Source organism: uncultured Paracoccus sp. (assembly GCF_947487305.1).
Lineage (GTDB): Bacteria > Pseudomonadota > Alphaproteobacteria > Rhodobacterales > Rhodobacteraceae > Paracoccus.
Genome location: NZ_CANKWH010000010.1, coordinates 114,329 through 158,274 on the forward strand (window position 1 = coordinate 114,329; position 43,946 = coordinate 158,274).

The 43,946-nt window shown below is 66.2% G+C and carries 45 protein-coding genes (1 of these 45 cut by a window edge); 28 read left to right on the forward strand and 17 right to left on the reverse strand.

Features of this window, described 5'->3' with window-relative positions; genetic code table 11:
- The 5 genes from Q1A36_RS13440 to Q1A36_RS13460 all read left to right on the forward strand — a co-directional run.
- Positions 1-1,493, forward strand: partial view of an FAD-dependent oxidoreductase gene (locus tag Q1A36_RS13440; protein ID WP_299844908.1) — the 3' portion only. The gene continues 1,054 nt to the left of window position 1, outside the view; only the last 1,493 of its 2,547 coding nucleotides appear in the window; its start codon lies off the left edge, out of view; its stop codon occupies positions 1,491-1,493.
- Positions 1,494-1,608: 115 nt separating this feature from the next.
- Positions 1,609-3,255, forward strand: coding sequence for an ABC transporter substrate-binding protein (locus Q1A36_RS13445; protein WP_299844910.1), 1,647 nt, complete (start codon positions 1,609-1,611; stop codon positions 3,253-3,255).
- A gap of 57 nt (positions 3,256-3,312) precedes the next feature.
- Positions 3,313-4,398, forward strand: a complete 1,086-nt coding sequence (locus tag Q1A36_RS13450) for an ABC transporter permease (protein ID WP_299844912.1) — start codon at positions 3,313-3,315, stop codon at positions 4,396-4,398.
- Positions 4,398-5,555 (forward strand): ABC transporter permease, encoded by a 1,158-nt coding sequence (locus Q1A36_RS13455; protein ID WP_299844914.1) that lies wholly within the window; start codon positions 4,398-4,400, stop codon positions 5,553-5,555. Before Q1A36_RS13450 ends, Q1A36_RS13455 begins: the two co-directional genes overlap by 1 nt.
- Positions 5,556-5,559: 4 nt before the next feature.
- Positions 5,560-7,662, forward strand: coding sequence for an ABC transporter ATP-binding protein (locus Q1A36_RS13460; protein WP_299844916.1), 2,103 nt, complete (start codon positions 5,560-5,562; stop codon positions 7,660-7,662).
- A 41-nt stretch (positions 7,663-7,703) separates the two neighbouring features.
- Here the strand turns inward: Q1A36_RS13460 and Q1A36_RS13465 are convergent, their stop codons facing one another.
- On the reverse strand, positions 7,704-8,300 hold the full coding sequence (locus tag Q1A36_RS13465) for a TetR/AcrR family transcriptional regulator (RefSeq protein WP_299844918.1): 597 nt from the start codon (positions 8,298-8,300) through the stop codon (positions 7,704-7,706).
- A 78-nt stretch (positions 8,301-8,378) separates the two neighbouring features.
- Between Q1A36_RS13465 and Q1A36_RS13470 the strand changes: the two genes are divergently transcribed.
- Entirely contained in the window at positions 8,379-8,597 is a 219-nt protein-coding gene (locus tag Q1A36_RS13470; protein WP_299844920.1) for a hypothetical protein, read from the forward strand.
- Between the two features lie 71 nt (positions 8,598-8,668).
- Here the strand turns inward: Q1A36_RS13470 and Q1A36_RS13475 are convergent, their stop codons facing one another.
- The 3 genes from Q1A36_RS13475 to Q1A36_RS13485 all read right to left on the reverse strand — a co-directional run bounded on the left by Q1A36_RS13475 (position 8,669) and on the right by Q1A36_RS13485 (position 13,249).
- Positions 8,669-9,982 carry a TIGR00366 family protein gene (locus Q1A36_RS13475; RefSeq protein WP_299844922.1) on the reverse strand — a complete coding sequence of 438 codons (1,314 nt, stop codon included), beginning with the start codon at positions 9,980-9,982 and terminating at the stop codon, positions 8,669-8,671.
- 79 nt (positions 9,983-10,061) lie between these two features.
- Positions 10,062-11,504 (reverse strand): HlyD family type I secretion periplasmic adaptor subunit, encoded by a 1,443-nt coding sequence (locus Q1A36_RS13480; RefSeq protein ID WP_299844924.1) that lies wholly within the window; start codon positions 11,502-11,504, stop codon positions 10,062-10,064.
- Positions 11,501-13,249: a type I secretion system permease/ATPase gene (locus Q1A36_RS13485; protein WP_299844926.1), complete on the reverse strand. Its 1,749-nt coding sequence runs from the start codon at positions 13,247-13,249 to the stop codon at positions 11,501-11,503. The genes Q1A36_RS13480 and Q1A36_RS13485 overlap by 4 nt, the downstream gene beginning before the upstream one ends.
- 208 nt (positions 13,250-13,457) lie before the next feature.
- On the opposite strand from Q1A36_RS13485, the gene Q1A36_RS13490 reads away from it, so the two are divergent.
- From Q1A36_RS13490 to Q1A36_RS13505, 4 genes are all read left to right on the forward strand, one after another.
- Entirely contained in the window at positions 13,458-14,288 is an 831-nt protein-coding gene (locus Q1A36_RS13490) for a VacJ family lipoprotein (RefSeq protein ID WP_299844928.1), read from the forward strand.
- A complete protein-coding gene (locus Q1A36_RS13495) occupies positions 14,278-14,877 on the forward strand; it encodes a phospholipid-binding protein MlaC (protein WP_299844929.1) in 600 nt (199 codons plus the stop codon). The genes Q1A36_RS13490 and Q1A36_RS13495 overlap by 11 nt, the downstream gene beginning before the upstream one ends.
- 101 nt (positions 14,878-14,978) lie before the next feature.
- Positions 14,979-15,518, forward strand: a complete 540-nt coding sequence (locus Q1A36_RS13500; RefSeq protein ID WP_299845006.1) for a heme NO-binding domain-containing protein — start codon at positions 14,979-14,981, stop codon at positions 15,516-15,518.
- A gap of 6 nt (positions 15,519-15,524) precedes the next feature.
- Complete coding sequence (locus tag Q1A36_RS13505) at positions 15,525-16,955, forward strand: ATP-binding protein (protein WP_299844931.1); 1,431 nt, start codon at positions 15,525-15,527, stop codon at positions 16,953-16,955.
- Between the two features lie 83 nt (positions 16,956-17,038).
- Here the strand turns inward: Q1A36_RS13505 and Q1A36_RS13510 are convergent, their stop codons facing one another.
- Both Q1A36_RS13510 and Q1A36_RS13515 read right to left on the reverse strand, forming a co-directional pair.
- On the reverse strand, positions 17,039-17,431 hold the full coding sequence (locus Q1A36_RS13510) for a GFA family protein (RefSeq protein WP_299845009.1): 393 nt from the start codon (positions 17,429-17,431) through the stop codon (positions 17,039-17,041).
- Positions 17,432-17,468: 37 nt separating this feature from the next.
- The gene (locus tag Q1A36_RS13515; protein WP_299844933.1) at positions 17,469-19,736 is read right to left on the reverse strand and encodes a transglycosylase domain-containing protein; all 2,268 of its coding nucleotides are present in this window, start codon (positions 19,734-19,736) and stop codon (positions 17,469-17,471) included.
- A gap of 285 nt (positions 19,737-20,021) precedes the next feature.
- Between Q1A36_RS13515 and Q1A36_RS13520 the strand changes: the two genes are divergently transcribed.
- A complete protein-coding gene (locus Q1A36_RS13520) occupies positions 20,022-21,410 on the forward strand; it encodes an ammonium transporter (RefSeq protein ID WP_299844935.1) in 1,389 nt (462 codons plus the stop codon).
- A gap of 67 nt (positions 21,411-21,477) precedes the next feature.
- On the opposite strand, the gene Q1A36_RS13525 is transcribed toward Q1A36_RS13520, so the two are convergent.
- Positions 21,478-22,485, reverse strand: coding sequence for a polyprenyl synthetase family protein (locus Q1A36_RS13525; protein ID WP_299844937.1), 1,008 nt, complete (start codon positions 22,483-22,485; stop codon positions 21,478-21,480).
- Between the two features lie 72 nt (positions 22,486-22,557).
- Between Q1A36_RS13525 and Q1A36_RS13530 the strand changes: the two genes are divergently transcribed.
- The 3 genes from Q1A36_RS13530 (at position 22,558) to Q1A36_RS13540 (ending at position 23,743) form a co-directional block, all read left to right on the forward strand.
- Positions 22,558-22,770, forward strand: coding sequence for a DUF2007 domain-containing protein (locus Q1A36_RS13530; protein ID WP_299844939.1), 213 nt, complete (start codon positions 22,558-22,560; stop codon positions 22,768-22,770).
- Positions 22,763-23,506, forward strand: a complete 744-nt coding sequence (locus tag Q1A36_RS13535; RefSeq protein ID WP_299844941.1) for a methyltransferase — start codon at positions 22,763-22,765, stop codon at positions 23,504-23,506. The genes Q1A36_RS13530 and Q1A36_RS13535 overlap by 8 nt, the downstream gene beginning before the upstream one ends.
- A 75-nt stretch (positions 23,507-23,581) precedes the next feature.
- Positions 23,582-23,743 (forward strand): YdcH family protein, encoded by a 162-nt coding sequence (locus Q1A36_RS13540; protein ID WP_101752760.1) that lies wholly within the window; start codon positions 23,582-23,584, stop codon positions 23,741-23,743.
- An 84-nt stretch (positions 23,744-23,827) separates the two neighbouring features.
- On the opposite strand, the gene phbB is transcribed toward Q1A36_RS13540, so the two are convergent.
- The 3 genes from phbB to Q1A36_RS13555 all read right to left on the reverse strand — a co-directional run bounded on the left by phbB (position 23,828) and on the right by Q1A36_RS13555 (position 26,883).
- Positions 23,828-24,553: an acetoacetyl-CoA reductase gene (phbB, locus tag Q1A36_RS13545; RefSeq protein WP_101752759.1), complete on the reverse strand. Its 726-nt coding sequence runs from the start codon at positions 24,551-24,553 to the stop codon at positions 23,828-23,830.
- Positions 24,554-24,655: 102 nt separating this feature from the next.
- Positions 24,656-25,828, reverse strand: coding sequence for an acetyl-CoA C-acetyltransferase (locus tag Q1A36_RS13550; RefSeq protein WP_299844946.1), 1,173 nt, complete (start codon positions 25,826-25,828; stop codon positions 24,656-24,658).
- Positions 25,829-26,088: 260 nt separating this feature from the next.
- Positions 26,089-26,883, reverse strand: a complete 795-nt coding sequence (locus tag Q1A36_RS13555) for an EAL domain-containing protein (RefSeq protein WP_299845012.1) — start codon at positions 26,881-26,883, stop codon at positions 26,089-26,091.
- Positions 26,884-27,003: 120 nt separating this feature from the next.
- Here Q1A36_RS13555 and Q1A36_RS13560 point away from each other — a divergent pair, with 120 nt between their 5' ends.
- Positions 27,004-27,582, forward strand: coding sequence for a DNA-3-methyladenine glycosylase I (locus tag Q1A36_RS13560; RefSeq protein ID WP_299844949.1), 579 nt, complete (start codon positions 27,004-27,006; stop codon positions 27,580-27,582).
- Here Q1A36_RS13560 and Q1A36_RS13565 read toward each other — a convergent pair.
- Complete coding sequence (locus tag Q1A36_RS13565; RefSeq protein WP_299844952.1) at positions 27,557-28,102, reverse strand: TlpA disulfide reductase family protein; 546 nt, start codon at positions 28,100-28,102, stop codon at positions 27,557-27,559. The genes Q1A36_RS13560 and Q1A36_RS13565 overlap by 26 nt on opposite strands.
- A 21-nt stretch (positions 28,103-28,123) precedes the next feature.
- Here Q1A36_RS13565 and argH point away from each other — a divergent pair, with 21 nt between their 5' ends.
- The 4 genes from argH (at position 28,124) to Q1A36_RS13585 (ending at position 33,482) form a co-directional block, all read left to right on the forward strand.
- On the forward strand, positions 28,124-29,521 hold the full coding sequence (gene argH, locus Q1A36_RS13570; RefSeq protein ID WP_299844955.1) for an argininosuccinate lyase: 1,398 nt from the start codon (positions 28,124-28,126) through the stop codon (positions 29,519-29,521).
- A complete protein-coding gene (locus Q1A36_RS13575) occupies positions 29,518-29,661 on the forward strand; it encodes a lipoprotein (protein ID WP_299844958.1) in 144 nt (47 codons plus the stop codon). Before argH ends, Q1A36_RS13575 begins: the two co-directional genes overlap by 4 nt.
- Complete coding sequence (gene lysA, locus Q1A36_RS13580) at positions 29,662-30,927, forward strand: diaminopimelate decarboxylase (RefSeq protein WP_299844961.1); 1,266 nt, start codon at positions 29,662-29,664, stop codon at positions 30,925-30,927.
- Positions 30,928-30,998: 71 nt separating this feature from the next.
- Entirely contained in the window at positions 30,999-33,482 is a 2,484-nt protein-coding gene (locus tag Q1A36_RS13585) for a DUF4175 family protein (RefSeq protein WP_299844964.1), read from the forward strand.
- Between the two features lie 6 nt (positions 33,483-33,488).
- Here the strand turns inward: Q1A36_RS13585 and Q1A36_RS13590 are convergent, their stop codons facing one another.
- Complete coding sequence (locus Q1A36_RS13590) at positions 33,489-34,145, reverse strand: zinc-ribbon domain-containing protein (protein WP_299844967.1); 657 nt, start codon at positions 34,143-34,145, stop codon at positions 33,489-33,491.
- 83 nt (positions 34,146-34,228) lie between these two features.
- Between Q1A36_RS13590 and Q1A36_RS13595 the strand changes: the two genes are divergently transcribed.
- The 4 genes from Q1A36_RS13595 to Q1A36_RS13610 are packed head-to-tail and all read left to right on the forward strand — an operon-like array spanning position 34,229 to position 37,207.
- Positions 34,229-34,903 (forward strand): ATP-binding cassette domain-containing protein, encoded by a 675-nt coding sequence (locus Q1A36_RS13595; protein WP_101752751.1) that lies wholly within the window; start codon positions 34,229-34,231, stop codon positions 34,901-34,903.
- A 35-nt stretch (positions 34,904-34,938) separates the two neighbouring features.
- The gene (locus tag Q1A36_RS13600) at positions 34,939-35,844 is read left to right on the forward strand and encodes an FtsX-like permease family protein (protein WP_299845015.1); all 906 of its coding nucleotides are present in this window, start codon (positions 34,939-34,941) and stop codon (positions 35,842-35,844) included.
- Positions 35,841-36,608, forward strand: coding sequence for a lysophospholipid acyltransferase family protein (locus tag Q1A36_RS13605; RefSeq protein WP_299844971.1), 768 nt, complete (start codon positions 35,841-35,843; stop codon positions 36,606-36,608). Before Q1A36_RS13600 ends, Q1A36_RS13605 begins: the two co-directional genes overlap by 4 nt.
- Entirely contained in the window at positions 36,605-37,207 is a 603-nt protein-coding gene (locus Q1A36_RS13610) for a pyridoxamine 5'-phosphate oxidase family protein (RefSeq protein ID WP_299844974.1), read from the forward strand. The genes Q1A36_RS13605 and Q1A36_RS13610 overlap by 4 nt, the downstream gene beginning before the upstream one ends.
- Before the next feature lie 73 nt (positions 37,208-37,280).
- On the opposite strand, the gene Q1A36_RS13615 is transcribed toward Q1A36_RS13610, so the two are convergent.
- From Q1A36_RS13615 to Q1A36_RS13635, 5 genes are all read right to left on the reverse strand, one after another.
- On the reverse strand, positions 37,281-37,505 hold the full coding sequence (locus Q1A36_RS13615) for a hypothetical protein (RefSeq protein ID WP_299844977.1): 225 nt from the start codon (positions 37,503-37,505) through the stop codon (positions 37,281-37,283).
- Positions 37,506-37,866: 361 nt separating this feature from the next.
- Positions 37,867-38,181, reverse strand: coding sequence for a quaternary ammonium compound efflux SMR transporter SugE (gene sugE / locus Q1A36_RS13620; protein ID WP_299844980.1), 315 nt, complete (start codon positions 38,179-38,181; stop codon positions 37,867-37,869).
- A complete protein-coding gene (locus tag Q1A36_RS13625) occupies positions 38,181-39,143 on the reverse strand; it encodes an acetyl-CoA carboxylase carboxyltransferase subunit alpha (protein ID WP_299844983.1) in 963 nt (320 codons plus the stop codon). Before Q1A36_RS13625 ends, sugE begins: the two co-directional genes overlap by 1 nt.
- A 71-nt stretch (positions 39,144-39,214) precedes the next feature.
- Positions 39,215-39,802, reverse strand: a complete 588-nt coding sequence (locus Q1A36_RS13630) for a L,D-transpeptidase (RefSeq protein WP_299844986.1) — start codon at positions 39,800-39,802, stop codon at positions 39,215-39,217.
- Entirely contained in the window at positions 39,799-40,986 is a 1,188-nt protein-coding gene (locus Q1A36_RS13635) for a MalY/PatB family protein (protein ID WP_299844989.1), read from the reverse strand. Before Q1A36_RS13635 ends, Q1A36_RS13630 begins: the two co-directional genes overlap by 4 nt.
- A gap of 79 nt (positions 40,987-41,065) precedes the next feature.
- Here Q1A36_RS13635 and def (Q1A36_RS13640) point away from each other — a divergent pair, with 79 nt between their 5' ends.
- The 5 genes from def (Q1A36_RS13640) to Q1A36_RS21475 all read left to right on the forward strand — a co-directional run bounded on the left by def (Q1A36_RS13640) (position 41,066) and on the right by Q1A36_RS21475 (position 43,881).
- Positions 41,066-41,587, forward strand: coding sequence for a peptide deformylase (gene def / locus Q1A36_RS13640; protein ID WP_299844992.1), 522 nt, complete (start codon positions 41,066-41,068; stop codon positions 41,585-41,587).
- Positions 41,580-42,092: a peptide deformylase gene (def, locus tag Q1A36_RS13645; RefSeq protein WP_299844995.1), complete on the forward strand. Its 513-nt coding sequence runs from the start codon at positions 41,580-41,582 to the stop codon at positions 42,090-42,092. Before def (Q1A36_RS13640) ends, def (Q1A36_RS13645) begins: the two co-directional genes overlap by 8 nt.
- The gene (gene def / locus Q1A36_RS13650; protein WP_299844998.1) at positions 42,089-42,589 is read left to right on the forward strand and encodes a peptide deformylase; all 501 of its coding nucleotides are present in this window, start codon (positions 42,089-42,091) and stop codon (positions 42,587-42,589) included. The genes def (Q1A36_RS13645) and def (Q1A36_RS13650) overlap by 4 nt, the downstream gene beginning before the upstream one ends.
- 63 nt (positions 42,590-42,652) lie before the next feature.
- The gene (gene fmt, locus Q1A36_RS13655) at positions 42,653-43,546 is read left to right on the forward strand and encodes a methionyl-tRNA formyltransferase (RefSeq protein WP_299845001.1); all 894 of its coding nucleotides are present in this window, start codon (positions 42,653-42,655) and stop codon (positions 43,544-43,546) included.
- 83 nt (positions 43,547-43,629) lie between these two features.
- Positions 43,630-43,881 carry a DUF4236 domain-containing protein gene (locus Q1A36_RS21475; RefSeq protein WP_366141579.1) on the forward strand — a complete coding sequence of 84 codons (252 nt, stop codon included), beginning with the start codon at positions 43,630-43,632 and terminating at the stop codon, positions 43,879-43,881.
- Positions 43,882-43,946: the final 65 nt, after the last annotated feature.

The following is a 43,946-nucleotide window of genomic DNA, read 5'->3' on the forward strand; positions in this document are numbered from 1 at the left end:
TGATGGCGGGCTTCAGTCAAGGCGGCGGCGTCGGGCTGGTGCTGGCCAACTGGATGACCACGGGCGATCCGGGCCATGATGTCTTTGCCATGGACGTGGCGCGATACGGCGAATGGGCCACCCTGCGCCATACCAATGCCAAGGTGCGCGAGAATTATTCGCGCCGCTTCTCGATCCGTTTCCCGAACGAGGAACTGCCCGCCGCCCGGCCGCAGGAAACCACGCCGATCTATGACATCCTGACCCGTGACAAGCACGCGGTCATGGGCGACAACTGGGGGCTGGAAGCGCCCCTGTGGTTCGCGCCCTCGGCGGATGAGGCGCATGACGTGCCGATGTTCCACCGCTCGAACGATTTCGCACATGTCGGTGCCGAGGTCAGGGCGGTGCGCGCGGGGGTGGGCGTTACCGAGATTTCGAACTTCGCCAAATACGAGGTGACGGGTCCGGGGGCGGAAGCCTTCCTCGACCGGCTGATGACCAATCACATGCCGAAGCTGGGGCGGCTGGTGCTGACGCCGATGCTGAACCCCGAGGGCAAGCTGATCGGCGATTTCACCATTGCCCGCGCCGCGCCCGAGCGTTTTCTGATCTGGGGCAGCATCGCCGCCAGCAAGTATCACATGCGCTGGTTCGAGAGCCATCTGCCCAAGGATGGCTCGGTGCGGCTGCACCGTTTCGGCACCGATCTGGTCGGTTTGTCGCTGGCCGGGCCGAAGTCGCGCGAGGTGCTGCAGCGCCTGACCGATGCCGATGTCAGCAATGCCGGTTTCCGCTTCATGGATTTCCGCGAGATGGACATTGCCGGCTCTCCCTGCCTGGTGAACCGCATCACCTATACCGGCGATCTGGGCTACGAGATCTGGATGCGCCCGGCCTTCCAGCGCCGGGTCTACCTGGCGATCCACGAGGCCGGGGCGGATCTGGGGCTGGTCGATTTCGGCATGCGGGCACTTCTGTCCATGCGGCTCGAGAAGAACTTTCCGACATGGTTCGCGGAGCTGCGCCCGATCTATGGCCCCTATGAGGCCGGGATGGATCGGTTTGTCAGGCTGGACAAGGATTTCATTGGTCGAGACGCGGCGGCGCGGGAAAAGGAAGACGGGCCAAGGCTCAAGCGGGTGTCGCTGATCATCGAGGCCGAGACCGCCGATGTGCTGGGCGACGAGCCGATCTGGGCGCGCATCCCCGCGCCCTCGGAGGCGATCACCCCGCCGCATGATTTCGGCGCGCCGCGCTTTGACGCCGAGGGCCGCGAGACCGCGCGGGTGCAGATCCAGACCGACGGCGACTGGTCGGTGGCGGGCTGGGTGACATCGGGCGGTTATGCGCATGGGGTGGGCGCCTCGATGGCGCAGGGCTATCTGCCCGCTGCGCTGGCCGAGGCCGGGCAGGAGCCCGAATTCCAGGTCGAGATTCTGGGTCGGCGCTATTCCGCCCGCATCGCCCATGAACCGCCCTTTGACCCGGCGGGCGAGCGGATGAGGGCGTAAAGCGCCAATGTTGCGCCGGTTTTTTGCCTCGCATCCAGAAAACTTGCTGCTACGCTAGGGCTAACAACAGCGCGGCCGCGAAGCCGCCAGCACATCAACCGGAGGACAAGACGACATGCCCAAAGACATCAAGTTCCCGTCCCTGCATCCCAAGGCCTGGATGTACGCGGCAGAGGCGAAGGCTGGCCAGCTGAGCCGGCGCGAGTTCCTGACCCGCGCCACCGCGCTTGGCGTCACCGCCACCGCCGCCTATGGGATGATCGGCCTGACCGCGCCCGCCAGGGCGCAGCCGGCCGGCGATCCGGTGACGGGCGGCAGCATCAAGATGCAGATGTATATCAAGGCGCAGAAGGACCCCCGCACCTGGGACTGGTCGGAACACGCCAATGTCTGCCGCGGCTGGCTGGAATATCTCGCCAGCTATGAAAACGACGGTTCGGTCCTGCCGGTGCTGCTGGAAAGCTGGGACGTGAACGAGGATGCCACCGAATATACGCTGCATGTGCGTCCCGGCGTGACCTGGAACAATGGCGATGCCTTCGTCGCCGATCATGTGCGCCACAATATCGAGCGCTGGTGCGATGGCACGGTCGAGGGCAACTCGATGGCCTCGCGCTTCTCGACCATGGTGGACCCGGCGACCAACAAGATGCGCGCCGATGCGGTCGAAGTCGTCGATGACATGACGCTGAAGCTGAAGCTGTCGGCGCCCGACATCACCATCATTGTCGGCTGTGCCGACTACCCGGCGGCGGTCACACACCCGTCCTTTACCGGCAGCGACCCGGTGGCCGAGCCGATCGGCACCGGCCCCTATCGCCCGGTCAGCCACGAGGCCGGCGTCGGCGCGGTGATCGAACGGAACCCGGACCACAAGTGGTGGAACGAGGGCAAGGGCGCCTGGCTGGACCAGATCGAATTCGTTGATCTGGGCACCGATCCTGCGGCCTGGCTGGCGGCAGCCGAGGGCGGCGAGATCGATCTGGACTACAACACCATCGGCGATTTCGTCGATCTCTTCGACGGCATCGGCTGGGTCAAGTCCGAGGCGCTGACGGCGAACACGCTGGCCGTGCGCTTCAACCAGGAGCAGGAACCCTTCACCAATCCCGACGTCCGCAAGGCCGTGCAGATGGCGGTGGACAACACCAAGGTGCTGGAACTCGGCTATGACGGTCAGGGCACGGCGGGCGCGAACCACCATGTCTGCCCGATCCACCCCGAATATGCCGATATCGGCCCGGCGCCCCTCGATCCGGCAGCGGCCAAGGCGGCTTATGACGCCGCGGGCGCCCCGCCGATCGAGCTGGTGTCGCTGGACGAGGACTATCAGGCAGCCACCTGCGACGCCATCGCCGCGCAACTGCGCGACGCCGGCTTCACCATCGAGCGCAAGATCCTGCCCGGCGCGACCTATTGGAACGATTGGCTGAAGTTCCCCTTCAGCGCGACCGAGTGGAACATGCGTCCGCTTGGCGTGCAGGTGATGAAGCTGGCCTATCACAGCGCCGCCGCCTGGAACGAATCCGCCTATCGCAAGCCGGAATTCGACGCGCTGCTGGATCAGGCCATGGCGACGCCGGATGTCGAGGCCCGCAAGGCGATCATGGCGCAGGCCGAGCAGATGATGCGCGATGATGGCGTGGTGATCCTGCCCTTCTGGCGCAACACCTATCGCCACGCCAAGCCCAATATTGGCGGCGCGGCGATCCACCCGACCTTCGAGGTGCGTTACCAGCATTACTGGGTCGCCCCCGAGTAAGCCCTGTATCGGCGGCCCTGCAAGGGGCCGCCGCTTTCCTGTTCGGAGGGAGATGCCGTGCTGCGCTTCGTGATCCGCCGACTGCTGACCATCATAGCCTCGGCGCTGGTATTGACCTTCGTGGTCTTCGCATTGACCAATCTGCAACCCAACCTTGAAAAGCTGGCCAAGGGGCAGGGTTCCGCCCGGATGTCGGATGCCGAGGTGACAAGCTGGCTGGCCGGCAATGGCTATGACCGGCCGATGCTGACCCGCTATGGCGAATGGCTGGGCGTGGTGCCCGGCTGGACCGGCGAGGACAGCAACGGCAATCCGCGCGGCCGCTGTGTCGACCAGGCCGCGGACAAGGCCAATGCCCCAAGCTATTGCGGCATCCTGCAGGGCGAATGGGGCTGGTCCACCCGTTTCAAGGCGCCGGTTTCGGAAATCATCGCCGACCGGCTGGCAGCGACCGGCAAGCTGATGTTCTGGGTCATGGTGGTCATGGTGCCCTCGGCGCTGCTCTTGGGTGTCGTGGCCGGGATGCGCGAGGGCTCGCGCACCGACCGGACGCTGTCGACCTTCGCCATCGCCTCGACCTCGACCCCGGAATACGTGCTGGGCGTGCTGCTGGTCGCGGCGCTGGCCAGCTCGCAGGTGGGGCTGTCGCCCCTGCTGAAGGACTGGGGGCTGATCTCGACGCCGGTGTTGTTCCAGGGGAATGCCCGGTCTGCCGTCGATGACGCGAATTTCTGGAACTTCACCCTGCCGGTGATGACCGTGGCGCTTTACGGCATGGGTTATATCGCCCGGATGACCCGCGCCTCGATGACCGAGGTGATGACCCAGCAATATATCCGCACCGCGCGGCTGAAGGGCGTGCCCTTCCGGCAGGTGGTGATGAAACACGCGCTGCGGAACGCGCTGATCGCGCCCTTCACCGTCATCATGCTGCAATTCCCGTGGCTCCTGAACGGAGTGGTCATCGTCGAGGTGCTGTTCAGCTATCCCGGCTTTGGCTGGACGCTGGTCGAGGCGGCAGGGAACAATGACATCGAACTCTTGCTGGCCTGCTCGGTCGTCGCCGTGGTGCTGGTGCTGATCACGCAGCTGATCAGCGATCTCGGCTATGCCTGGCTGAACCCCCGCATAAGGATCTCGTGATGGAGGAAATCGGCTGGGTCTCGATCATCGGGCGGATGGCGGCGGTGTTGTGGCCCGTCTGGCTGGGCATGGCGCTGGTCTTTGCGCTGTCCTTCACCTTCAAGCGGCGGCTGGGGCTTTACGGCAAGCTGTTTGATTCAAATATCGGCATGGTCGGCTTTGCGCTGGTGCTGTTCTGGCTGCTGGTCGCCGTCTTCGCGCCGCAGATCGCCACGCATGATCCGCTGGCGCAGCTCTCTGGGATGAAGAACGCCGTGCCGGGAACCCCGACCGGGCAGGAGGGGGGCTATCCCTATTACCTGCTCGGTGGCGATTCACTGGCGCGCGACGTCTTCTCGCGGATGATCATGGGCGCGCGGGACGTGCTGAAGATCGCCCCCGCCGCCGCGCTGATTGCCTATGCGGTGGGCATCTGCCTCGGTCTGCCGGCGGGCTATATCGGCGGCTGGTGGGATGACGTCCTGTCTTTCCTCGCCAATCTGGTGCTGGCCTTCCCGGTGATCCTGCTGTTCTTCCTGCTCGTCACGCCCGAGATCCGCGCCACCGGCATTCCGAACATCATGGCTGCCGTGTTGTTCGCCATCCCGCTGGTGCTGATCGGGCTGATGATCCAGACCCGTTTCGTCACCCAGCCCGGCAAGAAGTGGGGCTGGCTGGGCGTGCTGGGCGTGCTGGGGATCTGGGCCTATCTGGGGCTGGCCTTCAACGCCGATCCGCTTGGCGTCTGGCGGATGCCGCCGAACCTTCTGAACGTCTTCATTGCGGTGGTTTTCGTGAACGCGCCCACGGTCTTCCGCATCGTGCGCGGGATCACCATGGACATCCGCAACCGCGACTATGTCGCCGCCGCCCAGACCCGGGGGGAGAGCAGCGCCTATATCATGCTGTGGGAGATCCTGCCCAATGCGCGCGGCCCGCTGATCGTCGATTTCTGCCTGCGCATCGGCTATACGACGATCCTTCTGGGGACGCTCGGCTTCTTCGGCCTCGGCGTCTCGCCCGAGAGCCCGGACTGGGGCTCGACCATCAACGAGGGGCGGCGGCTTCTGACCGCCTATCCCCATGCCGCGCTGGCGCCGGCCATCGCGCTGATGTCTCTGGTATTGGGCCTGAACCTGCTGGCCGACGGGCTGCGCGAGGAAAGTCTGAGGGATTGAGATCATGACCGAGACAGCCACCCAAACGGGCAGCGATCAGCCGATCCTCGAGATCGACAAACTGTCCATCAGCTTCTTCACCCGGCTCAGGGAAATTCCGGCGGTGATGGATTTTTCCTGCACGGTCATGCCCGGCGAGGCGGTGGGGCTGGTGGGCGAATCAGGTTGCGGCAAGTCCACCGTGGCGCTCGGGGTGATGCAAGATCTGGGCGTCAATGGCCGGATCGTCGGCGGCTCCATCAAGTTCCGTGGCCGCGACATGACCCAGATGTCGCAGGAGGAGCTGCGCCAGATCCGCGGCAGCCAGATCGCCATGATCTATCAGGAGCCGATGGCCAGCCTGAACCCGGCCATGCGCATCGGCGACCAATTGGCCGAAGTGCCGATGCTGCATGAAAAGACCAGCAAGGCCGCGGCGATGGCACTGGCGCGGCAACTGGTCGCCGATGTGCGCCTGCCCGACCCTGACCGTATCCTGCGCAGTTACCCGCACCAGCTGTCGGGCGGGCAGCAGCAGCGCATCGTCATCGCCATGGCGCTGATGTCGAAGCCGGCCTTGCTGATCCTTGACGAGCCGACCACCGCGCTCGACGTGACGGTCGAGGCCGGGATCGTCGAGCTGGTGAAGGATCTGGGCCGGAAATACGGCACCTCGATGCTGTTCATCAGCCACAATCTCGGCCTGATCCTCGAGACCTGCGACCGCATCTGCGTGATGTATTCGGGCGAGGCGGTCGAGACCGGCAGTGTCGAACAGGTGTTCGACCATATGCGCCACCCCTATACGCAGGCGCTGTTCCGCTCGATCCCGTTGCCGGGCGCGAACAAGAACAGCCGACCGCTGGTGGCGATTCCGGGGAATTTTCCCTTGCCGCATGAACGACCGCAGGGCTGCAATTTCGGCCCGCGCTGCGATTATTTCGTCGAGGGCGTCTGCAATGTAGCCGATATCCACATGCAGCCGGTGCCGGGCGAGGCGCGGCATGACACGCGCTGCCTGCGCTTCGAAGAAATCGATTGGGACGCGCCGGTCAAGGCGGCGGTGGCGACCGAAAAGACCCAGATCGGCGAAGTCGTGCTGAAAATGGACGATGTGCGCAAATACTATCAGACCAGCGCCGGCATGTTCGGCGGCGGCGATGCGCAGGTGGTCAAGGCCAATGAATCGCTGTCATTCGACGCGCGCGAGGGCGAGACGCTGGCCATCGTGGGCGAATCCGGCTGTGGGAAATCGACCTTCGCCAAGGTGCTGATGGGGCTCGAGACGGCGACAGCGGGCGAGATCCTGCTCTATGACCAGTCGATCGAGAATACCCCGATCCAGAAGCGCGCCACCGATACGGTCTCCTCGGTGCAGATGGTGTTCCAGAATCCCTTCGACACGCTGAACCCCTCGATGACCGTGGGCCGGCAAATCATCCGCGCGCTGGAGATCTTTGGCGAGGGCAAGACCGATGCCGAGCGGCGCGACCGGATGCTGCAACTTCTGGATCTGGTGAAACTGCCCCGCGCCTTTGCCGAGCGGATGCCGCGCCAGCTGTCGGGCGGGCAGAAGCAGCGGGTGGGCATTGCCCGCGCCTTTGCCGGGGGCGCCAAGATCGTGGTGGCGGACGAGCCGGTTTCGGCGCTGGATGTCTCGGTTCAGGCGGCGGTGACGCAGCTTCTGATGGATATTCAGCGCGAGAACGGCACGACGCTGCTGTTCATCAGCCATGACCTCAGCATCGTCCGCTATCTCTCGGACCGGGTGATGGTGATGTATCTGGGTCATGTGGTGGAACTCGGCACGACCGATCAGGTCTTTGCCCCGCCCTATCACCCCTATACCGAGGCGCTGCTGTCGGCCGTTCCGATTGCCGATACCCATGTGAAGAAGCGCAAGATCGTGCTGGAGGGGGATATTCCCTCGGCGGTGAACCCGCCGCCGGGCTGTCCGTTCCAGACCCGCTGCCGCTGGAAGTCGCAGGTGCCGGGCGGGCTTTGCGAGACCGAGATGCCGCCGCTGAAGGAACTGCCCGGCGGGCATCGGATCAAGTGCCATCTGAGCGATGCGCAGATGGCGGCGATGGAGCCGGTTTTCAGCGTCGAGCCGACGGCGGCGGAATAGGGTCGGGCGCGGCCCGTGCTGGTCGCACAGGCCAAATGAGTTCAGGCCCGCATCTCGGCCATGATCGATTCCGCCAGTTCCGCCGCAGCCTCCGGCCCCGGCAGCGTGTCGTTCAGCAGGAAATACCAGATCATCGAGATGATCCGCTGCTCGGCCCGCCTTGCGGTGACGGCGGGATTGAGCTGCCCCCGCTCTTCTGCGCGACGAATGATGTTGTCCAGCAGCAGCCAGCGTTCGCGCCGCTCGCGGTGCAGCGCCTCGCGGATGGTGGCATCGCTTTGCGCCTCGGCGATCAGCAGGCGCAGCATGGGCGCCAGCGGTTCCTGGCCATCGCTGCCCTGCATCTGGCGCAGCATCTGGGCGATGAAGGCGGTCACGTCGCTGGTCAGGTCGCCGGTATCGATATCCCCAAGCGTTGATTTCGCCCGCGAATAGAGCGCCAGCAGCAGATGCCCCCGGCTTGGCCACCAGCGATAGAGCGTGGCCTTGCCCGCGCGGGCGCGGCGGGCCACGGCCTCCATCGTCAGCTTCTGATAGCCCTCCTCGGCAATGATCTCGGCGGCGGCGTCCATCACCGCCTGTTCGGTGTCGGGGTTGCGGCGGGCACCGACCGAGGTGCGGGGAGGTTCGACAGCCATTTTTCTCACATTGCCTATTGCGATACGATACGTTCCGTTCTATATGATCGATACGAAACGTTCATATTGGTGTCTGCCATGTCCGCGCAAGCTTCTCAACCCTCCCGCATCCGCTTTGCGATGCTTGTCTTTGCCTTTGTCTATCCGCTGGTCACGCTGGGGCTGATGGTCCTGATGCCGTTGACCCAGGGCTGGCCAGTGCCGGCCCGCACGCTGATCCTTGTGCCGGTCATCGTCTGCGCGATGATCTGGGGGATCATCCCGCTGATCCACACGAGGCTGCGTCACCTGCTGTAAGCCCGGCGCCTGACAAAGAAGAACGGCGGGACCGGAAGGCCCCGCCGTGTGTCGTTCCGGTGCTGTGGTGGCTAGAGCAGCAACAAGAGCCCGCCGATGACCAAGCCGGTGATCAGCAGATGCACCACGCAGAAGCCCATGATATCGCGCGGCTTCAGCCCGGCAATGCCGAGCATCGGCAGCGCCCAGAAGGGTTGCAACAGGTTCGTCCAGGCATCGCCCCAGGCCACGCCCATCACCACGCGCGGCATGTCGGCACCAAGGGCCGCGGCAGCCGGCAGCATGACCGGGGCCTGCACCGCCCATTGACCACCGCCCGAGGGCACGAAGATGTTCACGATCCCTGCCGAGATGAAGCTCCAGAAGGGCAGGGTGGTGGCGGTCGAGATCGAGACGAACCATTCCGACAGGCTGGCCGCGAGACCGCTCTGGGTCATGATCGCCATGATCCCGGCATAGAAGGGGAACTGGATCACGATCCCGGCCCCGCCGCGCACGCCCTCGTCCAGCGCCGCCAGCAGGCTGCGAGCAGTGCCGTGGCACAGGATGCCGACGAAGAGGAAGAGGAAGTTCACCACGTTGAGGTTGATCGCCCCGCCGCCGATGAAATGCAGCGCCAGCCAGATCACCCCCGGAATGCCGATGGCCCACATCAAGAGCCGGCTGTTCTCCAGCCGCTCGGCCGGGGTGGCATTGGCGGGCAGGGGGGCGGGTGCCGCGTCATTGCCAAGCTTGGCCGGATCGACCAGCACCTGTTCCGATTCGGGCGGCAGCATCCCGCGATTGACCAGCGGGACGATGATGAACAGCGCCGCGACGATGGCGAGGTTCCAGACCGAGAAGATCGTGTCCGAAGTAGAAATTACCCCGATCTCGGCTTCGGTGAAATGCCCGGGCGTGGCGATGGTCAGCGGGATCGAGCCCGACATGCCGCCATGCCAGATGACGAAGCCTGAATAGGCAGCTGCGACCAGAAGCCGGTAGTCGACCTTGATCTGACGCGCCAGTTCCTTGGCGAAGATGGCGCCGACGACCAGCCCGAAGCCCCAGTTGATCCAGCTGGCCGCCAGCGAGACGACGCTGACGAGGATGATCGCCGACCCGCGCGAGGTCGCCAGCCCGGCCAGACGCTGCAGGATCTTCCGCACCGGCGGCGACGAGGCGAGGATGAAGCCGGTGACCAGCACCAGCAGCATCTGCATCGAGAAGGCCAGAAGCTCCCAGAAGCCGTTGCCCCACATGCGGATCAGATCGACCGGGTTGGTGCCCTCGCTGACGATGGCCGCCAGCGCGGCCACCAGCGTCAGGACGATGACGAAGATGAAGGCATCGGGCAGCCACCGCTCCATCAGGCGGGTGGCTGGCCGGGATAGGGCTCTAAGCATAGGTTACTCCTCACATTTCCCCCCGCGACGTTGGGCGAAGGATCATGTGAAGGCAAGGCGCAGAGGCGATGTTAGCGCATCAGCTTTCGCGGAAGGCGCGGTTGAAGTAATCGGCCAGCGGTTTCACCAGGTAATCCATGGGGCTGCGCTCGCCGGTCTGGATATAGACCTCGACAGGCATGCCGGGGACGAGCTCAAGCCCGTCAAGCTTGTCCATCTCGTGCGGCAGAAGCGTGACCTCGGCACGGTAATAGGGGGTGCGTGTCGCCTCGTCGATCAGCGCATCGGCCGAGACCCGCAGCACCTGCCCGTCGATCTCGGGCGTCGTGCGCGACGAGAAGGAGGAGAAGCGCAGCACCACCTCCTGGCCGGGCCGAACCTCGTCGACGTTGATCGTCGCCAGACGGGCACCGATGATCAGCGGGCGGTCCTGCGGGATGATGTACATCACCGGATCGGCCGGCCGGATGACCGAGCGGGGCGTGGTGAACAGCAGCTGGTAGATGATGCCCGAGACCGGCGCGCGGATCTCGAGCCGGCTGACCTGTTCGGTGAGGCTGCGGCGGCGCTCGGCCAGTTCCAGTTCGCGATAGCCCAGATCGCGCAATTCTGTCTCGGCGGTCTCGCGGCGCTCGGCGTTCAGGCGCAGCTTCTCGATGCCGATCTCGGTCTGCCGGGTCTCGGCCTGCGCGCGTGTGGCCTGCATCTCGCCCAGCTGACCATCCAGTCGTGCCGCCTCGCGTTCCAGGGCCAGCACGCGCGAGGCCTGCGCCAGACCCTTGTCCAGCAGCGAGCGCTGATCGGTCAGCTCTTGTTCGATCAGGTCGCGCTGCGCGCCGAGGGCGACGAACTGCGCGTCGATGCCCTTGATCTGCTGGGTCAGCTGCTCGGCCTGCTTGGACAACTGTTCCAGCGATTGCTGGATGGTATCGCGGCGGGCGTCGAACAGGCTCTGCTGCCCCTCCATCAGCTCGACCAGTTGCGGGTCGGTCTTGGCGGTCTCGATCAGGTCGGCCGGAAACTCGATCGTCGCGGCATCGGCCCGCTCGGCCTCCAGCCGGCCGCGGCGGGCGAGGATCTCGAAATACTGGCCCTCGACGATGGTCAGCTCGGTTTGCAGCAGGTTGCCATCCAGCCGGATCAGCGGCTGACCTGCCGCGACCGTCTCGCCCTCGGTGACGAGAATCTCGGAGATCACCCCGCCATCAGGGTGCTGCACGACCTGACGGTTCTGCTCGACCTCGACCTGTCCCGGGGCGACCACGGCACCGGCAATGCGGGTGAACATGGCCCAGGCCCCGAAGCCGCCGAACAGCAGGAAGATGCCCAGAAGTCCCGTGAACACCGCGCCGCGCACTGGCCAACGCTTGACGACCTCGGCCTTGCTGACCCCGACCTTGATCGCGGGCGGAGGCGGCGGTGGCGGGCCCGGGTCGACGAGTTCGGCATCCGGAATGGCCTGCTGCTTGATCGGCTGTATCCGGGCCATCGGCTGGCCCTTGGGCTGGTCCTGTCCGCTCATGTAATGCCCCCACTCTGACCCGCGCCCTGTGACTGGCGGATCTGCTCGGCGTTCTTGACCATGGATTTCAGTACCTCGTCACGCGGCCCGAAGGCGCGGCGTTGACCCTGATCGAGCACCAGCAGCAATTCGCATTCGGCGATCGCGGCAGGCCGGTGGGCCATGATGATGACCGCGCCACCGCGCGCCTTGATCGAGCGGATGGCGAGGTTCAGCGCCTCGGAGCCCTGATTGTCCAAATTCGAGTTCGGCTCGTCCAGCACGAACACGGCCGGCTGCGGATAGAGTGCGCGCGCGAGGCCGATGCGCTGGATCTGTCCGCCGGACAGCCGCCCGCCGGACTGGCTGATTACCGTGTCATAGCCCTGCGGCAGGTCGAGTATCATCTGATGCGCGGCGGCGGCCTGGGCTGCGGCGACGACGCGCTGGGGATCGGGTTTCGGACTCATCCGGGCGATGTTTTCGGCAATGGTGCCATCGAACAGCGTCACCTGCTGGGGCAGATAGCCGATCAGGCTGCCCAGCACGTCCGGGTCATACTGGTCCAGCGTCGCGCCATCGAGGCGGATCGAGCCGCTGGCAATCGGCCAGCCGCCGATGATGGCCCGGGCCATGGTGGTCTTGCCGGCGCCCGATGGGCCGATGACGCCCATCGCCTGACCGGGGGCGAGCGAGAAGCTGACGCCGCGCAGGGTTGGCTGGCTCTGCCCCGGTGGCACCACCGAAAGCTGCCGCACATCAAGCTGCGCTTTGGGCCGGGGCAGGGGTGTGCGGTCGGGCTGCGGCGGGCGGCGCGACAACAGATCGCTGATCCGCGCCCAGCCATCCTGAGCACGCTGGACCACGGACCAGCCACCCACCACCTGATCGATCGGCGCCAGCGCCCGGCCCATCAGGATTGAACTGGCGATCATCGCGCCCGGGGTCAGCTCTTGTTGCAGCACCAGCCAGGCACCGGCGGCCAGCATGGCGCTTTGCAGGAACAGCCGGAAGGTCCGCGAAAACACCGTGAAGGTCGAGGTGCGGTCGGTGCCCAGCATCTGCTGTTCGGTCGCCTCGCTGCGGGCCTTGCGCCAGCGCTCGAAGGCGGCGCCGCGCATCCCCAGTGAGCCGATCAGCTCGCCCTCGTCGCGATAGAGATCCGACATGCGCTCGGCCCGCTGCTGGGCAATCGCCGAATGTTGCAGGGGCGCGCGGCTGAACCACTGGTTCATCAGCGTGGCGACGACCACGATCCCGCCGCCGACCACGGCCACCACGCCCAGGAGCGGGTGGAAGATGAAGACCGCCGCGAGAAAGATCGGCGCCCAGGGCAGGTCGAACAGCGCCAGCAGGACCGGAGAGGCGAAGAAGCGATGAATCGCCTCGAGATCGCGGATGCCGCCACGCACGGCCACATCGTTGCCCGAGCCGGCGCCTTCTGCCAGCGCGGCGGTAAAGACCCGCGGCTCCATCCGGTTCAGGAAGCGGGCGGCGACACGCGCCATCACCCGGTTGCGCGCGATGTCGAGCACGCCCATCAGCAGGAACAGGAACACCACCAGTGCGAAAAGCGCCGTCAGCGTCTCGACCGAGCGCGAGGCCAGCACCCGGTCATAGACCTGCAGCATGAACAGGGGGCCCGTCAGCATCAGGATGTTCACCGCGGCCGAGAACAGCCCCACGATGATGAACAACTGCCATCCTTCGCCCCGCGCCGCGCGAAGCTCGGCCCTGCCGCGTTGACTGTCAGGCGCTCTTGCCATGATATCGTCCGTCTTACCTGTTGCGCCCTGCGCGGGTGATCCCGGAGGGCGGCCTGTGCCATCGGCAGACCTTCACCGGCCAGGTCTTCCCGCGCTTGCTCTGCCGTCGGATCAGTTCTATGCGAGTTCCAGCGATTATAACAGGCCGTTTCGCCAGCGGGGCGCGCCTCTGACAAGGTGGTAAATTCGTCCGCCAGAGAGGACCGACTTGCACGCATGCCGCGCCCTGTCCCGCGCCGCCACCCGGCTGGCTGCCACGCTTCTGATCGCTGGTTGTGCTGCGCAGGCACCCTCCGATCCCGAGGCGGTCAACGATCCGTTCGAGGCGGCCAACCGCCGGGTCCATGCCTTCAACAAGGGTGTCGACACGACCCTGATCCGGCCGCTGACCGGCGGCAAGGAGGATGAGGCGGTTGCGGGGGGGGCTGCGGGCGAAGCGGACGGCGGCGCGATGGATGTTCTGGGCAATGTCGGCGCGAACCTGTCGCTGCCGGGCAAGGTGCTGAACCAGATCCTGCAGGGCCGGCCCGGCCCGGCGTTGAAGAACACCGCCCGATTTGCCGTCAACAGCACGCTGGGGCTGGGCGGTCTGCACGATCCGGCGGGCCGCGAGTTTGCGCTGACCGAGGTGGATACCGATTTCGGCGAGACGCTGCATGTCTGGGGTGTGCCGGAAGGCGCCTATCTGGAACTGCCGGTGCTGGGACCCTCGACCATGCGGGACGCGACCGGCAAGGTGGTAGATCTGGTCATCGATCCCTGGGATGTCTGGCTGGACGAGGATGAATACTGGGCCAGCTTCGCGATCCGCGCCGCCTCAAAAGCCGGTGAGCGGGCACGGTTCGGGGATACGGTGGATAGCGTTCTCTATGAAAGTGCGGATAGTTACAGCCAATTGCGGCTGATCTATCTGATGCATCGGCGCCACGAATTGTCACAAGGGGGGGCATCGGAAGATCCCTATGTCATTGATCCGTATGAAACCGAGCCTGCCGCTGCCGCAACGGATGCCTTCGTCATCGACCCCTATGAGGAGTAGGCGCGGCTTTCTGGCCCTGTCGGGTGCGGCGGTTGCCCTGCTGGCGCTGCGGCCCATGGGTGCGTTGGCGCTGAACACCGACCAGTCGCGCGCGCTGATCGAGACGGCGCTTGGCGAAGTCTATGCGGTGATCAATTCCGGTCAGGCTCCGGCGCAGATGTATCGCCAGTTCGAGACCATCTTCGCCCGCTATGCCGATGTCGGGATCATCGCCCGCTCGGCCCTCGGTCCGGCGGCGCGTCAGGTCGGCGGGGTTGAGTTCGCCGCCTATCAGCAGGCGTTTCAGGGCTATATCGGCCGCAAATACGGCAAGCGCTTCCGTGAGTTCATCGGCTCGAAGATCGAGGTCACGGGCGCGCGGCCGCTGAAAAGCTTCTTCGCCGTGACCTCGGTCGCCTACCTGAACGGCCGCTCGCCGATGCAGGTGGAATGGCACGTCTCGGACAAGTCGGGGCAGAGCAAGTTCTTCAACATCATCATCGAGGGTGTGAACATGCTGGCGAGCGAACGCAGCGAGATCGGCGCCATGCTGGCACGCCGCAATGGCGACATTGCCGCGCTGACCGCCGATCTGCAGCAGGCGGGCTGACCCCAACCCGCCCCCGTTCCCGGCGAGCTTCACCGCAAATTAAGCTCTTTGCCTTATGACCGTCTCCATGCCTTGCAGAAAGGGTGGATGACGTGAAGGGTATGGTCTTCAGCGAGCTGATCGAGATGGCCGACGAGCTTCTGGGCGAAGCGGTGGTCGATGAGGTCCTCTCCAGCGGCGATTTCAGCTCGGGCGGGGCCTATACCTCGGTTGGGTTCTATCCGTGCGACGAGTTCATGGCGCTGGTGCAGGCCCTCAGCACCCGCAGCGGGCTGCCACTGAACGACTATCTGCGCCGATTCGGGCACTGGATGTTCTGGCGCTACAGCGCCCGCTATTCCCAGTTCTTCGCCGACAAGACCGATGTGCTGACCATGCTCGAATCGATCGAGACCGAGGTGCATATCGAGGTGCGAAAGCTTTATCCGGGGGTCGAGTTGCCGCGATTCGAAAGCCGACGGCTGCTGGACGGAGACGGGCTGGAACTGACCTATCATTCGCCGCGCCCGCTTGGCGATTTCTGCCACGGGCTGGTCGAGACCTGTATCGAGTATTTCGGGCGCCCGGCGAGCGTCGAACGTCAGGATCTGACCGTGCCCGAGGGCATGTGCGTCCGCTTCACCATCCGGATGGAGGGCTGAGCGGTCATGTCCGGTGACGGCGATCCGGCGAGCCGGGCTGCGGGACCGGTGTCGCGTGCGCGCTTCGAACGCGAGCGGCGGGCGCGGCACGAGGCCGAGGCGCTGCTCGAGACCTATAGCCGGCAGGTCTACGAGGGCAATCGGCGGCTGCACCTGCAGGCCGAGATGCTGGAAGAAACCGTGCGCCAGCGGACCATGGATCTCGAGGCGGCGCGGATCGAGGCGGATGCCGCCAACCAGGCCAAGTCGATCTTCTTGGCGCATATGAGCCACGAGATCAGGACACCGATGAACGGCGTTCTGGGCATGGCGGCGGAGCTGCGCGAAACCGGGCTGACCGCCGCCCAGCAGGAGATCCTGTCGGTCATCATCGAATCCGGCGATCTGCTCTTGTCGGTCATCAGCGACGTGCTGGACCTGTCGAAGATCGAGGCCGGCCAGGTCGCGCTGGAGCATCTGCCCTGCAACCTGGCCGAGATCGTTGCCTCGGCGCAGCGACTGTTCGGCCCCAAGGCTGCGGCCAAGGGGCTGGCCTTCCAGGTTCCGGACATGGCCCCGCTTTGGGTGGACAGCGATCCGACGCGCCTGCGGCAGATCGTCGGCAACCTTCTGTCCAACGCCATCAAGTTCACCGACCGGGGGATTGTTTCACTGCGGCTGGAATATCATCCTGGTGCCGTCGTGGCCCTGCCGGGCGAGCTGCAGATCGTGGTCGAGGACAGTGGCATCGGCATGACGCCGGAACAGCTTTCGCGGCTTTTCACCCCCTATATGCAGGCCGATGCCAGCATCGCGCGGACCCATGGCGGGTCCGGGCTGGGCTTGGCCATCGCGCGGCAGTTCTGCCGGATCATGGGCGGCGACCTGACGGCGGAGAGTGCGCCGGGGCAGGGCAGCCGCTTTCACGCGCGGGTCAGCGCCCGCCTGACCAATGAACGCCCGGCCGAGCGCAGTCAGGTCAGTCTGGAGCGCGACCTGGCCGAGCGGCTGAAGGGCGGTGGGCTGGATGTGCTTGCCGCCGAGGACAACCAGACCAACCAGCTGGTTCTGGTCAGCATGTTGCGGCGGCTGGGGCTGAGCCCGCGACTTGTCGATACCGGCACGGCACTGGTCGAGGCCTGGCGCGCACATGCGCCAGATCTGATCCTGATGGATGTGCAGATGCCCGGCATGTGCGGCATCGAGGCGACGCGGGCTATTCGGCGCGCCGAGGCCGAGGGCGGGTTGCCGCGCACGCCGATCATCGCCCTCTCGGCCGATGCGATGACCCATCACCTGAGCGAATATCTTGCCTGCGGCATGGATGCGAGCGTGCCGAAGCCGATCCGCCGCGCGGCACTGGTCGAGGCCATGCTTGCAGTTCTGCCAGCACGACCACCCGATGCGGGCCGGGCGCGACACGGGATGGCAGGGGGGAACGGGACGACCGGCGACTGAGCTGACTACGGCTGGCAGCGCCGGGGAAGGCAGTCCCACGATCATCGGGATGGTGACTGGCCAAGAGGGCTACTGCCGCCCGTTCATTCCTCGAACCGCCCGCGCGTATCGCGATCGGTCTGATATTCCCTCGGGCCCGGAAATCGCGGCAGCCAGCTCTCGCGGCGGCAGGTCCAGAGCTCATAACTCGGCATGAACTGGTCGGGCTCGTCCAGTGAGCCGAGATTCACCTCGATCTCGTCCTCCGTCCGGCCAAGGACGGGCGAGCCGCAATTGGCACAAAAGAACCGCCCCTGATAGTCGCGCACCTCGCTCTCGATCGACACGGCACCCTCGGGAAAGATGGCCGAGGCGTGGAACAGCGCGCCGTGATGCTTGCGGCAGTCGCGACAATGGCAAAGGCCGACCTGCCAGGGCCGGCCCGTCGCCGTGATGCGAAGCTTGCCGCAAAGGCAGCCGCCGGTGAACCGCTCTATGGCCTCTCCTCCCTGACCGCCCGGATTGCGGGCGGGATCAGTTTCCGCCCAGAATCCCGTTAAGCGCCTGGCTCAGCGCATCATCGCCCGAGCTGCTCGAGCTGCTGGCACCCGGAGTCTGCGGCGCGGGGGCCGGTGCCTGCTGCGCGGGTTGCTGTGCCGGCTGGTTGTCACGGATCGCCTCGGCCAGTGCCGCAGCCAGCGGGTCATCGGCCGAGCCGCTGGTGACGATCTGCTGCTCGCCCGATGTGCCGACGATGACGCCGCTGCCATCGGGCGAGACGGTCGACAGCGGCAGGGCCGGCAGACCGTCATGGATCTCGGTCATCACCGCCTGCCAGATCTCGGCCGGCAGACCGCCGCCGGTCACGCCCTTCAGCGGCGTGTTGTCGTCGTAACCCATCCAGACGCCGGTCACATATTGCTCGGTGAAGCCGATGAACCAGGCATCGCGATAGGAGGAGGTGGTGCCGGTCTTGCCGGCGGCCTCGCGGCCCGGCAGCCGGGCACGGGTGCCGGTGCCGCGCTCGATCACCTGTTCCATCATGTAGATCAGCTGGCCGGCGGCGCGCTGGCTGATGACGCGCTCGCCCATGCCGCCGGACTGGCCCATCAGCGGCTGGTCATCACCCTTGATGCGCAGTTCGATCAAGCCATAGGGGCTGACCGCGGTGCCGCCATTGCGGATGCCGGCATAGGCCCCGGTCATCTCCAGAAGTGTGCTTTCCGAAACGCCAAGACCCAGAGAGGGGCCGTTGGCCATGTTGCTGGCAAAGCCGAAATCCTCGGCCACCTTGCGCACCATGTCGCGACCGACCGATTCCTGCAGCCGGATGGTCGCGGTGTTCAGCGAGTTCTGCAGCGCCTGGGTCAGGGTGACATTGCCGCGATAGTTGCGGGTATAGTTCTTCGGAGACCACGGCCCCGAGCCCTTGACGTTGATGGTCAGCGGCCCGTCGAGCACCACGTCATTCGGGGAATAGCCCAGTTCCAGCGCGGCGGCATAGACGAAGGGCTTGAACGAGGATCCGGGCTGGCGCTTGGCCTGGGTCGCGCGGTTGAAGGCACCGTTCACCGTACTGTCGCGCCCGCCGATCATTGCACGCACCGCACCATCGGCACTCATCACCACGACGGCGGCCTCGGCCTTGCTGCCGTCCGAGACCTTTTCGTCAAAGACCTTGGCCAGGGCCCGCTCGGCCGCGCGCTGGATGCGCTGGTCGAAGGTGGTCATGATGGTGACGTCTTCGGTGGTCTCGCTGGTGAGGAAGCCGGGACCGGATTCCATCACCCAATCGGCGAAGTAACCCCCCGCCCGCGCCGCCGCCGCGCGGCTCAGCACCGCCGGTTCGGCCTTGGCGGCAGCCAGTTGTGCATCATCCAGATAGCCCTGTTCGTTCATCAGCCCCAGGATCACGCTGGCCCGGTCCTGCGCCCGCTGTAGGTTGGAGGTCGGCGCGTAGTAGCTGGGCGCGCGCAGAAGGCCCGCCAGCATGGCGGCTTCCGACGCATTTACGTCGCTAGCCGGCTTGTTGAAATACCGCTGAGCCGCAGCCTCGAAGCCACGTGCGCCACCGCCCAGATAGGAGCGGTTCATGTAGATATTCAGGATGTCGCCCTTGGAATACTTGGCTTCCAGTGCCAGCGCGAAGGGCACTTCCTTGACCTTGCGCCACAGGCTCGACTTGCGGCATTCGGCCTCGTAATCGGCCTCGTTCTTCCAGCGGATCGGGTCGAAGGTTTCGCCCAGGCACAGCAGCTTGGCCACCTGCGTGGTGATGGTCGAGCCGCCATTGCCTTCAAGCGGCCCACGCCCGGCGGCCATGTTGATGCGCATGGCGCCGGCGATGCCGATCGGATCGACGCCCAGATGGGTATAGAAGCGTCGGTCCTCGGTGGCGATCACCGCCTCCTTCAGCACCGGGGCGATCTTGTCTGAGCTGACCGTGCCGAAGGTCTCGCCGCGCCAGGCAAAGACCCGGCCGTCGCGGTCCAGCATCGTGACCGAGCCGCGCGCGCGGCCGTCAAAAAGCGCGGAAGCCTCGGGCAGGCCGCTGTAGTAGTAGAACGAGGCGGCGCCGATGATCAGGGCCATGACCAGCGCCAGCCGCCAGAAACTGCCCCAGATCACCCGCCAGATCAGGCTGACGAATCCGCTGACGCCACGGGTGACCATGTTGCCGCGCTTGGGCGGGGCGGGCTTGCGGCGTGTGGATGTCTTTGCCGGCGCAGGCTCGGTGAAGCTGCGCTTGTCGGCAACAGGGCTGCGCCCCGAGCGTTTCGGTGTATCGGTCGTTCGTTTCATGCCTGCGTTCCTGCCCGGCCGATTGATCCGACCCGATTGCGCAAAAGCATACAGGAAGAATCGTCTGGATGGAATGTGGCTGACCAATCCGTGATGGATGCTGAACCGTCCGGTTTCTGCCGCTTTTTGCGGCACTCAACTTCTGGTTTGCCGATCGGGAGGGCAGGGAAAGTTTCTGCACTGCGGAAAAGGGCGGCAATCTTGTCGCGCGCGGATCGGAACGGCCTTGTGGCGATGACGCAGCCTCGTGCTGCCAAAAGATGCCACAGCGAAAGGTGACACCTGATGAGACGCACGCTTTTCTCCACCCTGCTGGCCCTGGCGGCGCTGACCGCGCTGCCGGCGCTGGCACAGGATGCCGCCGTGCCGGTGCCGGACAAGGGTGACACGACCTGGATGATGGTGTCGGCCATTCTGGTGATGATGATGACCCTGCCGGGGCTGGCGCTGTTCTACGGCGGGCTGGTGCGCTCGAAAAACGTGCTGTCGGTCCTGATGCAGGTGCTGGCGACCTTCTGCGTGATGGCATTGCTCTGGGTGATCTACGGCTATTCGCTGGCGTTCACCGGCGCCGGATCGGCCGAGGATGCGGGCTTCCTGACCCCCTATATCGGCAATCTGTCCAAAGCCTTCCTGTCGGGCGTCACCACCTCGAGCATTGCCGAGACCTTTTCGGCAGGGGTCTATATCCCCGAACTCTCCTTTGTGATCTTCCAGATGGCCTTCGCCTGTATCGCCCCGGCGCTGATTGTCGGCGCCACGGCCGAACGGATGAAATTCTCGGCCATCCTTGCCTTCGTGGTGCTGTGGTTCACCTTCTCCTATCTGCCGATGGCCCATATGGTCTGGTGGTGGGGCGGTCCCTCGGCCTATGACGCGCCGTCGGGGCTGCTCTTCGGTCACGGCGCGCTGGACTTTGCCGGTGGCACTGTCATCCACATCAACGCGGGCATTGCCGGTCTGGTCGCCGCATTGGTCGCTGGTCCCCGGCTGGGGTATCGGCGCGAGCTGATCGCGCCGCATAACCTGACCTTCACCCTGATCGGTGGCTGCCTGCTGTTCATCGGCTGGTTCGGCTTCAACGCCGGCTCGAATCTCGAGGCGAATGGCCTTGCCGCGCTGGCGATTCTGAACACCGTTGTGGCCACCGCTGCCGCGGCGCTGGCCTGGGCCTTTGGCGAATGGATCCTGCGCGGCCATCCCTCGCTGCTGGGTGCGGTCTCGGGCGCGATTGCCGGTCTGGTCGGTGTCACTCCGGCTGCCGGTTTCGTCGGCCCGATGGGCGCCATCGCCATCGGCCTGATCGCCGGCCTCGCCTGCATGTGGGTCGTTGTCTCGCTGAAATCCAGGATCGGCATCGATGACAGCCTCGACGTCTTCGGCATCCACGGCGTCGGCGGCATCATCGGCGCGATCCTGACCGGCGTCTTCGCCTCTCCCTCGCTGGGTGGTGCCGGGGTCTGGGACTACGCGACCGGCGCGGTCGCCGAGTTCAACATGGGCGGGCAGGTCTATGCCCAGACTCTCGGCGTGGTGATCTGCATCATCTGGTCGGGCGTGGTGAGCTTCATCGCCATCCACCTCGTCAAGGCGGTGATGGGCCTGCGCGTCGCCGATACCGACGAGCGCCAGGGTCTGGATGTCACCACTCACGGGGAAAACGCCTACAACTGAGGCAGCTTGTGCCTTCCCCCCGGCCCGGCCTCGAAACGGGCCGGGTCTTTTCGTATCGGAATTGCGCTCAGGCCACGCGGGCGACGACGAAATCGGCCAGATCATCCAGCAGGACGCGGATCTCGTTCTCGGGCAGCAGGCTCAGCGCGGCCCTGGCCTTGGCGACCCAGCCAAGCGCATCGGCGCGCGCGGCCTCCATCGCGCCATGCCGCGCCATGATCGCCAGCGCCCGGTCCAGATCGCCGTCGCGCTGATCGCCGGCCTCGATGGTGCGGACCCAGAAGGCGCGCTCCTCGGCATCGGCGCGGGTGACAGCCTTGATCACCGGCAGGGTCAGCTTGCGCTCGCGGAAATCATCGCCGGTATTCTTGCCGATGGTGGCGCTGACGCCGCCGTAATCCAAGAGGTCATCGACGATCTGGAAGGCGATCCCCAGCGCGTCGCCATAGTCGTAGAGCGCCCGCACCTGATCCTCGGGCGCGCCGGCAATGACCCCGCCAACTTCGGTCGCGGCGGAAAACAGCGCCGCTGTCTTGCCCCGCACCACCTGCAGATAGATGGCTTCGTCGGTGCGCAGATCCTGCGCGGCGGTCAGTTGCAGCACCTCGCCCTCGGCGATGGTGGCGCTGGCATTGGCCAGGATGTCCAGCACCCGCAGGCTGCCGGTCTCGACCATCAGCTGGAAACTGCGGGCAAAGAGGTAATCGCCGACCAGCACGCTGGACTTGTTGTCCCAAAGCAAGTTGGCCGTGGGCCGACCGCGGCGCTGGCGGCTTTCATCGACCACGTCGTCATGCAGCAGCGTCGCCGTGTGGATGAATTCGACCGTCGCGGCCAGCTTGACGTGATCCTGCCCCGGATAGGAGAGCAGGCGGGCGGCAGCCAGCGTCAGCATCGGACGCAGACGCTTGCCCCCGGCTTCGACCAGATGCGCGGTCACTTCGGGGATGCGCGGAGCGTGGCGGCTGGCCATGCGGTTGCGGATCAGGATGTTCACCTGCTCCATATCGCCCGCGAGGCGGTCAGAGAGACGGTCCAGCGGCGTCGAGGCGCTGTCGGTGGTGGTGGTGATCATCGGTGGCCCCTTTCGCGTCCTGCCATTGCCACGCCATCGACATCGGTGCAACCGCCCCATAACATCAAGGGCATGAAAGAACTGCTTCGTACCACCGATCCGCTGCGTCTGGCTCGTGCGCTGGATCTTCTGGAGCAACATGATATCCCCGCCTTCCAGTTCGACCAGCATATGAGCGTGCTGGAAGGTTCGATCGGCGCGCTGTTGCCGCAGCGGCTGATGGTTGCGGATCGCGACCATTTCATGGCCAGCGCCATCCTGCGCGATGCCGGTCTGGATGAGTGACCTCAGCCTCGACGATTTCCTGAATGGCCGGCTGACGATTGCCCAGCCTCGTCGCGGCTATCGCTCGGGCGCGGATGCGGTCATGCTAGCGGCGGCCTGTCCGGCTCGTCCGGGGGAGCGCGTGCTGGAACTGGGCTGCGGGGCCGGGGTGGCGAGCCTGTGCCTGGGCTGGCGGGTGCCCGGTGCGATGCTGACCGGGCTGGAGCGGCAGAGGGACTATGCCGAACTGGCGCGGCAGAACGCCGCACGGAACGCCATCCCGCTGCGGGTGATCGAGGGCGATCTGGCGCGGATGCCGGCGGAACTCCGGGGCGAAAGTTTCGATCATGTCATCGCCAACCCGCCCTTCTTCCAGGGCGGCACCGCGCCCGAGGATGCAGGCCGGGGCGAGGCGCGGCACGAGGAAACGCCGATGGCGGGTTGGGTTGATGCCGCCCTGCGCCGGCTGCGGCCGGGCGGGGTGGTGACGCTGATCCAGCGGGCCGACCGACTGGATTCGTTGATTCTGGCGCTGGCTGGCCGGGCGGGTGGTGTCACCATCCTGCCGATTGCCCCGCGGGTGGGGCGCGAGGCGGGCCGGGTGATCGTTGCGGCAAAGAAGGGCGCGCGCGCGCCGCTGCGGCTGCTGGCGCCCTTCCTCATGCATGCCGAATCGAGCCATCTGAAGGATGGCGAGGACCTGTCGCCAGCGGCTGCGGCGGTCCTGCGCGAAGGCCAGCCGATCAACCTTGGGTAGTGTGAAACTCTCGTGACAGAATCGAAATTCTGTGCTCGACTGCCCCTCACTCGCAAGACACAAAGGGAGAACGATATGTCGGTTGCTTCTCATGTCGAGGAACTGCGCAAAAAGCACAACGCATTGTCCGAGGCTGTTGAAAAGGCTCAAAGAAGCCCCGGAACCAACGATCAGGACATCATGGTGATGAAGCGCGAAAAGCTGCGGCTGAAGGAAGAAATCAACCGCCTGTCGTGACGATCCGACCGGTTTTCCAGAAGATGAAACGGCCCGCGAAACTCGCGGGCCGTTGTGTTTTCCGACAAATTTTGTTGAACGGGCTCAGACGAAGAACTGGCCGCCATTGGCGCTGATGGTCGAGCCGGTGATGAAGCCGGCATCGTCCGAGGCCAGGAAGACCACGGCGCGGGCGATTTCCTCGGGCTCACCCAGGCGACCGACGGGGATCTGCGGGATGATCCGCTCGTTCAGAACCTTCTCGTCGATGGCACGCACCATCTCGGTGCCGATATAGCCCGGGCAGATGGCGTTCACGGTGATGCCGGCGCGGGCGCCCTCTTGTGCCAGGGCCTTGGTGAAGCCCAGATCGCCGGCCTTGGCCGCCGAATAGTTGGCCTGACCCGCCTGGCCCTTCTGCCCGTTGATCGAGCTGATATTGACGATGCGGCCGAACTTGCGGTCGCGCATCCCGGTCCAGACCGGATGGGTCATGTTGAAAAGACCGGTCAGGTTGGTGTCCATGACCTCTTTCCACTGCTGGGGCGTCATCTTGTGGAACATCGCATCGCGGGTGATGCCCGCATTGTTCACCAGAACGGCGATCGGACCCAGCTCGTCCTCGACCTGCTTGATGCCGGCGGTGCAGGCATCGTAATCGGCGACCGACCATTTGTAGGTCTTGATGCCGGTCTCGTCGGTGAAGGCCTTGGCGGCCTCGTCATTGCCGGCATAGTTCGCGGCAACGGTATAGCCCGCATCCTTCAGCGCCTTCGAGATGGCGGCACCAATGCCGCGCGATCCGCCCGTGACAACTGCAACTTTACTCATTCTGGTCCCCTCGCGTTTCCGTTGAGTTGAAATCTTGTTATCCAAGCCAAGACCTGCGCGCAAGATCATTGCGCGCAGGAATTCGGGCCGGATAGCCCCTGATCAACGCTCGAGGCAGAGGGCGACGCCCATACCGCCGCCGATGCACAGCGTTGCGATGCCCTTCTTGGCGTCGCGGCGGCCCATCTCGAAGATCAGGCTGTTCAGGATGCGCGCGCCCGAGGCGCCGATCGGGTGGCCGATGGCGATGGCGCCGCCGTTCACGTTCACGATCTCGGGGTCCCAGCCCATTTCCTTGTTCACCGCCAGCGCCTGTGCGGCAAAGGCCTCGTTCGCTTCGATCAGGTCCAGATCGCCGACCTTCCAGCCGGCTTTCTCCAGCGCCTTGCGGCTGGCATAGACCGGGCCGACGCCCATGATCGCCGGGTCGAGACCGGCGGTCGCGTAGGAGGCGATGCGGGCCAGCGGGGTCAGGCCACGGCGGGCGGCCTCGTCTTCGGACATGACCATGACGGCGGCAGCGCCGTCATTCAGGCCCGAAGCGTTGCCGGCAGTCACCGAGCCGTCGCGGGTGAAGGCGGGGCGCAGCTTCTGCATCGCCTCCAGCGTGGCACCGTGACGGATATACTCGTCCTTGTCGACGACGGTGTCGCCCTTGCGGGTCTTGACGGTATAGCCGACGATCTCGTCATCGAACTTGCCGGCTTCCTGCGCGGCCTCGGCCTTGTTCTGGCTGCCGACGGCGAATTCGTCCTGCGCTTCGCGGGTGATCTGGAACTTCTCGGCCACGTTCTCGGCGGTCTGGCCCATGTGGTAATTGTTGAACGCATCCCACAGACCGTCGCGGATCATCGTGTCGATGGCCTGCATGTCGCCCATTTTCTGACCGGCGCGCAGGTAGGAGGCGTGCGGCGACAGCGACATGCTTTCCTGACCGCCGGCGATGACGATGTCGGCATCGCCAAGGCTGACCTGCTGGGCCGCCAGCGCCACCGCGCGCAGACCCGAACCGCAGACCTGGTTGAGACCCCAGGCGGCCGATTCCTTCGGCAGACCGGCATTGATATGGGCCTGACGGGCGGGGTTCTGGCCCTGCGCGGCGGTCAGCACCTGCCCGAGGATGGTTTCGCTGACTTCTGCGGGATCGACGCCGGCGCGCTCGACAACGGCCTTCAGCACGGTGGCACCCAGGTCATGCGCCGGAACGTTGGCGAAGGATCCCAGGAAGCTGCCAACCGGCGTGCGGGCAGCGGAAACGATAACGGCTTTCGTCATGAGGGGGCTCCTTCCCATCCAGGTTTGCCGGCGGGGGGCCGGCGTCGGCGCCTAGGATGCGATTTCGCGACGTGGCGTCAAGGCCGGGACGGGGGGAATGCGGAACTTGCGCAAGATTGGTTAGTGGGCGGCGATGCCCGTTGATCCGCCCGCGGCGGATGCGACCTTGCGCGTCGCGGCGCTGGTACATCGGCCCTGCTGGCCGAGTGCAGCCGCCGCCTGCGACGATCGGCCCCGAGCCTGATGGCCGATCCCGTATTCTATCGCTGCGCCTTTGCAGGCGGACTTTTCCACGGCGGCGCAATCGTCGGCGCGCCGAAATAGTAACCCTGCAGGCAATCGATCCCGAGATCGATCAGAAAGGCCGCGTCCTCGGCGGTCTCGACCGATTCGGCGACGGTGAACATGTCGAAATGGATGGCGATGGATTGCAGCGCGCGGGTCAGCACCTGGTTGTCGGGGTTCTGGCTGATCTCGCGGATGAACTGTCCGTCTATCTTGATCATATCAAAGCAGAAATCCCGCAGATAGCGGAACGAGGTGTAGCCGGCGCCGAAATCGTCCAGCGCCAGGCTGACGCCATAGCCCTGAACCTCGCGCATGAAATGCCCGACCTCGGCCGGCAGCTGGATGGCCGAGCTTTCGGTGATTTCCAGGATCAGTCGTTCGGCGATTTCGGGCGAGCTTCCGAGGCCCGAGCGCAGGGTCTGGATCCAGTGCGGATAGCCGATGGACCGCGCCGACATGTTGATCGAGAGGCGCAGTGATGGCTCTTCCGCCAGCGCGGTCAGCCCGAGTTGCAGCGACAGGCAGTCGATCTGGCGGCCCAGTTCCATCGTCTCGGCCACCGGCATGAAATCCTTCAGTGGAACGATGCGGCCGGAATCGTCGACCACCCGGATGAGGCCCTCGTAAAACGCGGGTCGCCCGGTCCGGCCGGATTGCACGACCGGCTGATAGGCCAGAAGGGCATGGCCCTGAGCCACGGCGGCCTGAACCGCGGGCATGGTGATTCGGGTCTGCTGGTCGATGGCGAAATCCAGCGGTGATCCCATATCCGACTGATTGCCCCCGCTCACATCGCGACTCCTGCATGTCCTGCCTTTGCAGCATGGTCATGATGGCCTAACTTCCGGTTAAACCCGCCCCCTTTCTGGAAATCAGGTTAACCCATCATGACCGAACGCTGCCCCTGGTGCGGGACCGATCCGCTTTACGTCGCCTATCACGATACCGAATGGGGCGTGCCCGAGCGTGATCCCCGCGCCTTGTGGGAAAAGCTGGTGCTGGACGGCTTTCAGGCCGGGCTCAGCTGGATCACCATCCTGCGCAAGCGCGACGGTTTCCGCGAGGAGTTCGAGGGGTTCGATCCCGAGCGCGTGGCCCGGTGGGACGAGGCGCGGATCGAGGCCGCGCTGCAGAACCCGGGCATCATCCGGCATCGCGGCAAGGTCGCCGCGACCGTCAAGGGCGCGCGGCTGTTCCTGGAGATCGAGGGGGCCGAGGGCTTCACCCCCTATATCTGGGGCTTCACCGGCGGCGAGGTGATCCAGAACCGCCCCGCGTCGATGAGCGACGTGGCCACTGCCACGCCCGAATCGACCGAAATGTCCAAATCGCTGAAAAAGCGCGGCTTCAACTTCTGCGGGCCGGTCATCACCTATGCCTTCATGCAGGCCTGCGGGCTGGTGAACGACCACCTGACCGGCTGCCCGCGCCATGCCGAGGTCAGGGCGCTGTCAGTTCCCGGATGACCTGCTTGGCCGCGTCAGAAGCCCAGTCCGCATCGCCGGACAGGCGGGCGACCTCCTGCCCCTCGGGCGAGATCAGCACCGTCACCGGCAGGCCCAGAACGCCCATGGCGCGGGCCAGCTGCTGCCGGGCATCGGTCAGGATCGGCAGGTGTTCCACGCCGGTCTCGGCATAGAACTTGTCGATCGCCTCGCGTGCATTGCGCCCGGTGGCGACGGTCAGCACCTGGAAATCCTCACCGCCCAGTTCGCCCTGCAACTCGTCCAGCGCCGGCATTTCCTCGCGGCAGGGGGCGCACCAGGTCGCCCAGAAGTTCAAGAGGATCGCCTTGCCCCGGTAATCCGACAGCCGGACCTCTTTGCCATCGGCATCCAGAAACACCGTATCGGGCAGGTCGGTCGGTTCGGTCTCGACCAGCTTGGCCAACCCGTTCGCCTTGGCGGCCTCGAAGTCGATGGCCCCGGCGAAAGCCGCATTTGCACCGAAAACCAGCGCCGTATAAAGCAGAAGCGAACGCAGCATGAGACCTCCGAAGGATCGCCGATGACCGACCAGACCAAATCCGCCAACACGATGTGGGGCGGGCGCTTCGCTGCCGGGCCGGACGCGATCATGGAACAGATCAACGCCTCGATCGGCTTCGACAAGCGCTTGTATGCCCAGGACATCCGGGGCAGTCGGGCCCACGCCGCCATGTTGGCCGCGCAAGGCATCATCAGCGATAGCGACGCCACCGCGATCCGGGAAGGCCTGCTCACGGTCTTGTCAGAGATCGAGGGCGGAAATTTCCCGTTTTCCAGCGCGCTGGAGGACATTCACATGAATGTCGAGGCGCGGCTGAAGGAGCTGATCGGCGAGCCGGCCGGGCGGCTGCATACCGGCCGCTCGCGCAACGACCAGGTGGCGACCGATTTCCGGCTCTGGGTGCGTGATCAGTGCGATGCGGCGATCGAGGGTCTGCGCGCGCTGATCGGCGCGGCGCTGGCCCAGGCCGAAGCGGGCGCCGACTGGGTCATGCCGGGCTTTACCCATCTGCAGACCGCTCAGCCCGTCACGTGGGGCCATCACATGATGGCCTATGTCGAGATGTTCGGCCGTGACCTGTCGCGCTTTCAGGATGCGCGCAGGCGGATGAACGAATCGCCCCTTGGGGCCGCGGCGCTGGCCGGGACCGGCTATCCGCTGGACCGCGCGGCGACCGCCAAGGCGCTGAATTTCGACCGGCCGATGGCCAACAGTCTCGATGCGGTCAGTGACCGCGATTTCGCGCTGGAATTCCTGTCGGCCTCGTCGATCTGCGCGGTGCATCTGTCGCGGCTGGCGGAAGAGCTGGTGATCTGGTCCTCGGCCCAGTTCCGCTTTGTCTCGATGTCGGACAAATGGTCCACCGGCTCGTCGATCATGCCGCAGAAGCGCAACCCCGACGCGGCCGAGCTGATCCGGGCCAAGATCGGCCGCATCCTTGGCGCGACGGTCGCCCTCTTCACCGTGATGAAGGGACTGCCCTTGGCCTATTCCAAGGACATGCAGGAGGACAAGGAACAGGTCTTTGACGCGGCCGATCACCTGATGCTGGCCTTGGCGGCGATGACCGGGATGTTGTCGGACCTGACCGCCAACCGCGAGAAGATGGAAGCTGCCGCCTCGGCCGGCTTCTCGACCGCCACCGATCTGGCCGATTGGCTGGTGCGCGAGGCGGGCCTGCCCTTCCGCGACGCCCATCACGCGACCGGCGCGCTGGTGGCGATGGCGGAAAAGAAGGGCGTCGATCTGGACGAGCTGACCATGGCCGAGATGCAGACAGTCAATCCGGCGATCAACCAGTCGGTCTATTCGGTGCTGGGGGTGCATAATTCGGTCGCCTCGCGGCAAAGCTATGGCGGCACCGCGCCCGACCAGGTGCGGGCGCAGATCGCGCGCTGGAAAGAGGTGTTGGCATGAGACTTATTGCGCTGATCGCGCTTGCGGCGCTGGCTGCCTGTGGGGTCGATGGCCCGCCGGAACGCCCGGTCGAGCCGAAACCGCAGCCCGGGGTGACGGTGTCGGGCGAGGCGCGGATCGGGATGCAGGCGACGCTGTAGATGGATCACTTCAACTATCAGAACGGCCATCTCTGCGCCGAGGACGTGCGGCTGTCGAGCATCGCGGCCGAGGTCGGCACCCCCGTCTATGTCTATTCCACCGCCACGCTGACCCGGCATTTCGGCCTGTTCCGGCAGGCTCTGGATTGGACGCCGCATCTGGTCTGCTACGCGGTGAAAGCCAATTCCAACCTCGCCATCCTGAAGCTGATGGGTGATCTGGGGGCGGGGATGGATGTGGTCTCGGGCGGCGAATATGCTCGCGCCAAGGCGGCCGGTGTGCCGGGCGAGCGGATCGTTTTTTCCGGCGTCGGCAAGACCATCGCCGAGATGCGCATGGCGCTGGAGGGCGGCATCCGCCAGTTCAACGTCGAAAGCGAGGCGGAGTTGCGCGCGCTGTCGCAACTGGCCGACAGTATGGGCGCGGTTGCCCCCGTCGCAATCCGGGTGAACCCGGACGTGGACGCCAAGACCCATGAGAAGATCGCCACCGGCAAGTCGGAAAACAAGTTCGGCATTCCCATCGCCAAGGCGCGGGAGGTCTATGCCGAGGCCGCGCGTCTGCCAGGGTTGCAGGTCGTGGGTGTGGACATGCATATCGGCAGCCAGCTGACCGATCTCGACCCCTATCGTCAGGCCTATGCCAAGATGGCCGACCTGGTCCGCGCCCTGCGCGCCGACGGCCACACGATCACCCGGCTCGACATGGGCGGCGGTCTGGGCATTCCCTATCGCCGCGACAACAATGCGCCGCCCTTGCCGATCGAATACGGGCAGGTGATCCGCGAGACGGTGGGCGATCTCGGCTGCGAGATCGAGATCGAGCCGGGCCGCAACATCGTCGGCAATGCCGGGATCCTGCTGGCCTCGGTCATCTATCTGAAAGAGGGCGAGGGGCGCGATTTCCTGATCCTCGACGCGGCCATGAACGACCTGCTGCGCCCGGCCATGTATGGCGCGCATCATGACATCGTGCCGGTGAACGAGCCTGCGCTCGGGGCCGAGGTCAGCGCCATGGATGTGGTCGGCCCGGTCTGCGAGACCGGCGACACCTTCCAGAAGGGCACTGAGCTGCCGGCGATGATGGCGGGCGACCTGGTCGCCTTCCGCTCGGCCGGCGCCTACGGCGCGGCGATGGCCTCGGAATACAACACCCGTCCGCTGGTGCCCGAGGTGCTGGTCAGCGGCGATCAATTTGCCGTCATCCGGGCCAGACCGAGCATTGAGGAAATCCTCGCCCGCGATACCATCCCGGAATGGCTATAGGTCGGTTCCTGCGACGGCGTAAGGAACCGGGGGCTGTCCGCCCCCGGACCCAGGAGGATATTTCGGCCAGGATGAAGGATGACGCGCCGGTTGTCGTGCGGGCGCTACGGCTGACTCATGCGGGCATGGTCTGGGAACAGGTCGCGCGGGCCTTCTGGCCCTTGGCGGCGCTGGCGGCGGTGGTTTTTGCCGCCTTCTGGCTGGGGCTTATCAGCGCCCTGCCGGCGGCGGTCTTGCCATGGCTTCTGGGCGCTGCGGTGCTGGCGCTGATCGTCGCGGCGGTCTGGGGCGGCTTGCGCTTTGGCCGCGTGGGCGAGGCGGCGGCGCTGGCGCGGGTCGATGCGACCCTACCGGGGCGGCCCCTGTCGGCGCTGCGAGATCAGGCGGCCTTGGGCGGCGAGGGCGCGCTGTGGCAGGCCCATCAGGCGCAGATGCGGGCGCGGGCCGAGGCGGCGCGGGCCGTGGCACCCGATGCCGGGCTGAACCGCCGGGATCCGCTGGCGCTGCGGCTGGCGGCGATGGTGGCGCTGGTCATGGCGCTGATCTTTGGCGGGGTGGGCAATCTGGGGCAGGGGCTGTCCGCCGTCGCCGCCACCTTCCGGCCTCCCGCAAGCCAGATGCCGGACATTGCCACCGGGCCAAGCTGGGAAGGCTGGGCCGAGCCGCCCGCCTATACCCGCCGCCCGACGATCTACCTGAACGCCCTGCCCGAGGGCGAGGTGCTGGAACTGCCCAAGGGCAGCGCCGTCAGTTTCCGCCTTTATGGCGAGGGCGCGGGTGTGACGCAGGATATTGGTCCCGCACAGGGGAACGAGGCGCAGGCCCCGTCCTTCGAGGCGATGCAAAGCGGGGTGATCGAGGTGGCCGGACGGCGTTTCGACGTGACCGTGCTGCCCGATGCGGCCCCGCGCATCCGCCCCGGCGATGCGCCGACCCGGCGCGCGGATGGCCGGCTGGTGCAGGATTTTTCCGCCGATGACGATCATGGCGTGGTTGCCGGCAGCGCCGGGATCGAGCTTGACCTGGCCTCGGTGCCGCGGAGCTTCGGTTTGGCCATCGATCCCGAGCCGCGCGAGCCCATCGCGCTGGAATTGCCGATGCCCAATGGCACGCGGAAAGAGGTTCAGGGCCAATTGGTGCAGGATCTGGCGCGGCATCCCTGGGCCAACCTGCCGGTGACGGTGCGGCTGTCGGTGCTGGACGGCATCGATCAGGAGGGGCTGTCCGAACCGATGCAGACCATCCTGCCGGGCCGGCGCTTCTTCGACCCGCTGGCCGCCGCGCTGATCGAGATGCGCCGCGATCTCTTGTGGTCGCGGGAGAATGCGGCCCGCAGCGCCGAAATCCTGCGCGCTGTGACCTGGCAACCCGAGGGCTATGTCGATCAGCCGCTATACCTGCAACTGCGCGCCGGCGTGGGCGTGCTGGAGGCCGGGCCGCTGACCCCGGAGGCGCGCGACAAGCTGGCCGAGGCTCTGTGGCAGGCGGCGATCCAGCTGGAGGATGGCGGACTGGCCGATGCGCTGGAGGCGATGAAACAGGCGCAGGAAAAGCTGTCCGAGGCGATCCGCAACGGCGCCAGCCCAGACGAGATCCAGCGGCTGATGGACGAGCTGAAAGAGGCGACGGATAACTATACCCGGATGCTGGCCGAACAGGGTCAGCCCGACCCGGCCGACCGCTTTACCCAGAACCAGCAATCACAGGTCGTCACCGGCGACATGATCCAGCAGATGATGGACGAGATTCAGCGGCTGATGAACGAGGGCCGCATGGCCGAGGCCCAGCAATTGCTGGAGCAGTTCAACCGGATGATGGAGAACCTGCAGGTCACGCAGGGCCAGTCGGGCGGTCAGGGCCAGCAGGGGCAGGGACAGGAAGGCAACCAGTCGATGAACCGGCTGGCCGATACGCTGCGCGAACAGCAGCGCCTGTCGGACGAGGCTTTCCGCGAAATGCAGGAACAGTTCGGTCAGGGCGGCCAGCAGGGCAGCGAGGATCTGGCCGAGCGTCAGGGCCAGCTGCGCGAAGAGTTGGGCCAGCAGCAGGGCTTGATGCCGGGGCAGGGCTCGGAACAGGGCGATGCGGCGCGGCAGTCGCTGGACGAGGCCGGGCGCTCGATGGATCAGGCCGAACAGGCGCTGCGCGAGGGCGACATGTCCGGCGCGCTGGAACGGCAGGCCGATGCCATCCAGTCGATGCGCGAGGGGATGCGGGCGCTTGGCGACATGCTGGGGCAAGGCCAGCGCGGGGCCGAGGGGCCGGACGGGCAGCAACAGGGCCAAGAGGGCCAGCAGCCGGGCGGTCAGGCCGGGCAGGCGATGCGCGATGGCGAGAACGGCCTGCCCTATGATCGCCGGGCGCAGCGCGATCCGCTGGGGCGGCAGCTCTCCGGCAATGGCAATACCATCACCGATGGCGATCCCCTGGCCGAGGGCATCGATCCGGCGCGGCGGGCGCGTGATCTCTTGGACGAGATCCGCCGCCGCAGCGGCGAGCGCACGCGGCCCGAGGATGAGCGCGACTACCTGGGCCGCTTGCTGGACCGGTTCTGATCGGGGCTATTCGCCGCCGGTGCCAAAGACGCTCTGATGCAGCCAGGCGCGACCATCATCTACCGCGACGCGGAAGCCTGCCAGCCCGCCCTGACCGCCGGTATCCGGTGTCAGGACATAGGCCAAGAGCAGGCTGGCGGCGACGGCGAGGGACAGGGCGAAGCCGCGCAGGTAGCCCGCGCGATCCTTGGCCCCCGATTCCTCTTCGTGCAGCGGGTTGACCGTCCGCGCATGGCCGTGGGGCGTGGTGCGGTTGACCGTGGCCTCCAGCTTGTCCTGCGCAGGCGCGCTGTCGCCGGGACGCTGCGGCCGGTCGTTGATATGGCGCGAGGGCGCCGGGCCGGCCATCGGCGGGTCGGTGGTCAGGATGACTGTGGCCTCTTCGGTCGCCTCTTCCGGCTCGACCGCCTCGCTGCGCTGGCGGCGGGCCAGCTCGGCCTCTTCGCGCAGCACCGACAGCACCGAATCGGGCAGGGGGCGGTTCAGCCTCGGGCCGGTCTCGGGCGCAGCCGTCATCGGCCCTTTCGGGGCAGCCGCACCCGGTTCGTGCCAGCCATGCCCGCAGGAGGAACATTCGACATCGCGGCCATCCGCAGGGATCGCGGTGGCATCGACCCGGTACTCGGCCCCGCATTCCGGGCATGTCAGACGTATTTCACCCATCCCGCCCTCTCGCATTCGGCGCCCTGCTGTTCTATCAAGCCCACGCCCGGCTTCCAAGTCGCCGGACGCGAAGGGGGTGCCTTTTGATCGAGATGCAGGATGCCGGGTTCGGCTATCAGGGCGGAGAACCGTTGCTCTCTGGCATGACGCTGAGCCTGCAGCCGGGGTCGTTCCATTTCCTCACCGGGCCGTCCGGCTCGGGCAAGACCACCTTCATGCGGCTTTGCTATGCCGATCTCTTGCCCAGTTCGGGGCGGATGACGGCGCTGGGGCAGGATCTGCGCGGGCTGACCCGCGACGGCATCGCCGCGCTGCGCCGCAAGGTCGGCGTGGTGCATCAGGACCCCCAATTCCTCGATCATCTGCCGGTGGCCGAGAACGTCGCCCTGCCGCTGACCATTTCCGGCCAGCCGGTCGACATGGCCGCCATGCGCGACCTGCTGGGCTGGGTTGGCCTTGCGCAGCAGGCCCGGGTGCTGCCCGGCTCGCTGTCGGGGGGCGAGCGGCAACGGGTGGCGCTGGCGCGGGCGGTGATCCTGTCGCCCGATCTTGTGCTGGCGGACGAGCCGACCGGGAACCTTGACTGGGATATGTCGATGCGGCTGATGCAGCTCTTGATCGAGTTGAACCGGTCGGGAAAGACGGTGATGGTGGCCACGCATGACCTGAACCTCATTCGCGCCACCAAGGCGCAGGTCGCTGCGCGGGTGCTGCGCATTGCCAACGGGACATTGCAACTGGCGGGGGCTGATCTGTGAAACTGCCGAAACTCTCGGGCGGGTCGGTCAAGGGGCTGGACCTCAGGGCATTGGTCGCCAGCCTGACCGGCGATGGCGCCTCGGGCGACCGGATCGTGCCGCCGACCGGCTTTACCGCGCAACTGACGCTGTTCGCCGCCGGGGCCATGGCCTTTCTGGCGGTGTTTGCGCTGGCGCTGTCGCTGGCGACCGGGCGGCTGGCCGACCGTTGGGCCGAGTCGCTGGCGCAGACCGTGACCGTGCGGGTCTCGGCCCCCTCGACCGAGATCGAGGCGCAGACCGAGAACGTGATGCAGATCCTGCGCGCGACCCCCGGCGTGGGAGAGCCGCGGCTGCTGGATGACGCGGAAATCGCCGATCTCTTGACCCCGTGGTTCGGCCCGGATGTGCCGGTCGATGCGCTGCCGGTGCCGCGTCTGATCGAACTGCCGATCATCGATGCAAGCGACTTCGACACGGCAGGGCTGCGCCTCAGGCTCGAGGGCGAGGTGCCGAACGCGGTGCTGGACGACCATACCGAATGGCGCCGGCCGCTGGTCTCGGCAGCCAGCCGCTTGCAGATGCTGGGGATCTTCTCACTGTTGCTGATCGCGGCGGCCTCGGCGGCGATGATCACGCTGGCGGCGCGGGCGGCGCTGGCGGCGAACGGGCAGGTGATCCGGGTGCTGCGGCTGATCGGGGCGCGCGACATCACCATTGCCACGGCCTTCGTCCGCCGCTTCACCCGCCGCGCGGCGCTGGGGGCGGGCGTGGGCACGGTGCTGGGCCTGCTGGCTGTCATCGCCCTGCCGAACATGGAGGAAAGCGGCCAGTTCCTGACCGGCCTCGGCTTTCAGGGCTGGGGCTGGCTCTGGGCGCTCTTGATCCCGCTGGTCGCGGCGGCCGTGGGCTTTCTGGCCACCCGTTGGGCGGCGCTGACCATGCTGGGGCAGGTGCGATGAGCCGCGGCTTCTCGCCCGAGCCGGGGCGGCTGACGTTCTGGCAATATGTCCAGAACGTGCTTTTTTATATCCATATCGGGCTGGCCACGCTGGTGCTGGGCTTCTGGGGCCTGTTCGTGGTGCTGCGCCGGGGAGAGGAGGGGGCGACCCATGTCGCCTCGACCTGGATCGCCTATCTGGTGCGCGCCGCCCGCTGGCATCTGGGGCTGATCTGCGAGGTGCGCGGCACGCCGCCGACCCATGACTGCATCATCGCCGCCAAGCATCAATGCTTCTGGGATATCCTCGTGCTTGCCCATTCGGTGCCGCGCCGCGCTTTCATCATGAAGCGCGAGGTGATGCGGGTGCCGATCATGGGCTGGTATGCGAAGATGGTGGGCAGCGTGCCGATCGACCGCTCGCGCGGCAAGGATGCGATGAAGGCGATCTCGGCGCGCATCCGCGAACGGATGCAGCGCGGCGTGCTGGGCCAGCTGATCATCTATCCCGAGGGCACGCGGACCCTGCCGGGGAGCCGCAAGCCCTACAAGCATGGCGTGGCCACCATCCGCGCCGCGACCGGCTTGGAGGTCATTCCGGTGGCGGTGAATACCGGGCTTTTCTGGCCGCGCAAGGGCTGGGGCATCCGTCCGGGGCGGGCGGTGATCGAGTTCCTGCCGGCGGTGCCGGCGGATCTGCCCAATGATCAGGTCATTCCCTGGCTGGAAGACGCGATCGAGACCCGGTCGGACCAGCTGATGGCGGAAGCGGGGTTCAAGGCATGAAGTGGTTGTCCGAGGGTGATCTGGCGGGGATCTATGGCACGCCCGGCGCGGCCTCGCTGCGCAAGGTCACGGATCGACTGACGCCGGACTATGCTGCGTTCATAAGGGCTTCGCGCTTCTGCGTGCTGTCGACGGTCGGTCCTGAAGGCACCGATGCCAGCCCGCGCGGGGATGATGGCCCGGTGGCACGCATTCTCGACGACAAGCATCTGGCGCTGCCCGACTGGCGCGGGAACGAGCGGATCGATTCGCTGAAGAACATCGCCCGCGATGGCCGGGTCAGCCTGATGTTCCTGATCCGAGGGTCCAGCACGGTGATCCGGGTGAACGGGCAGGCGCGGCTGACCGATGATGCAGATCTGTGTCAAGCCTTTGAACGAGAAGAAAAATTGCCGCGCACGGTCATCGTTGTGCAGATCGGCGAGGTCTATTTCCAATGCGCCCGCGCGGTGATGCGGGCGGGGTTGTGGGCGGATGCCGACGACAGCGCCGGGCTGGCCACAGCCGGGCAGATCCTTGCGGGTCTGACCGAGGGCGAGGTCGGCGGCGCGACTTACGATGCCGAATGGCCCGGACGCGCCGCCCTGACCCTGTGGTAGGAAACGGGCCCGAATCCGCCCGCACCGGGCGTACACAGCCTGCGCACAGGTCGTACACAGGCCGTGCACCGGCTCAGTAATGGTTCCAGTAGCGCGGCGGCTCGGCCGGGATATGGGGCAGCAGCCCGATATCGCGCCGCAGATGCGGGCTGATCTGCTCGGTCGGCAGCATCCGATGCCGCATGCCGCGTTTACGGTCCGGGCGCAGCAGCGCCATCACCATGCCCATCAGCACCGCCCGGGCACCATGCCGGGCGATCAGCCGTTCAAGCGCTGCGCGTGGGGGGACCGCCCCCATTGGCAATCTTGCGATCATGTCAGTCACCTGCGGACCCGCGCATGGGCGGGCCCTTGTCAAAAGGAGGATAGAGGTCAGGCGCAGCCGAAACGGTCTGCGTCAGTCACCCGGATTTTGTGGGGATTGGCCCGGAGGCCGATCAGCAGCGGTGCAGTACGCCGGTGCCAGTCCACGAGGCCGCCAGATCAAAGGCGTGTCGGATCGAATAATGATGCATGGTCGCCCTCCTCTTGTCAGGCTGGTGGAAAGTCTTTGCAACCTGACCGGGTGGGCGAGTCGGAACAAGAAAAAACCGGTCACTGAGGTGTGGCCGGGTTGGGGTGTTGCCGATGGGTGACACGGGCCCGCTCTGGCCGCCGGATCAGGCCAGCTTCAGCGCCGCGATCCCGGCGACGATCAACCCGATGCCGGCCAGCTTCAGCGGCGCGGTGGATTCGCCCAGCCACAGGATGCCCAACACCGCCACGCCAAGCGCGCCGATCCCGGTCCAGACCGCATAGGCGGTGCCTGCGGGCAGGTGGCGCAAGGCGGCGGCCAGCAGCCAGAAACTGGCGGCGGCGGCGATGATGGTGACGATCGAGGGCACCAGCCGGGTGAAGCCGTCGGAATATTTCAGCGACAGCGCCCAGACCACCTCGAGCAGACCGGCGAGGACCAGAAGGACCCAGGGGTTCATCAGGCGGGCAATCCCTTGTTGCCCATCGCCAGGAACTTGGCGCGGCGGTCGCGGATCAGCTGCGCGGGCTTCTGACCCGACAGCTCTTTCAGCATGGCGGCAATGTCCTTGCCCACGGCCTTGATCGTCTCGGCCGGGTGGCGCTGCGCGCCGCCCATCGGCTCGGCGATGATGCGGTCGATGATGCCCAGTTCCTTCAGGTCCTGCGCGGTCAGGCGCAGCGCCTGCGCCGCCTCGCGCATCTTCTCGGCATCCTTCCACAGGATCGAGGCGCAGCCTTCGGGCGAGATCACCGAGTAGATCGAATGTTCCAGCATGGCGATGCGGTTCGCGGTAGCAAAGGCCACGGCCCCGCCCGATCCGCCCTCGCCGATGATGACCGAGACCAGCGGCACGCCGATCTCGAGGCATTTCTGGGTGCAGCGGGCGATGGCCTCGCTTTGGCCGCGTTCCTCGGCGCCCTTGCCGGGATAGGCACCCGGTGTGTCGACCAGCGTGATGACCGGCAGGCCGAAGCGGCTGGCCATGTCCATCAGCCGGATCGCCTTGCGATAGCCCTCGGGCCGGGCCATGCCGAAATTGTGGTGGATGCGCGACTTGGTGTCATTGCCCTTTTCATGGCCGATCACCACGCAAGGCGCATCGTTGAAGCGGGCGAGGCCGCCCATCACCGCATGGTCGTCGCCAAAGGCGCGGTCGCCGGCCAGCGGGGTGTATTCGGTAAAGAGCGCGTTGATGTAATCGCTGCAATGGGGCCGGTCGGCATGGCGGGCGACCTGGGTTTTCCGCCAGGGATCGAGGCTCTTGTAGAGATCCTTCAGCATGCCGCTGGCCTTCTTGTCCAGCGCGGCCGCCTCTTTCTCGACATCCACGGCATTCTCGTCCTTGCGGGCGAGGGCGCGCAGCTCTTCGGCCTTGCCCTCGATATCAGCCAGGGGCTTTTCGAATTCGAGATAGGTCATGTGATCGGACTCCGGTCAGCGGTTGCGGACTATATGATCGCATGGAAGGGTGATTGCAACGCGGGCCGGTGTCAGGGGCGGATCTCGACCTCGGTGCCGATCTGGGCGGCGGCGAAGAGTTCGCGGATTTCGGCATCGCTGACGGCAATGCAACCCGCCGTCCAGTCGCCCGCCAGAACCTCGCCATCGGGGCGCTGGTTGGGCTGGCCATGGATGAAGATGTCGCCGCCCGGATCGACGCCCGCCGCCCTTGCCCGGTCGCGGTCCTCGGGTCGGGGATAGTCGATGCCGAGCGACAGGTGATAGGCGCTGGCATCATTGCGGCGGTCGATGCGGAAGACGCCCTCGGGCGTGCGGCCGTCACCCTGCCGCAGCTTGCTGCCGTCGGGTTCGAAGCCCAGCCCGATGCGATAGGTCTTGAGGCTTTCGCCATCGCGGAAGACGGTCATCCGCCGGGCCGATTTCTCGATCAGGATGCGATCGACCGGGCCTTGCAACGCCGCCTGCGGGCGTTCGGGCCGGGTCTCGGGGCGCTGGGGAACGGTGACGACCGGCGCATCGGGGCGGCGCGGGATCAGGTCGGGGGCCAGCACCAGCCAGACCCCCCAGAGGATCAGCGCCAGACAGAGCGCCGAAAAGACCCGCGCCAGCCGCTTCATTGCAGGTCTTTGAACGCCTGCTGCAGCCGCGTGACCGCCTCGGCCACGCGGGCGCGGGGGGTGGCGAGGTTGAAGCGCAGGAAATCCTCGCCGCCCGCGCCGAAGGTGGTGCCGTGATTGGCGGCGATGGCGGCCTGATCCTGCACCCGCGCGGTGAATTCCTCGCGGGTCATGCCGGTGCCCGAAAAATCGACCCAGGCCAGATAGGTCGCCTCAAGCGGCATCGAGCGGAGGCCCGGAATGGCATTCACGCCCTCGTCGAACAGCCGCCGGTTGCCGTCGATATAGTCGACCAGCGCATCGACCCACTCCGCCCCCTCGGGCGAATAGGCGGCGGCGACCATGTCCTGACCAAAGAGCCCGGGCGAGAGGCCAAGCGCCATCTGCCGGCCCTGATAGGCGGCGCGCAACTTGGGATCGGCGATGATCGCATTGCCGATATGGGCGCCGGCGATGTTGAAGGTCTTGGTCGCGGCGGTCAGGGTGATCAGCCGGTCGGCGATATCGGGCGCGGCCAGCGCGGTGACGATGTGGCGGGGTGCACCCGGCATGACCAGATCGGCATGGATCTCGTCCGAGACGAGGATCAGGTCATGGGCCTTGCAGAACTCCGCGACCTGCCGCAGTTCCTCGGCCGTCCAGACCCGGCCGCCGGGATTATGGGGCGAGCAGAGAATCAGCATCTTCTCGCGCCCGGTCAGCTGCCCGGCCCAGTTCTCCCAATCCATCTGGTAGAGGCCAGCGGCATCCTGACGCAGCGGGAACTCGGCCACCTCGCGGCCATTCGCGCGGATGACGCGGGCAAAGGCGTGATAGACCGGCGTCATCAGGATCACCCGGTCGCCGGGCTGGGTGAAGGCATCGACGGCCAGTGCCGTGCCATTGACCAGACCGGCGGCGGTCAGAATCCAGTCGGGCTGAACCTCCCAGCCATGGCGGTTGGCCATCCACCAGCGGATCGCCTCGAGATAGGGCTGGTTCTTGCCCGGATAGCCATAGACGCCGTGATCCGCGGTCGCCTCGACCGCGCGCTGCACCGCCGCGGGCGGGCGGAAATCCATGTCGGCCACCCACATCGAGATGCCCGTCTGCGGGTCGACGCCGTAATGGCTTTGCATGTCGTCCCATTTCGAGCAGCGGGTGCCGATGCGGTCGATCACTTCGTCAAAATCGGGACGTGCCATGCCTTACCTCTGATTTCCTTTAGGCTCCTGCATACGCGGCTTGTTGCGCAGGGCCAAGGCTTGCCCTATCTCAGCTTGCATGAGCTTGCGCCCGATCCTGATCCATCCCGACCCGCGCCTGAAGAAGGTGGCGGAGCCCGTCGCCCGCGTCACGCCCGAGATCGAGGCGCTGGCCGATGACATGCTGGCCACCATGTATGACGCGCCGGGCATCGGCCTTGCCGGTCCGCAGGTGGGCGTGCTGCAACGCATCTTCGTCATGGATGCCAGCCGCGAGCCCGATGCCGAGCCGCGTCCGATGGTGCTTCTGAACCCCGAGATCGACTGGTCCTCGGAGGAGCAGAACACCTATGACGAGGGCTGCCTGTCCATCCCCGAGCAATATGCCGAGGTGACGCGGCCGAAGCAGGTGCGGATGCGTTGGCTCGGCCTCGACGGCAAGACCCATACGGAAGAGTTCGACGGGCTCTGGGCGACCTGTGCGCAGCACGAGCTGGACCACCTGAACGGGATGCTGTTCATCGACCATATCTCGGCCATCAAAAGGCAGATGATTACCCGCCGCATGGTCAAGCTGAAGCGCGAGCGCGCCCGTGCCTGACGACCTGCCCCCGGGGGTTCTGCGGCCCATCCTGTTGCACCCCGATCCGGTGCTGCAGCAGCGCTGTGCGCCCGCAGGCTATCTGACCGGTTCCGATCTTCTGCAACTCGCCGCCGACATGCTGGCCACGATGTATGACGCGCAGGGGCGCGGCCTTGCTGCACCGCAAATCGGGCTGTTGCGTCGGCTTTTCGTGATGGATGCCGGATGGAAACAGGGCGCGGCCGAGCCGCTGGTTCTGCTGGACCCCGAGATCATCGCCCGCCACGGACCGCTGGAAGAGGCCGAGGAGCGTTGTCTCTCGATCCCCGACCGCCCGGTTCTGGTGGTGCGCGCCGCGCGCATCGAGATCCGCTGGTTCGACCTGAACGGCAAGGTGCAGCAGCGCGAGATGGAGGGCGATGCCGCCCGCATCGCCCAGCACGAGGCCGATCATCTGGATGGCCGGCTGATCATCGACATTCCGCCGCTCGACGGCACGGGCCAGACCCGGACGATGCAATGACTGTTCGCCCCTTCATCCCCTATACTGACCCGCGCCTGCACCGCCCGGCAGAGCCGGTAGCCGAGATCACCGAGACGGTGCGGATGATCTGGGACGATATGACCGACACGATGGAGGCGATGCCGGGGGTCGGCCTTGCCGCGCCGCAGATCGGGATCATGCTGCGGCTGGCCGTGGTAGATGCCTCGGAGAAACGTGGCGAGGCCGTGCGCATGGCCAATCCCGAGGTCCTGCACGCCTCGGTCAAGCTGCGCGGCCATGACGAGGCCAGCCCCAACCTGCCCGGCGTCTTCGCCAAGATCGAACGCCCCCGCGCAGTGACGGTGCGCTTCCTGAACGATCAGGGCGAGATCGAGGAGCGCGATTTCGTCGGCCTGTGGGCGACCTCGGTGCAGCACCAGATCGACCATCTGAACGGCAAGGTCTATGTCGACCACCTGTCGCCGCTGCGCCGCAAGATGCTGGTGCAGAAGTCGGGTAAGCTGGCGCGGCGATAGGCGGGTGGACTGGGGCGCTGCCCCAGACCCCGGGATATTTATGCCAAGATGAAAGGGGCTGCCATGCGCGTGATCTTCATGGGAACGCCGGATTTCTCGGTTCCGGCGCTCAGGGCGATTGCCGCCGCGCATGAGGTGGTGGCGGTCTATTCGCAGCCGCCGCGCGCGGCGGGGCGCGGGCAGAAGCCCCGGCCCTCGCCGGTGCAGCGTGCCGCCGAGGATCTGGGCATCCCGGTGCGGGCGCCTGTCAGCCTGAAGGGGGCCGAGGCGCAGGCCGAGTTCACGGCGCTAGGGGCCGATGCCGCGGTGGTCGTGGCCTATGGGCTGATCCTGCCGCAAGCTGTGCTGGATGCGCCGCGCCTCGGTTGCCTGAACATCCATGCGAGCCTCCTGCCGCGCTGGCGGGGGGCGGCGCCGATCCACCGGGCGGTGATGTCGGGCGATGCCGAGACCGGGGTGGCGATCATGCAGATGGAGGCGGGGCTGGATACCGGCCCGGTTCTCGCCGAGGCGCGCACCGCGATCGGGGCCGGGGAGACCACGGCAGACCTGCATGACCGGCTGTCGGTGATGGGGGCCGAACTGGTGGTCGATGTGCTGGGGCGGTTGCCCCTGCCCGCGACGCGGCAGCCCGAGGATGGCGTGACTTATGCGCAGAAGATCGACAAGGCCGAGGCTCGGGTGGACTGGCAAAAGCCCGCCGCCGAGGTGGACCGGCTGATCCGGGGGCTGTCGCCCTTTCCCGGCGCCTGGTGCGAGGTGGCGGGCGAGCGGGTGAAACTGCTGCGCAGCCGTGTGGCCCAAGGCAGCGGCGCGCCGGGACAGGTGCTGGGCGGGTTCACCGTGGCCTGTGGGGACGGCGCGGTCGAGGTGCTGGAGGCGCAACGGGCCGGCAAGAAGCCGATGGCGGCGGCTGAGTTGCTGAAGGGCTGGGTGCTGCCGGCGTGGGTGGACTGAGGTCGCACGATGCCGCATTGTTCTAGAAAGTTAAGAAGTTCTGTTGGTTAGACAAGGAGCGGCGATCCGCGCCGGTGTTTCTAATGCCCTTATATTTCCATGATTCAATTAGCTTTGGCGTCTTTCGCCTCAATTTGTCAAAATCCGGCATAGGTATTTCTGTGGGCGTGAAGGGTTTCCGTTTGGGAACCGGGCCTCGCGGGCACTACATTCGCGCAGGTACACATGGAGTCTACTACCGACAGACGTTAGGTGGATTGGGTAGCCGCACAGCGACTGAGTCAAGTAAGGCCACTATTACGCCGCCCATAACATCTGCGCATCTAGTGTTCTGAGTCTGACGCCTCTTACCTGTTGCCCCTGATTTCATCGAGGGCGTTGAGGGCGCGGCGTTCGCGGG

Excerpts from the sequence above, each read along its gene's own strand:
- Q1A36_RS13585 (WP_299844964.1), top strand. The coding sequence starts at position 30,999 with ATGAAGGATGACGCGCCGGTTGTCGTGCGGGCGCTACGGCTGACTCAT.
- Q1A36_RS13555 (WP_299845012.1), bottom strand. The coding sequence starts at position 26,883 with ATGGGATCACCGCTGGATTTCGCCATCGACCAGCAGACCCGAATCACC.
- Q1A36_RS13525 (WP_299844937.1), bottom strand. The coding sequence starts at position 22,485 with ATGATCACCACCACCACCGACAGCGCCTCGACGCCGCTGGACCGTCTC.
- Q1A36_RS13635 (WP_299844989.1), bottom strand. The coding sequence starts at position 40,986 with ATGGCACGTCCCGATTTTGACGAAGTGATCGACCGCATCGGCACCCGC.
- Q1A36_RS13540 (WP_101752760.1), top strand. The coding sequence starts at position 23,582 with ATGTCGGTTGCTTCTCATGTCGAGGAACTGCGCAAAAAGCACAACGCA.
- Q1A36_RS13535 (WP_299844941.1), top strand. The coding sequence starts at position 22,763 with ATGAGTGACCTCAGCCTCGACGATTTCCTGAATGGCCGGCTGACGATT.
- Q1A36_RS13470 (WP_299844920.1), top strand. The coding sequence starts at position 8,379 with ATGTCCGCGCAAGCTTCTCAACCCTCCCGCATCCGCTTTGCGATGCTT.
- Q1A36_RS13475 (WP_299844922.1), bottom strand. The coding sequence starts at position 9,982 with ATGCTTAGAGCCCTATCCCGGCCAGCCACCCGCCTGATGGAGCGGTGG.
- lysA (WP_299844961.1), top strand. The coding sequence starts at position 29,662 with ATGGATCACTTCAACTATCAGAACGGCCATCTCTGCGCCGAGGACGTG.
- Q1A36_RS13610 (WP_299844974.1), top strand. The coding sequence starts at position 36,605 with ATGAAGTGGTTGTCCGAGGGTGATCTGGCGGGGATCTATGGCACGCCC.
- argH (WP_299844955.1), top strand. The coding sequence starts at position 28,124 with ATGACCGACCAGACCAAATCCGCCAACACGATGTGGGGCGGGCGCTTC.
- Q1A36_RS13495 (WP_299844929.1), top strand. The coding sequence starts at position 14,278 with ATGAGGAGTAGGCGCGGCTTTCTGGCCCTGTCGGGTGCGGCGGTTGCC.
- Q1A36_RS13560 (WP_299844949.1), top strand. The coding sequence starts at position 27,004 with ATGACCGAACGCTGCCCCTGGTGCGGGACCGATCCGCTTTACGTCGCC.
- Q1A36_RS13615 (WP_299844977.1), bottom strand. The coding sequence starts at position 37,505 with ATGGGGGCGGTCCCCCCACGCGCAGCGCTTGAACGGCTGATCGCCCGG.
- Q1A36_RS13625 (WP_299844983.1), bottom strand. The coding sequence starts at position 39,143 with ATGACCTATCTCGAATTCGAAAAGCCCCTGGCTGATATCGAGGGCAAG.
- Q1A36_RS13500 (WP_299845006.1), top strand. The coding sequence starts at position 14,979 with ATGGTCTTCAGCGAGCTGATCGAGATGGCCGACGAGCTTCTGGGCGAA.
- Q1A36_RS13505 (WP_299844931.1), top strand. The coding sequence starts at position 15,525 with ATGTCCGGTGACGGCGATCCGGCGAGCCGGGCTGCGGGACCGGTGTCG.
- fmt (WP_299845001.1), top strand. The coding sequence starts at position 42,653 with ATGCGCGTGATCTTCATGGGAACGCCGGATTTCTCGGTTCCGGCGCTC.
- sugE (WP_299844980.1), bottom strand. The coding sequence starts at position 38,181 with ATGAACCCCTGGGTCCTTCTGGTCCTCGCCGGTCTGCTCGAGGTGGTC.
- Q1A36_RS13455 (WP_299844914.1), top strand. The coding sequence starts at position 4,398 with ATGGAGGAAATCGGCTGGGTCTCGATCATCGGGCGGATGGCGGCGGTG.
- Q1A36_RS13465 (WP_299844918.1), bottom strand. The coding sequence starts at position 8,300 with ATGGCTGTCGAACCTCCCCGCACCTCGGTCGGTGCCCGCCGCAACCCC.
- Q1A36_RS13565 (WP_299844952.1), bottom strand. The coding sequence starts at position 28,102 with ATGCTGCGTTCGCTTCTGCTTTATACGGCGCTGGTTTTCGGTGCAAAT.
- Q1A36_RS13575 (WP_299844958.1), top strand. The coding sequence starts at position 29,518 with ATGAGACTTATTGCGCTGATCGCGCTTGCGGCGCTGGCTGCCTGTGGG.
- Q1A36_RS13630 (WP_299844986.1), bottom strand. The coding sequence starts at position 39,802 with ATGAAGCGGCTGGCGCGGGTCTTTTCGGCGCTCTGTCTGGCGCTGATC.
- def (WP_299844998.1), top strand. The coding sequence starts at position 42,089 with ATGACTGTTCGCCCCTTCATCCCCTATACTGACCCGCGCCTGCACCGC.
- Q1A36_RS13480 (WP_299844924.1), bottom strand. The coding sequence starts at position 11,504 with ATGAGCGGACAGGACCAGCCCAAGGGCCAGCCGATGGCCCGGATACAG.
- Q1A36_RS13445 (WP_299844910.1), top strand. The coding sequence starts at position 1,609 with ATGCCCAAAGACATCAAGTTCCCGTCCCTGCATCCCAAGGCCTGGATG.
- Q1A36_RS21475 (WP_366141579.1), top strand. The coding sequence starts at position 43,630 with ATGCCCTTATATTTCCATGATTCAATTAGCTTTGGCGTCTTTCGCCTC.
- Q1A36_RS13485 (WP_299844926.1), bottom strand. The coding sequence starts at position 13,249 with ATGGCAAGAGCGCCTGACAGTCAACGCGGCAGGGCCGAGCTTCGCGCG.
- Q1A36_RS13460 (WP_299844916.1), top strand. The coding sequence starts at position 5,560 with ATGACCGAGACAGCCACCCAAACGGGCAGCGATCAGCCGATCCTCGAG.
- Q1A36_RS13550 (WP_299844946.1), bottom strand. The coding sequence starts at position 25,828 with ATGACGAAAGCCGTTATCGTTTCCGCTGCCCGCACGCCGGTTGGCAGC.
- Q1A36_RS13605 (WP_299844971.1), top strand. The coding sequence starts at position 35,841 with ATGAGCCGCGGCTTCTCGCCCGAGCCGGGGCGGCTGACGTTCTGGCAA.
- Q1A36_RS13590 (WP_299844967.1), bottom strand. The coding sequence starts at position 34,145 with ATGGGTGAAATACGTCTGACATGCCCGGAATGCGGGGCCGAGTACCGG.
- Q1A36_RS13515 (WP_299844933.1), bottom strand. The coding sequence starts at position 19,736 with ATGAAACGAACGACCGATACACCGAAACGCTCGGGGCGCAGCCCTGTT.
- phbB (WP_101752759.1), bottom strand. The coding sequence starts at position 24,553 with ATGAGTAAAGTTGCAGTTGTCACGGGCGGATCGCGCGGCATTGGTGCC.
- def (WP_299844992.1), top strand. The coding sequence starts at position 41,066 with ATGAGCTTGCGCCCGATCCTGATCCATCCCGACCCGCGCCTGAAGAAG.
- Q1A36_RS13520 (WP_299844935.1), top strand. The coding sequence starts at position 20,022 with ATGAGACGCACGCTTTTCTCCACCCTGCTGGCCCTGGCGGCGCTGACC.
- Q1A36_RS13530 (WP_299844939.1), top strand. The coding sequence starts at position 22,558 with ATGAAAGAACTGCTTCGTACCACCGATCCGCTGCGTCTGGCTCGTGCG.